The organism is Streptomyces sp. NPDC085900, assembly GCF_044540925.1.
Taxonomy (GTDB): domain Bacteria; phylum Actinomycetota; class Actinomycetes; order Streptomycetales; family Streptomycetaceae; genus Streptomyces; species Streptomyces gilvifuscus.
The window spans coordinates 1-56,931 of the sequence record NZ_JBITSP010000003.1 but is presented as its reverse complement, the minus strand read 5'-3'; the positions used below and the strand labels follow the sequence as shown (position 1 = coordinate 56,931).

At 70.7% G+C, this 56,931-nt stretch carries 50 protein-coding genes (1 of these 50 only partly in view); 24 read left to right on the top strand and 26 right to left on the bottom strand.

Annotation, left to right across the window (positions count from 1 at the left end; genetic code table 11):
• The 5 genes from ACIGDI_RS09595 to mce all read right to left on the bottom strand — a co-directional run.
• A protein-coding gene (locus ACIGDI_RS09595) for an ABC transporter permease (RefSeq protein WP_399893132.1) crosses the window boundary here: on the bottom strand, positions 1-390 show its 5' portion. It extends 381 nt beyond the left edge of the window; only the first 390 of its 771 coding nucleotides appear in the window; its start codon is at positions 388-390; the stop codon falls past the left edge of the window.
• Between the two features lie 2 nt (positions 391-392).
• Positions 393-1,349 (bottom strand): ABC transporter ATP-binding protein, encoded by a 957-nt coding sequence (locus tag ACIGDI_RS09590; protein ID WP_399893129.1) that lies wholly within the window; start codon positions 1,347-1,349, stop codon positions 393-395.
• Positions 1,350-1,457: 108 nt separating this feature from the next.
• Positions 1,458-2,393, bottom strand: coding sequence for a cellulose-binding protein (locus ACIGDI_RS09585; RefSeq protein ID WP_142142541.1), 936 nt, complete (start codon positions 2,391-2,393; stop codon positions 1,458-1,460).
• A 183-nt stretch (positions 2,394-2,576) separates the two neighbouring features.
• Positions 2,577-6,458: a polarized growth protein Scy gene (gene scy, locus ACIGDI_RS09580; protein ID WP_399893126.1), complete on the bottom strand. Its 3,882-nt coding sequence runs from the start codon at positions 6,456-6,458 to the stop codon at positions 2,577-2,579.
• A gap of 209 nt (positions 6,459-6,667) precedes the next feature.
• On the bottom strand, positions 6,668-7,108 hold the full coding sequence (gene mce, locus ACIGDI_RS09575) for a methylmalonyl-CoA epimerase (protein WP_093906564.1): 441 nt from the start codon (positions 7,106-7,108) through the stop codon (positions 6,668-6,670).
• 148 nt (positions 7,109-7,256) lie between these two features.
• On the opposite strand from mce, the gene ACIGDI_RS09570 reads away from it, so the two are divergent.
• Together ACIGDI_RS09570 and meaB are read left to right on the top strand one after the other, a co-directional pair.
• Positions 7,257-8,459 carry an acetyl-CoA C-acetyltransferase gene (locus ACIGDI_RS09570; protein ID WP_399893122.1) on the top strand — a complete coding sequence of 401 codons (1,203 nt, stop codon included), beginning with the start codon at positions 7,257-7,259 and terminating at the stop codon, positions 8,457-8,459.
• A 37-nt stretch (positions 8,460-8,496) separates the two neighbouring features.
• The gene (meaB, locus tag ACIGDI_RS09565; protein ID WP_399893119.1) at positions 8,497-9,453 is read left to right on the top strand and encodes a methylmalonyl Co-A mutase-associated GTPase MeaB; all 957 of its coding nucleotides are present in this window, start codon (positions 8,497-8,499) and stop codon (positions 9,451-9,453) included.
• A 104-nt stretch (positions 9,454-9,557) separates the two neighbouring features.
• Here meaB and ACIGDI_RS09560 read toward each other — a convergent pair whose 3' ends face one another.
• From ACIGDI_RS09560 to ACIGDI_RS09545, 4 genes are all read right to left on the bottom strand, one after another.
• Positions 9,558-10,034, bottom strand: coding sequence for a MarR family winged helix-turn-helix transcriptional regulator (locus ACIGDI_RS09560; protein WP_200699370.1), 477 nt, complete (start codon positions 10,032-10,034; stop codon positions 9,558-9,560).
• A 95-nt stretch (positions 10,035-10,129) separates the two neighbouring features.
• Positions 10,130-10,927 (bottom strand): AIM24 family protein, encoded by a 798-nt coding sequence (locus ACIGDI_RS09555; RefSeq protein ID WP_200699371.1) that lies wholly within the window; start codon positions 10,925-10,927, stop codon positions 10,130-10,132.
• Between the two features lie 2 nt (positions 10,928-10,929).
• Positions 10,930-11,580 (bottom strand): AIM24 family protein, encoded by a 651-nt coding sequence (locus tag ACIGDI_RS09550; protein ID WP_200699372.1) that lies wholly within the window; start codon positions 11,578-11,580, stop codon positions 10,930-10,932.
• Position 11,581: 1 nt separating this feature from the next.
• Positions 11,582-12,214, bottom strand: coding sequence for an AIM24 family protein (locus tag ACIGDI_RS09545; RefSeq protein ID WP_200699373.1), 633 nt, complete (start codon positions 12,212-12,214; stop codon positions 11,582-11,584).
• 188 nt (positions 12,215-12,402) lie between these two features.
• Here ACIGDI_RS09545 and ACIGDI_RS09540 point away from each other — a divergent pair, with 188 nt between their 5' ends.
• From ACIGDI_RS09540 to ACIGDI_RS09520, 5 genes are all read left to right on the top strand, one after another.
• The gene (locus ACIGDI_RS09540; RefSeq protein WP_399893114.1) at positions 12,403-12,747 is read left to right on the top strand and encodes a DUF3817 domain-containing protein; all 345 of its coding nucleotides are present in this window, start codon (positions 12,403-12,405) and stop codon (positions 12,745-12,747) included.
• A complete protein-coding gene (locus tag ACIGDI_RS09535; RefSeq protein WP_399893110.1) occupies positions 12,744-13,037 on the top strand; it encodes an MTH1187 family thiamine-binding protein in 294 nt (97 codons plus the stop codon). Before ACIGDI_RS09540 ends, ACIGDI_RS09535 begins: the two co-directional genes overlap by 4 nt.
• A 133-nt stretch (positions 13,038-13,170) precedes the next feature.
• Positions 13,171-13,935 carry a hypothetical protein gene (locus ACIGDI_RS09530; RefSeq protein WP_272178870.1) on the top strand — a complete coding sequence of 255 codons (765 nt, stop codon included), beginning with the start codon at positions 13,171-13,173 and terminating at the stop codon, positions 13,933-13,935.
• Positions 13,932-14,621, top strand: coding sequence for a DUF4166 domain-containing protein (locus tag ACIGDI_RS09525; protein WP_399893106.1), 690 nt, complete (start codon positions 13,932-13,934; stop codon positions 14,619-14,621). The genes ACIGDI_RS09530 and ACIGDI_RS09525 overlap by 4 nt, the downstream gene beginning before the upstream one ends.
• Positions 14,618-15,262: a TetR/AcrR family transcriptional regulator gene (locus ACIGDI_RS09520; RefSeq protein WP_399893103.1), complete on the top strand. Its 645-nt coding sequence runs from the start codon at positions 14,618-14,620 to the stop codon at positions 15,260-15,262. The genes ACIGDI_RS09525 and ACIGDI_RS09520 overlap by 4 nt, the downstream gene beginning before the upstream one ends.
• Before the next feature lie 156 nt (positions 15,263-15,418).
• Here the strand turns inward: ACIGDI_RS09520 and ACIGDI_RS09515 are convergent, their stop codons facing one another.
• The gene (locus ACIGDI_RS09515) at positions 15,419-16,402 is read right to left on the bottom strand and encodes a DUF5937 family protein (RefSeq protein WP_399893100.1); all 984 of its coding nucleotides are present in this window, start codon (positions 16,400-16,402) and stop codon (positions 15,419-15,421) included.
• Positions 16,403-16,480: 78 nt separating this feature from the next.
• Here ACIGDI_RS09515 and ACIGDI_RS09510 point away from each other — a divergent pair, with 78 nt between their 5' ends.
• From ACIGDI_RS09510 to ACIGDI_RS09495, 4 genes are all read left to right on the top strand, one after another.
• A complete protein-coding gene (locus ACIGDI_RS09510) occupies positions 16,481-17,743 on the top strand; it encodes an MFS transporter (RefSeq protein ID WP_399893097.1) in 1,263 nt (420 codons plus the stop codon).
• 21 nt (positions 17,744-17,764) lie between these two features.
• Positions 17,765-18,274 carry a MarR family winged helix-turn-helix transcriptional regulator gene (locus tag ACIGDI_RS09505; protein ID WP_272178865.1) on the top strand — a complete coding sequence of 170 codons (510 nt, stop codon included), beginning with the start codon at positions 17,765-17,767 and terminating at the stop codon, positions 18,272-18,274.
• Positions 18,275-18,328: 54 nt separating this feature from the next.
• Positions 18,329-18,667, top strand: coding sequence for a DUF3817 domain-containing protein (locus tag ACIGDI_RS09500; RefSeq protein ID WP_200704433.1), 339 nt, complete (start codon positions 18,329-18,331; stop codon positions 18,665-18,667).
• A gap of 73 nt (positions 18,668-18,740) precedes the next feature.
• Entirely contained in the window at positions 18,741-20,441 is a 1,701-nt protein-coding gene (locus tag ACIGDI_RS09495; protein ID WP_200704432.1) for a methylmalonyl-CoA mutase, read from the top strand.
• 124 nt (positions 20,442-20,565) lie between these two features.
• On the opposite strand, the gene ACIGDI_RS09490 is transcribed toward ACIGDI_RS09495, so the two are convergent.
• Complete coding sequence (locus ACIGDI_RS09490) at positions 20,566-21,180, bottom strand: TetR/AcrR family transcriptional regulator (RefSeq protein ID WP_200704431.1); 615 nt, start codon at positions 21,178-21,180, stop codon at positions 20,566-20,568.
• A 279-nt stretch (positions 21,181-21,459) separates the two neighbouring features.
• Between ACIGDI_RS09490 and ACIGDI_RS09485 the strand changes: the two genes are divergently transcribed.
• From ACIGDI_RS09485 to ACIGDI_RS09470, 4 genes are all read left to right on the top strand, one after another.
• Positions 21,460-22,440 carry a tetratricopeptide repeat protein gene (locus tag ACIGDI_RS09485; protein ID WP_399893090.1) on the top strand — a complete coding sequence of 327 codons (981 nt, stop codon included), beginning with the start codon at positions 21,460-21,462 and terminating at the stop codon, positions 22,438-22,440.
• A 647-nt stretch (positions 22,441-23,087) separates the two neighbouring features.
• Positions 23,088-23,720 (top strand): DUF6230 family protein, encoded by a 633-nt coding sequence (locus tag ACIGDI_RS09480; protein WP_200704429.1) that lies wholly within the window; start codon positions 23,088-23,090, stop codon positions 23,718-23,720.
• A 143-nt stretch (positions 23,721-23,863) separates the two neighbouring features.
• Entirely contained in the window at positions 23,864-24,424 is a 561-nt protein-coding gene (locus ACIGDI_RS09475; protein WP_399893086.1) for a DUF6114 domain-containing protein, read from the top strand.
• Positions 24,414-25,754: a hypothetical protein gene (locus ACIGDI_RS09470; protein WP_399893083.1), complete on the top strand. Its 1,341-nt coding sequence runs from the start codon at positions 24,414-24,416 to the stop codon at positions 25,752-25,754. The genes ACIGDI_RS09475 and ACIGDI_RS09470 overlap by 11 nt, the downstream gene beginning before the upstream one ends.
• A gap of 105 nt (positions 25,755-25,859) precedes the next feature.
• Here the strand turns inward: ACIGDI_RS09470 and pyk are convergent, their stop codons facing one another.
• The 3 genes from pyk to pta form a co-directional block, all read right to left on the bottom strand.
• Entirely contained in the window at positions 25,860-27,284 is a 1,425-nt protein-coding gene (gene pyk / locus ACIGDI_RS09465) for a pyruvate kinase (RefSeq protein ID WP_399893080.1), read from the bottom strand.
• Between the two features lie 120 nt (positions 27,285-27,404).
• A complete protein-coding gene (locus ACIGDI_RS09460; protein WP_399893077.1) occupies positions 27,405-28,610 on the bottom strand; it encodes an acetate kinase in 1,206 nt (401 codons plus the stop codon).
• The gene (gene pta, locus ACIGDI_RS09455; protein ID WP_399893074.1) at positions 28,607-30,697 is read right to left on the bottom strand and encodes a phosphate acetyltransferase; all 2,091 of its coding nucleotides are present in this window, start codon (positions 30,695-30,697) and stop codon (positions 28,607-28,609) included. Before pta ends, ACIGDI_RS09460 begins: the two co-directional genes overlap by 4 nt.
• 288 nt (positions 30,698-30,985) lie before the next feature.
• Here pta and ACIGDI_RS09450 point away from each other — a divergent pair, with 288 nt between their 5' ends.
• Positions 30,986-32,011 (top strand): ATP-dependent 6-phosphofructokinase, encoded by a 1,026-nt coding sequence (locus ACIGDI_RS09450; protein ID WP_200704423.1) that lies wholly within the window; start codon positions 30,986-30,988, stop codon positions 32,009-32,011.
• Positions 32,012-32,144: 133 nt separating this feature from the next.
• On the opposite strand, the gene ACIGDI_RS09445 is transcribed toward ACIGDI_RS09450, so the two are convergent.
• From ACIGDI_RS09445 to ACIGDI_RS09420, 6 genes are all read right to left on the bottom strand, one after another.
• Positions 32,145-32,897 carry a helix-turn-helix domain-containing protein gene (locus ACIGDI_RS09445; protein ID WP_384821789.1) on the bottom strand — a complete coding sequence of 251 codons (753 nt, stop codon included), beginning with the start codon at positions 32,895-32,897 and terminating at the stop codon, positions 32,145-32,147.
• Between the two features lie 412 nt (positions 32,898-33,309).
• A complete protein-coding gene (locus ACIGDI_RS09440; RefSeq protein WP_142142566.1) occupies positions 33,310-34,155 on the bottom strand; it encodes a carbohydrate ABC transporter permease in 846 nt (281 codons plus the stop codon).
• Positions 34,156-34,161: 6 nt separating this feature from the next.
• On the bottom strand, positions 34,162-35,124 hold the full coding sequence (locus ACIGDI_RS09435) for a carbohydrate ABC transporter permease (RefSeq protein WP_399893069.1): 963 nt from the start codon (positions 35,122-35,124) through the stop codon (positions 34,162-34,164).
• Positions 35,125-35,140: 16 nt separating this feature from the next.
• Entirely contained in the window at positions 35,141-36,523 is a 1,383-nt protein-coding gene (locus tag ACIGDI_RS09430) for an extracellular solute-binding protein (RefSeq protein WP_399893066.1), read from the bottom strand.
• Positions 36,524-36,836: 313 nt separating this feature from the next.
• A complete protein-coding gene (locus tag ACIGDI_RS09425) occupies positions 36,837-37,523 on the bottom strand; it encodes a response regulator (protein ID WP_399893063.1) in 687 nt (228 codons plus the stop codon).
• Positions 37,520-39,157: an ATP-binding protein gene (locus ACIGDI_RS09420; protein WP_399893060.1), complete on the bottom strand. Its 1,638-nt coding sequence runs from the start codon at positions 39,155-39,157 to the stop codon at positions 37,520-37,522. The genes ACIGDI_RS09425 and ACIGDI_RS09420 overlap by 4 nt, the downstream gene beginning before the upstream one ends.
• Before the next feature lie 219 nt (positions 39,158-39,376).
• On the opposite strand from ACIGDI_RS09420, the gene ACIGDI_RS09415 reads away from it, so the two are divergent.
• Positions 39,377-40,759 carry a cation:dicarboxylate symporter family transporter gene (locus ACIGDI_RS09415; RefSeq protein ID WP_399893057.1) on the top strand — a complete coding sequence of 461 codons (1,383 nt, stop codon included), beginning with the start codon at positions 39,377-39,379 and terminating at the stop codon, positions 40,757-40,759.
• Positions 40,760-40,910: 151 nt separating this feature from the next.
• On the opposite strand, the gene ACIGDI_RS09410 is transcribed toward ACIGDI_RS09415, so the two are convergent.
• Entirely contained in the window at positions 40,911-41,522 is a 612-nt protein-coding gene (locus ACIGDI_RS09410; protein WP_200703736.1) for a TetR/AcrR family transcriptional regulator, read from the bottom strand.
• 161 nt (positions 41,523-41,683) lie between these two features.
• Here ACIGDI_RS09410 and ACIGDI_RS09405 point away from each other — a divergent pair, with 161 nt between their 5' ends.
• Both ACIGDI_RS09405 and ACIGDI_RS09400 read left to right on the top strand, forming a co-directional pair.
• Positions 41,684-43,363, top strand: coding sequence for an MFS transporter (locus tag ACIGDI_RS09405; protein ID WP_399893053.1), 1,680 nt, complete (start codon positions 41,684-41,686; stop codon positions 43,361-43,363).
• Positions 43,364-43,459: 96 nt separating this feature from the next.
• Entirely contained in the window at positions 43,460-44,224 is a 765-nt protein-coding gene (locus ACIGDI_RS09400) for a DUF2127 domain-containing protein (protein WP_399893050.1), read from the top strand.
• Here the strand turns inward: ACIGDI_RS09400 and ACIGDI_RS09395 are convergent.
• Positions 44,221-44,670: a MarR family winged helix-turn-helix transcriptional regulator gene (locus ACIGDI_RS09395; RefSeq protein WP_399893047.1), complete on the bottom strand. Its 450-nt coding sequence runs from the start codon at positions 44,668-44,670 to the stop codon at positions 44,221-44,223. The two genes, ACIGDI_RS09400 and ACIGDI_RS09395, sit on opposite strands and share 4 nt — an antisense overlap.
• Before the next feature lie 90 nt (positions 44,671-44,760).
• Here ACIGDI_RS09395 and ACIGDI_RS09390 point away from each other — a divergent pair, with 90 nt between their 5' ends.
• The 5 genes from ACIGDI_RS09390 to ACIGDI_RS09370 all read left to right on the top strand — a co-directional run bounded on the left by ACIGDI_RS09390 (position 44,761) and on the right by ACIGDI_RS09370 (position 50,289).
• Positions 44,761-45,390 carry a maleylpyruvate isomerase family mycothiol-dependent enzyme gene (locus ACIGDI_RS09390; RefSeq protein WP_399893044.1) on the top strand — a complete coding sequence of 210 codons (630 nt, stop codon included), beginning with the start codon at positions 44,761-44,763 and terminating at the stop codon, positions 45,388-45,390.
• A 180-nt stretch (positions 45,391-45,570) separates the two neighbouring features.
• Positions 45,571-47,172 (top strand): AAA family ATPase, encoded by a 1,602-nt coding sequence (locus ACIGDI_RS09385; protein WP_399893041.1) that lies wholly within the window; start codon positions 45,571-45,573, stop codon positions 47,170-47,172.
• Positions 47,173-47,201: 29 nt separating this feature from the next.
• On the top strand, positions 47,202-47,588 hold the full coding sequence (locus tag ACIGDI_RS09380) for a MerR family transcriptional regulator (RefSeq protein ID WP_142142576.1): 387 nt from the start codon (positions 47,202-47,204) through the stop codon (positions 47,586-47,588).
• On the top strand, positions 47,585-47,917 hold the full coding sequence (locus ACIGDI_RS09375; RefSeq protein ID WP_142142577.1) for a co-chaperone YbbN: 333 nt from the start codon (positions 47,585-47,587) through the stop codon (positions 47,915-47,917). Before ACIGDI_RS09380 ends, ACIGDI_RS09375 begins: the two co-directional genes overlap by 4 nt.
• A gap of 155 nt (positions 47,918-48,072) precedes the next feature.
• Entirely contained in the window at positions 48,073-50,289 is a 2,217-nt protein-coding gene (locus ACIGDI_RS09370) for a HelD family protein (RefSeq protein ID WP_399895193.1), read from the top strand.
• Between the two features lie 64 nt (positions 50,290-50,353).
• Here the strand turns inward: ACIGDI_RS09370 and glgB are convergent, their stop codons facing one another.
• The 4 genes from glgB to ACIGDI_RS09350 all read right to left on the bottom strand — a co-directional run.
• Positions 50,354-53,287: a 1,4-alpha-glucan branching enzyme gene (glgB, locus tag ACIGDI_RS09365; RefSeq protein WP_399893036.1), complete on the bottom strand. Its 2,934-nt coding sequence runs from the start codon at positions 53,285-53,287 to the stop codon at positions 50,354-50,356.
• A 32-nt stretch (positions 53,288-53,319) separates the two neighbouring features.
• Complete coding sequence (locus ACIGDI_RS09360; protein ID WP_384821766.1) at positions 53,320-54,708, bottom strand: maltokinase; 1,389 nt, start codon at positions 54,706-54,708, stop codon at positions 53,320-53,322.
• Between the two features lie 95 nt (positions 54,709-54,803).
• Positions 54,804-56,504, bottom strand: coding sequence for a maltose alpha-D-glucosyltransferase (gene treS, locus ACIGDI_RS09355; RefSeq protein WP_399893033.1), 1,701 nt, complete (start codon positions 56,502-56,504; stop codon positions 54,804-54,806).
• Positions 56,501-56,931: alpha-glucosidase C-terminal domain-containing protein (locus ACIGDI_RS09350; protein ID WP_399893030.1), on the bottom strand; the 431-nt coding region annotated here is incomplete at its 5' end. The genes treS and ACIGDI_RS09350, both read right to left, overlap by 4 nt.

Genomic DNA, 56,931 nt, shown 5'->3' with positions numbered 1-56,931 from the left:
GAGGAAGAAGGCGGCGAAGCCGGTCGCCATGGAGACGACGAGCGCGAGGCCGGTCGCCACCCCGATCTTGCCGGCGAGGAAGGTGCCGCGCTGCGGCACGGCCGCCAGCGAGGTGCGGATCATGCCGGTGCTGTACTCGTTGGACACGACCAGCACCCCGAACACGATCATCGCGAGCTGGCCGAGGCTCATGCCGGCGAAACTGATGTAGGTCGGGTCGAAGGACAGCCGGTCCTTCGCGCTCATGTTGTCGAACTCGTGCTTCGTCAGCGCCGAGATCAGCATGCCGAGGGCGATGGTGACGACCACGGCGAGGGAGAGGGTCCACACGGTCGAGGCCACCGACCGGATCTTGGTCCACTCGGACCGCACCACCTGGATCGCCGCCATCCTCAGCTCCTCTCCCAGTCGTCGCCCCAGGCCGACCGCTGCTCGGCGGGCGGGTCGGAATGCGCGTGGTACTCCACGGACTCGGCGGTCAGCCGCATGAACGCCTCCTCCAGGGACGCCTGCTGCGGGCTGAGCTCGTGCAGCACGATCTGGTGCTGGGCCGCCAGCTCGCCGATGTGCTCGGCCTTCCCGCCGTCCACCTCCAGCGCCCCGCTCCCGGACTCCACGACGGTGACGCCGGCCTCGTGCAGCACGTCGAGCAGGCGCTCGCGCTGCGGGCTGCGCACCCGGACGTAGGAGCGCGAGTTCTGCTCGATGAACTCGGCCATGGAGGTGTCCGCGAGCAGCCGGCCCTGGCCGATGACGACCAGGTGGTCGGCGGTGAGCGCCATCTCGCTCATGAGGTGGGAGGAGACGAACACCGTCCGGCCCTGCGCGGCCAGCGACTTCATCAGGGTCCGGATCCAGTGGATGCCCTCGGGGTCGAGGCCGTTGACCGGCTCGTCGAACATCAGGATCCGCGGATCGCCGAGCAGCGCGCCCGCGATGCCGAGCCGCTGCCCCATGCCCAGGGAGAAGCCCTTGGCCTTCTTCCTCGCCACGCCGGTGAGACCGACGGTGTCCAGCACCTCCGCCACCCGGCTGCGCGGGATGCCGTTGCTCTGCGCGAGGCAGAGCAGGTGGTTGTAGGCGCTGCGCCCGCCGTGCATCGCCTTCGCGTCCAGCAGGGCGCCGATGTACTTCAGGGGATCCTTGAGGCGGTCGTAGTGCTTGCCGTCGATGCGGACGTCTCCGGCCGTCGGCCGGTCGAGACCGAGCATCATGCGCATCGTCGTCGACTTGCCGGCGCCGTTGGGTCCCAGGAACCCGGTGACGATGCCGGGTCTGACGGTGAAGGTCAGGTCGTTGACCGCCACCTTCTCGCCGTAACGCTTCGTCAGGCCCGCCAGCTCGATCATGCGGCCACGCTAAGACGGCTCCCGGGCCGGTGCCACCCGAGGACTCCGGGCACGGCGAAGGCCCGCACCTCCGGGGGAGACGGTACGGGCCTTCGGACGTACTGCTGGTTAGCGGGACTGCTGAGCCGGAACCCCACGGGAGATCGGCTCGTCGTCGGCCGGCGTGCCGGCGGCGGCCACCGCGGCGCCCGTGAGCGTCGCGAGCATCTCGCGGACGTTCGTCAGCTGGGCGTTGATGCTGTCGCGGCGGTTGGTGAGGGCGGCCAGCTCGCGCTCGGATTCCGAACGGATCCGGTCGGCCTTGGCGTTGGCGTCCGCCACGATGTCCTCGGCCTGACGCTGGGCCGTCTCCACCGTCTGGCGGGCGCGGCGCTCGGCGTCCGTGCGCAGCTTCTCCGCCTCCAGGCGCAGCTGCTCGGCGCGGTGCTCGATCTCGGCGAGGCGCTTCTCCGCCTTGGCCTGGCGCGAGGCCAGGTCGCGCTCCGACTGCTCGCGGCGCTTGGCGAGGTTCGTCTCGAAGTCCGCGGCGGCCTGGGCGGCCTTGGCACGGGTCTCCTCGAAGAGGGCGTCGGCCTCCTCGCGCTTCGACTGCGCGTCCTTCTGCGCCTCGGAACGCAGCTGGGAGGCGTCGCTCTTGGCCTTCTCGACAATCCGGACGCCCTCGTCCTCGGCCTTGGCCTTGCGCTCCGCCGCGAACGATTCTGCGTCGTTGCGGACCTGCTGGGCCGCCGACTCGGCGAGCTCGCGGTGCTGCTCGGCCGCGCGCCGGGCCTCCTCGCGCAGATCCTTGGCCTCTTCCTCGGCGAGGCGCAGGATCTTCTCGACACGCGCGCCGAGGCCGGCGTACGACGGCTCCGCGTCGCTTACCTGAGCCTGGGCGTTCTGCGTCTCGAGGTGGAGCTCCTCGATGCGCTTTTCCAGAGCGGTGATGCGGGCGAGAGCGCTGTCACGGTCGGAGACGAGCTTGGAGATGCGTTCGTCCACCTGAGCGCGGTCGTACCCACGCCGCACAAGCTCGAAGCCGTAGGGGGAAGTGTCGCTCATGGGGTTCCTGTCAAATGAGACCGGTGAGGTGATAGGGGGAATCCTAGGGGCCGAAGCGGTGTGTCATCGAGCGGATACGTGTTTGATCTGGAGAATGACACCCCTTTTGAGTGGCTGACCCCCGGACGGCTTGCCAAAAATGTGGTCAAAGGCCCCTGACTGCATCGCAATTCGACCGGTCGGTCAGCCGTCCGAAGGCTTGCTACCCGAACGAGGGGCTCCGACCGCGGCACCCGCCTTGACACCCGCGTCCTTGCCCGCCGACGGGGCCTCGAAAGACTCCAACGCCTCCAGGACGTCCTGGACACGGGAGATCTCGGCCTGGATGTCCTCGCGCCGGCGCACCAGGATCTCCAGCTCTCGCTTGCCCTCCTCGACCGTGGCCTTGGCCTCGCGGATCGCCTCCGCCCTGAGCTCCTCGGCCTCCCGCACGAGCGCCGACTTCTTCTGCTCGGCCTCCTTGAGCAGGCCCTCGGCCTTCTTCACGGCGGCGATACGGACCTTGCCGGCCTCGGAGTTGGCCTCCGACACCAGCTCCTTGGCCTTCGCCTGGGCCTTGGCGAGCTGCTCCTCGGCGGCCTTGATCAGCGCGTCGCAGCGGTCGCCGGTGGACTTCATCGTCTCGGCGGCCTCGCGGCGGGCCCGCTCGTGCAGGGCCTCGATCTCGCCCGTGATGCGGTCGCGCAGCTCCTCCGCGCGCTCCCGGATCTGCGTGGCGTCGCGACGGGCGCCGACCAGGAGCTCGTCCGCGTCCGTACGGGCCTTCTCCACCAGCGAGTTGCCCTCGACCGTCGCCTCCGACACCAGCCGGTCGGCCTCCTTGCGGGCCGCGCCCACCATGGTGTCGGCCTGCGCCTCCGCCTCGGCGGTCGTCTGGTGCGCCTGCTGCTGCGCCTCGGTGAGCAGCTTGTCGGCCTCGGCCGTGGTCTCCGTGATGAGCGTGTCGACCTGCTCGGCCACGTCCTGACGCCGCTTGTTGGCGTCCTTGCGGGCCTCGTCCAGGGTGCGCTCGGCCTCCTCGCGCGCCGAGTTGACCAGCCGCTCGGCCTCCGCCGCCGCCTGGGCCTTGGCCCGCTCGGACTCGCTGCGGATCCGCTCGGCGTGCTGCTGGGCGGAGCCCACGGTCTCGGCGGCCTCCGCGCGCAGCCGCTCGGCGTCGCCGGTGGCGTCCGCGATGAGCTTCTCGGCCTTGGCGACCGCCTCGGCCCGCGTCCGCTCGGCCTCGGCGACCGTGTCGGTGCGCAGCTTGTCGGTGTCCCGGACGGTCTCCGTGGTGAGCCGCTCGGCCTCGTTGCGCGCCTCGGTGATGAGCGTGTCGGCCTGCGTCGCCGCGTCCGACCGGATGCGGTTGGCGTCCTCGCGGGCGTCCGCCCGGGTACGCGCGGCCGCCTGGTCCGCCTCCGCGAGGGCGTCCGAGACCTCCGTACGCACCCGCTGCGCGTGCTCGGCCGCGTCCGAGCGCAGCCGCTCCGCCTCCGCGATCGCCTCCGAGACGGTGCGCTCGGCGAGCGCCTTGGCGGCGTCCGTCTCCTCGGCGGCCTCGCGCCGGATGCGGTTGGCGTCCTCGGTGGCCCGCTCCCGCTCCGCGTAGGCGTCGGCGCGGACCCGGTCCGACTCCTCCTCGGCCTCCCGCCGGGTGCGGTCGGCCGCGTGCTCGGCGGCGCTGCGCAGCCCGGCGATCTCCTCCTGGGCCTGCTCGTGCAGCCCGGCCACGGAGTCCCGTACCTGCTGGGCGTGGAGCTCGGCCGCGGACACCATCTCGTTGGCACGCCGGTCGGCCTCCTCGACCAGCCGGACCGCCTCGGTCTGCGCCTCCTCGACCCGGTTGCGGGCGGAGGCCAGCAGCTCCTCGCTCTGCTCCCGGGCCTGCCGGCGCTCCTGGTCGGCCTCGGTGCGCGCGGCGCTGAGGAGTTCCTCGGCCTCGCGGCGGCGCCGGTTGGCCTCCTCCTGGGCCGCGGCCAGCGTCTCCGACGCCTCGGTGCCCAGCCGCTCGGCGGCGGCCTGCGCCTCGGCCCGCACCCGGTCGGCGGTGTCCTGCGCCTCCGACTTCAGCCGCTCGGCCTCGGCCGCGGCCTCCGAACGCAGGCGTACGGCGATGGCCTCGCCCTCCGCACGGGAGGCCGACGCGTCCGACGCGGCCTCGTCGCGCAGCCGCTGGGCCTCCTCCTCGGCCTGCTGCTGAAGCGTGCGAATCCGCTCGGCGGCCTCGGCGCGCAGCCGGTCGCCCTCCTCGGCGGCCTCGCGGCGGATGCGCCCGGCCTCCTCGCGGGCCTCGGTCAGCGCCCGCTCGGCGGCGGTCAGCCGGTCCTCGGCCTCGGACTGCAGCCGCGTCAGCTCCGCGGCGGCCTCCGCGCGGCGGGTCTCTATGGCCCGCTCGGTCTCCTCGCGCAGCTCGCGCGCGGCCCGCTCGGCCTCCGCCCTGATGCCCTCGGCCTGCTCGGCGACCTCCTCGCGGTGCCGCTCGGCCTCCTGACGGGTGCGCTGCAGGGTCTCCTCGGCCTGCCGGCGCAGCGTGGTCGCCCGCTCGATGGCCTCGGTGCGGACCTTCTCGCTGTCCGTGGTCGCGCTCTGGCGCAGCTCGTCCGCGTCCGCCTTCGCCTTGGAGAGCAGCTCCTCGGCGGTCTTGGCGGCCTCCTCGATCTGCGCCACGGCCTCCTTGCGGGCCTCGGCGCGGATCTTCTCGCCCTCGGCGACCGCGTCGGAGCGCAGCTGCTCGGCCTCGCCGCGCAGCCGGCGGGCCTCCTCCTGCAGCTCGACCGTCTTGGCGCGGTACTCCTTGGTGTCGTCCTTGGCCGCGCCCTTGAGCTGCTCGGCCAGGTCGTGCGCCTCGGCACGCAGCCGGTCCGCCTCGGCCTCGGCCTCGGAGCGGATCCGCTCGGCCTCCTCGGCGGCGGCCTTGGTGGTCTTCCTGGCGTCCTCCTGCGCGCGGTTGAGGACGTCCTCGGCGGTCTTGGCCGCCTTCGACAGCTGGGTGGCGCTCTCCTCGGCGGTGATCGTCCGGGCCTTCTCGGCGGCCTCGGCGACGATCCGCTCGGCCTCGGCGCGGGCGTCCGCGACGGCCTGCTCGGCGTCCGCCTTGGTCGCCTCGGCCTCCTTGGTGGCCTCCTGGACCAGCCGGGCGACCTGCTCCTTCGCCGTGCGCGTGCGCTGCTCGTTGGCCGACTCGGCGCTGGAGAGGGCCTTCTCGGCCTGCGCGGTCGCCTCGGTGACGAGCTTGTCGGCCTCCGCCTGCGCCTTGCGCAGCGCCTCCTCGGCCTCGGCCATGCGCTGCTCGGCGGCGCGGCTGAGCTCCTGCGCCTGCCGGCGGGCCGAATCCGACTCCGTAACCGTGGAGTTGCGCAGCTGCTCGGCGTGGTCGGTGGCCTCCTGGGCCTGCGTGGACGCGGCGTTCAGCAGGCGCTCGGCGTCCGCGCGCGCCCGGCGCAGCAGCTGCTCCGCCTCCGCGCGCGCCGACTCGGCCTCGCTCTGCAGCCGCTGCCGGGCCTCCTCGGTCAGCCGCTCGGCCTCCGCGCGGGCGGCGGCCATGGCCTGCTCGGCCTCGGCACGGGACTCGTCCAGCAGCCTGCGGGCCTGCGACTCCGTACGGGCCCGCAGCTGCTCCGCCCAGGCCACGTTCTCGTTGACGTGCGACTCGACGGTCTGCCGGCGCTCCGCGAGCTCCTGGTCCAGCTGCTGGCGGCGGGTGACCGCCTCCTGGTGCAGCTCGGCCTGCAGCCGGGCGGCGTTCTCGGCGTGCTCCTGCAGGATGCGCTGGGTCTGCGCCCGGGCCTGGCTCAGCTCGCGCTCGGCCTCCTGGCGCAGCTGGTCGGCCTGCATCTGCGCGTTGCGCAGCAGCTGTTCGGCCTGGTAGCCGAGGTCACCGCCGTCGAAGGCGGGCCGGGACATGATGGTGCGGCGCGCCTCGTGCAGCTTGGCGCGCAGCACCTCGACCTGGTAGCCGAGGTCCTCGGCGTGCTGGATCGCCTTCTCCCGCTCGGTCTTCAGCCGATCCATCTCGGCCTCGAACCGAGAGAGGTGGTCGACGTCAGCCGCCGGCTCTCGCTCCTGGCGTTCGTAGCCCCGCACTGCGCGGTCCCATCCGTCCCCTGGTCGCATGTCTGGCCATACGAGCTCCGTCCGTCCGACGGACGGAGCCCCCGGGGAATGGTGTCAGATCAACGGCGGAGCATGGGCTGCTGCCCCGCGCTCGCCCCCCGAAACCCGGACCCCGGCGTGCGGCCACCCCGGTTCGAGGAGCGACCGCCCCCAACCCTACCGGCCCATATGTACGGCGGTCAGTGCTCAGGTGACTCAACAGGCGCCGAAGTGACCAGTTCTGTCAGTACGCCGTGACAATCCTTGGGGTGCAGGAACGTGATCCGTGACCCCATGGAGCCACGTCGCGGCTCTTCGTACAGAACGCGTACGCCCTTGTCCTTGATGTCGGCGGCGTCGCCGTCGACATCCGCCGTACCGAAAGCGATGTGGTGGACGCCCTCGCCGTTCTTGTCGAGCCACTTGGCGACCGTCGAGTCGGGTCGCGTCGGCTCCAGGAGCTGCAGGTAGGAGGCTCCGCCGTCCGAGGTTTCGTTGATCTTCAGCATGGCCTCGCGGACGCCCTGCTCCTCGTTGACCTCGGAGTGGAACACCTCGAAGCCGTACGTGGCCCGGTAGAACTCGACGGTCTTGTCGAGATCGAAACAGGCGATTCCGATGTGGTCGATTCGCGTCAGCATGTTTGTCAGTGCAGCGCTCTTCGGATGGTTACGCAACGTGCGCGCGATCACACCGACGGCCCGGTGACGGCACGGAGTGCCACTCAGTACATTCGAAGTAAACCCTCGTTCACTCCTCGGCAGTGCAGCCGGAAGGGGATCGCACCTCATGACTGGAACGAACAGCACGACCTCGGTGATCGTCGCGGGCGCCCGAACGCCCATGGGACGGTTGCTGGGCTCGCTGAAGTCCTTCTCCGGAGCCGACCTCGGCGGCTTCGCGATCAAGGCCGCCCTCGACCGTGCGGGGATCGGCGGCGACCAGGTGCAGTACGTGATCATGGGCCAGGTGCTCCAGGCCGGCGCGGGCCAGATCCCGGCCCGCCAGGCCGCCGTGAAGGCGGGCATCCCGATGAGCGTCCCGGCGCTCACGATCAACAAGGTGTGCCTGTCCGGCCTCGACGCCATCGCCCTCGCCGACCAGCTGATCCGCGCCGGCGAGTTCGACGTGATCGTCGCGGGCGGCCAGGAGTCCATGACCAACGCCCCCCACCTGCTGCCGAAGTCCCGCGAGGGCTTCAAGTACGGCGCGATCGAGATGCTCGACGCCATGGCGTACGACGGCCTGACCGACCCGTGGGAGAACATCCCCATGGGCCAGTCGACCGAGAAGCACAACACGCGCCTCGGCATCCAGCGCCCCGAGCAGGACGAGATCGCCGCCCTGTCCCACCAGCGCGCGGCGGCCGCCCAGAAGAACGGCATCTTCGAGGCCGAGATCACCCCGATCGAGATCCCGCAGCGCAAGGGCGAGCCGGTCGTCTTCAGCAAGGACGAGGGCATCCGCGGCGACACCACCGTGGAGTCCCTGGGCAAGCTGCGCCCGGCCTTCACCAAGGACGGCACGATCACCGCGGGCACCAGCTCCCAGATCTCGGACGGTGCGGCGGCCGTGGTCGTGATGAGCAAGGCCAAGGCGCAGGAGCTGGGCCTGGACTGGATCGCCGAGATCGGCGCCCACGGCAACGTGGCCGGCCCGGACAACAGCCTGCAGTCGCAGCCGTCGAACGCCATCCAGCACGCCCTGAAGAAGGAGGGCCTGAGCGTCGAGGACCTCGACCTCGTCGAGATCAACGAGGCCTTCGCCGCCGTCGCGGTGCAGTCAATGAAGGACCTCGGCGTGTCCACGGAAAAGGTGAACGTCAACGGCGGTGCGATCGCCCTGGGCCACCCGATCGGCATGTCCGGCGCCCGTCTCGTCCTGCACCTGGCCCTGGAGCTCAAGCGCCGGGGCGGCGGTGTCGGCGCGGCCGCCCTGTGCGGCGGCGGCGGTCAGGGTGACGCGCTGATCGTGCGGGTACCCAAGGCCTGAACCCTCTGTCGTACGTACCTCTCTGAACGGAGCTGTGATGCAGGACGTCTCCACACTCGTCGCCCAGGCGAGGGAAGGCCGGCCGCGAGCCGTGGCCCGGCTGATCTCCCTGGTGGAGGGGGCGTCCCCGCAGCTCAGGGAGGTCATGGAGACACTCGCCCCGCTGACGGGCAACGCCTATGTGGTCGGTCTGACGGGCTCACCAGGCGTCGGCAAGTCCACGTCCACGTCGGCGCTGGTGACGGCGTACCGCAAGCAGGGCAGGCGGGTCGGCGTCCTTGCCGTCGACCCGTCCTCCCCCTTCTCGGGCGGCGCCCTGCTCGGTGACCGCGTCCGCATGTCGGAGCACGCCTCCGACCCGGGCGTCTACATCCGCTCGATGGCGACCCGCGGCCACCTCGGCGGGCTCGCCTGGGCGGCCCCGCAGGCCATCCGCGTCCTGGACGCGGCGGGCTGCGACGTGATCCTGGTCGAGACGGTCGGCGTCGGCCAGTCGGAGGTGGAGATCGCCTCCCAGGCCGACACCAGCGTCGTCCTGCTGGCCCCCGGCATGGGCGACGGCATCCAGGCGGCCAAGGCCGGAATCCTGGAGATCGGCGACGTCTACGTCGTCAACAAGGCCGACCGCGACGGCGCCGACGCCACCGCCCGCGAGCTCAACCACATGCTGAGCCTCGGTGAGTCCCGCGGCCCGGGCGACTGGCGGCCCCCGATCGTCAAGACGGTCGCCGCGCGCGCGGAGGGCGTCGACGAGGTCGTGGAGGCTCTGGAGAAGCACCGCGCGTGGATGGAGGAGCGCGGCGTCCTCGCCGAGCGCCGCCAGGCCCGCGCGGCCCGCGAGGTCGAGACGATCGCCGTCACGGCCCTGCGCGAACGCATCGGAGACCTCCACGGCGACCGCCGCCTCAGCGCCCTGGCGGAACGCATCGTCGCCGGCGAACTGGACCCGTACCGCGCGGCGGACGAGCTGGTGGCGGGCCTGACCCAGGGCTGAACGCCGCCGTCCCGCCCCGTCCGGAGTGCGAGGTCCGGGGCCCCGGTCGCACCGGCGGGCGGGGCCCTGTTCGGACTCCGCCCGCCGGCCTGCCGGTCGGCCGCCTAGGGGCGACCCCGCTGCCCGCGCAGGTGTTCCTGGATGGGCTTGAGGGCCTTGTCGAGTTCCGACAGGGCCTCGGGGGACAGCAGATCGATGAAGTGCCGCCGTACGGACGCCACATGGTGCGGTGCGACCTTCTGCATCGTCTCCATGCCGTGCTCGGTCAGCACCGCGTACAGGCCGCGCCGGTCGGACTCGCAGTTCTCCCGGCGGACGAGGTTCGCGTTCTCCATGCGGGTGATCTGGTGGGAGAGCCGGCTCTTGGACTGGAGGGTGGCGGACGCGAGGTCACTCATCCGCATCCGTACGTCCTCCGACTCGGAGAGGTTCACCAGGATCTCGTAGTCGTTCATTGTCAGGCCGAACGGCTGCAGGTCCCGTTCGAGCTGGTACGTCAACAGCCTGTTGACCTCCAGGTGGGTGCGCCAGGCGCACTGCTCCGCATCGGTCAGCCAGCGCGTGGCCGTCTCGGTCTCCATGAATGAAGTCTACCTAAGAAGTTGAAAAGCGAACTAGTGAGGGTTTTCGCGTGACGGTGCGCACACGTTCGACGTCACACTCCGCAGACTACCGCTCACAGCCCGAAGCGACGCTGGAGGTCTCCCAGCTGTCCGGGAAGGCGCGGTGCCCCTCCCGGCTGTGAGGGCCCTGTGAAGGGCCCCCCGGAACCGGGGATTCCGGGCTCCTGCGGAACCACCCCCGTGGCCTGCTCGGCCATGAGGGTCTCGGACGACTGGAGCAGGACCGTGCCCGCCCCGACGAACTCGAACTGGTGCTCCTCTCCGGAGGCCCCTCCGAGGCCCGTCATCGCACGTAGACCGCCCATCACGCCGGTCATGTAGCCGTGGTCGTAGTGGTGGCACGGCGAGGGGCAGTCGGCCCAGCCGACGAGCGCCTGCGGGTCCACCCGGATCGGGGGTTCCATGAACACCACCGGACCGTTAGATGCGGCCACGAACTTTCCGGTTCCGATGAGTGTCAGAAAACCCGGCACGATCGATTGCTTGAGGGCGAGACTTGGCTGAAAAGCGAGCAAGTTGCCGGAGCGAATGGTCAGGTTGCCGTCGTCCAGGTCGTACGAATTCACGTCGAAGGCCCGGTCGGCGAGGAGCATCTTGCCCGAGCCCTCCGCCACGACCCAGTCGCTCGCGTGCAGAGGCGAATGAAAGGACGTGCGGACAAGTCGGTCGAGTCGGCCGTGCCCGACGCCGTTGAACTCCATCGAGCCGTAGTAGGCGATCATCTTCCCCTTCTGCAGGAACCACTGGCTCCCCTTGAGCTCGACGCAGAAGGTGTACTTGTTGACGTTGTCGTCGACAGGCAGCGTCATGGGGTCGTAGACCGTCGGGCCGCCGCCCGGAGCCCCGTACATGCTCACAGCTTCTCCTCCGAGGCCTGGACGTAGACGGTGCCGCTGCCGCTGAGCTCCAGTTGGAAGGCCTCGCCGGAGCCGCGGCCCACCATGTCGCGCCAGCCGAGGGCGGTCGACAATTTGTTGCGCACGTCCCCGTAGTGGGCGACGTACGCCTGCGGATCGACGTGCACGGCCCGCCCCGGGGTGATCGGCACCTCGAAGACCCCGCCGTGCGCCATGACGGCCACCGACCCATGGCCCTTCAGGGTCGTGGTGAACAGTCCCTGCCCGGTGACCTGCCCGCGCACCATGCCCATGACCCCGCCCTGCGAGCCCATGAACATCGTGCCCTGCTGGAGCGTGCCCTCGAAGGCGAGCAGCCGGTCCGCCTCCACGTACAGGGTGTCGCCGGTGAGGTCGATGACCTGGACGTGGTGGCCGCCGTGCCCGAACAGCACGGTCCCGCTGCCCTCGACGCTCATCAGCGGCGTCGCCTCGTTGGCCACCCGGCGGCCGATCATCGACATGATCCCGCCCTGGCCGCCCTGCATGTTGGGCGTGAAGGACACCTCGCCCTTGTACGCGAGCATCGCGCCGCGCTGACTGAACAGCCGCTGGCCCGGCACCACCGTGGCCTCGACCATCTTGGAGTTGATCTCCCGGAAGCCCATGTCAGACGTCCCCCGCGATCGTGTTCCGCTCGCTCGGCTGGACGTACACGAGCCCGTCCCCCTCGAACCGGATCTGGAAGGCCTCGCCGCCGCCCTCCCCGAGAAGGGTGCGGAAGGTCACACCGGACTGGAAGGACTGCCGCAGGTTCCCCTGGTGCGCGATGTACGCGCCGGGGTCGACGGTCAGCGGGTACTGCGCGCTCACCCGCAGCACCACCGCCGGCCCGTCCGACATGATCGCCGCCTGTCCGTGCCCCTCGACGGTGGTCGTGAACAGCCCGTTTCCCTGGGAGGCCCCCCGCAGACCGGTGAAGGTCGTGCCGGTGCGCAGGCCCGCGTCCGTGGCGAGCAGGTTGCTCGACTCCACGAACAGCTTGTCCCCCTGGAGACTGACCAGGTTGATCTCGGACGCGCGGTCGGCGAACCAGCACGTTCCCTGCCCCCGCACCTCCATCACCGTCATCTGCTCACCGGTGAGGCGCCGCGTCACCATCCCCCGCAGCCCCTCCCCACCGCCACTGAGCTTCTTGAACGCCATCTGACCGTCGTACGCGACCATCGAGCCGTTCTTCGCCTTGACGGCGTCCCCGGTCATCTCGACGGCGAGCACCTTGGTGCCTTGAAGTCGGAACATCGCCACGCAGTGAAGGTAGCCGCAGGGCGGGTGGACACAACAGATCCCACGGGTGGACTCCGCCCCTGACCCGACCCTTAGGCCCTGCCGCCACCCCCCGACCCACGTCCGCTCGCCCCTTTGTCACAATGGGGAGCGCTTGTGCATCCGTTCACAAAGAGCGACCTGTCTCCCACCGAAGGTGACCCGTGGACCTCAAGACCGCCACCGCCATCCGACGCCTCCGACTCGTCTCGGCTCCCGAGGCCGTCTCCTTCCTGCTCCTGCTGCTCTGCTCCGTACTGAAGCGGACGACGGACTTCAACGCGGTGCCGGTGATGGGCATGGTCCACGGCGTTCTGTTCATCCTGTACGTGATCTTCTGGGCCGACGCCTGGAACCGCACCAAGTGGCCGCTGCGGACCGCCGCCGTCTACTTCGTCCTCTCCGTCCTGCCGACGGGCGGGTTCTTCGCGGAGCGCAAGCTCAAGCGGGCCGCCGAGGACGAGGTCATCGCCTCCCGCGCCCGCGCGGAAGGGATCGTGAACGCATGATCGTCGCCTTCTCCGTGACCCCGCTCGGGGTCGGCGAGGACGTCGGGGAGTACGTCGCCGACGCCGTCCGCGTGGTCCGCGAGTCCGGCCTGCCCAACCGGACCGACGCGATGTTCACCAGCGTCGAGGGCGAGTGGGACGAGGTGATGAACGTCGTCAGGCGGGCCGTGGCCGCCGTGGAGGCACGTGCGCCCCGCGTCTCCCTGGTCCTCAAGGCGGACATCCGCCCCGGTGTCACCGACGGCCTCACCTCGAAGGTGGAAACGGTGGAACGGCACCTGGCCCAGTAGCCCTCAGAGCCCGAAAAACCCTGGCCCGCAAGAGCCGGGGTTTTTTCACACCACCCCTTTGAGCGTTCGCTCAAAACAACGTACCCTCACTTGAGCAGTCGCTCAAAAACTCGTCGACAACCCTGGGGGACGCATGGCCCGGACCGGGCTCTATGTGGAGGCGCGCATCCACACGCACCTGGAAGACCTCTGGACCCACACCCAGAACCCCGCCGCCCACCAGCGCTGGGACCTCCGCTTCACGGAGATCTCCCACCTGCCCCGCACCGAGGGGGAACCGCAGCACTTCCGTTACGCCACCCGGGTGCTGCCCTTCCTCACCGTCGCCGGCACCGGCGTCTCGGCGGGGGAGCGGGAGCGCCCGGACGGCACCCGCACCTCCGCCCTCCGCTTCTCCTCCCCGCACCCCCTCTCCCTGCTGGCCGAGGGCAGCGGCTACTGGCGCTACGTCCCGGACGGCGACGGAGTCCGCTTCCTCACCGGCTACGACTACCGCCCCCGCTGGGGCGCCTTCGGCAAGGCGGCCGACCTCCTCCTGCTCCGCCCCCTGATGGGCTGGGCGACGGCCTGGTCCTTCGACCGCCTCCGCCTCTGGCTGGAGCGGGGCATCACCCCGGAGCGGGCGCTGCGCAACTGGCTGGCCGAACTGCTCGTACGCGCCCTCCTGGTCACCGCGGGCTGCGCCGGGTTCGGCCTGGAACACCGGTTCCTGCGGCTGTCGGGCCCCCTGGCGGCGCCGATGGCCTACGCCTGGCCCCTGCTGCTGGCGGTGACCATCTCCCTGGCCCTGTTCACCGCACCGCTGCCCTGCACCCCGGCGGCCCGCCGCTGCCTGCGCACACCCCCCACGCCCGTGCGCGCCCCCCGCCTCCTGCGCACCCTGGGGACGCCCCGATGACGACGAGGACTCGGTCGATCTTCCGCACCGCCATGGGAGCCGACTTCGACCGCCTCCACCCTCAACTCCGGCGCCGCTTCTCGGTCGGCCTGGCGAGCGGCGAGGCGTGCACCGGCCGCGGTGTGATGGATCGCATCTGGCACGGCGCGCCCTGGGTGAAGCCCTTCCTCGCCCTCGGCGCGACCCGCAACATCCTGGTCCCCAGCCCCGGCCGTGACGTCCCCTTCGTGATCGAGAACGTCCCGTACACGGACACCTTCGGCCGTGAGACGGTGAGCTTCGTGCGCACCTTCGACCTGCCCGGCCGCCCCCGCCGCTTCGACGCCCAGATGGTCCTGAGCCCCAAGAAGGACCGCGTCCTGGACTACCTGGGCACCCACCAGCACCTCGCCAGCGACCTCCACCTGCACGCCGAGCCGGACGGCTCCCTCCTCATCCGCTCGGGCGAACACCGCTTCAGAGAGGGCATGGTGGACGTCAGGGTCCCCGAACTGATCGGCGCCACGGCACAGGTGCGCGAGTCCTACGACGAGCCGACGAACCGCTTCCACATCCAAGTGAGCGTGGTGAACAGACACTTCGGCCCGCTCTTCGGCTACGAGGGCTCCTTCGAGGCGTCGTACACGGACATCCGCAAGGCCATCCGCCCGGGCCTGCGACCGGTGCGCGAGGAGCGCCGAGCATGAGCCCGGAGACGGCCAAGTCCCGGGAGACGAAGACCAAACTGCTCGAGGGGGCCCTGAACGTCCTCACCGAGCAGGGCATCGCAAAGACCTCGGCCCGCACCATCGCGTCAGCGGCAGGAGTCAACCAGGCCCTGGTCTTCTACCACTTCGGCTCCGTGGACGAACTCCTGGCCGCGGCCTGCCGGCACGGCGCCGAACAGGCGGTCGGCCGCTACCGCACCCGCCTGGCCGCGGTCACGTCCCTGTCCGAACTCCTCACGCTGGGCCGACGCATCCACGAAGAGGAACGCGAGGGAGGCCACGTGGCCCTCCTGGGCCAACTGCTGGCCGGCGCCCAGACCCACGCCTCGCTGGGACCGGCCACCGCAGCGGGCCTCGACCTCTGGATCGCGGAGATAGAGAGGACCCTCACCCGAGTCCTGCCCAACACCCCCTTCGGGGAGTTCGCCGACGCGAGAGGCCTGGCCCGCGCCGTCGCGGCGTCCTTCGTGGGCATCGAACTCTACGAGGGAGTCGACCGCCAGGGAGCCCACGCGGCCCTGGACGCCCTGGAACAACTGGGCGCCCTGGTGGCGGCCCTGGAGGACCTGGGCCCCATGGCCCAACGAGCGATCCGCCACCACCTACGCCGCCGAGCCTGAAAAGACCGCACCCCCGGGGCAGCCGACGACGGCGAGAAGGGGACGGGGTGGGGGGCGCCCGCCCGCAGCGTCGGGCGTCCACGCCGCGCACAAGAAAACCAACAGAACCGCCCGACCGAGGACGGACACCCCCCACCCCGTCCCCGCCCCACCCCCTCACCCGTCCCCAGCCACCAACGCGATCCCCAACGGCGTCCGCTCGTACAGCACTTGATGCCCGTAGCGCCGCGCGACCAGCAGCCCGGCGTCCCGCAGCAACGTCAGATGCGCGGAGACGGAGGACGGTGCGAGCCCCAGCCGATGGGCGAGCGCGCCGGTCCCGGCCGGTTCGTCGAGGGCGGCGAGCACGGCGGCACGCCCCCGCCCGAGGAGCCGTACCAGAACCTCCGGAGTACGCTCGGCCGGCTCGGCCCACAGCCCCCCGATCCCGCGGGCCGGATACGCGAGGGTGGGCTGCCAGGGCGGATCGAAGGTGCTGACCACGTCCGGCCAGATGAAGACGCTGGGCAGCAGAACGAGCCCCTGCCCGGCCAGCTCACGCTCGTGCTCGCCGCGGAACTCGACGGTCAGCGTCCCGGCCTCCCAGCCGAACCGCCGGTTGATCTCCGGCAGCAGCCCGCCGAGCCCCACCTCGGCCAGCCGCCGCGAGTGAAAGGCGATGTCGGCCTCCAGCAGGGCGCGCAGCCGCGGCCAGTCCGGTGCGATCAGGGTCCGCCAGACGCCCTCCATCGCGTCCGCGAGTTCCTGGACCATCCCGCCAGGATCCGCGAGCCACCGCTCGGCCGCCGCCGAGTCGAGAGCACCCGGAGTATCGGCGAGGGACTTCACTGTGTCCGCGAGAGCGACCTCCGGATCACTGGCCCGCACCGCCGCGATCTCCTCTTCGAAAGAAGCATCCGGCCCAATAGGAGGAGGGCACAGCCAGTCGGGACAGTGCCCGGGCTGCGGCATCAACAGCCACAGACCACCGAGGTCCAGCCCACGCGCCACCTCACCGACGCGCCGCAACCAGCGCGCGTGATAGCCGTGCCGTTCGGGCCGCTTGAGCGTGCGCACCAGCTCCTGCGTCTCCCACAACGGAGACACGGCGAACCGGCACCGCAGAAAATCGTCCTCACCGAACCGCAGCCGCGAAGGCACCCCGATCCACCCGCCCACAACATTCGCCTGACGCCGAATCTCTAGGATGCCCCAGCCATCACCCCCAAGCTGCTGCCCATGTCCGCAGCAGCACCCGCACCCCCAGCTTCCACCGGCTACACAGCCGTCTTCGCCGTCCGAGAGTTCCGCGCGGTCTTCGCGGCCCACGCCCTCTCCCTCCTCGGCCTGATCGTCAGCGAGATCTCCCTCTCCGTCCTCGTCTACGACCTGACCGGCTCCCCCCTGATGAGCGCGCTCACCTTCGCGCTCGGCTTCCTGCCGTACGTGATCGGCGGCACCCTGCTCGCGGGCATCGCCGACCGCTTCCCGGCCCGCCGGGTGCTGGTGTCGTGCGACCTGCTGTGCGCGGGCTGCGTGGCGCTGATGACGACGCCGGGCGCGCACATCGGCGTACTGCTGGCCCTGCGCTGCGGCGTCGCGGTGGTCTCACCGGTGTTCCAGGGCACCCGCCTGGCCACGCTGGCCGACATCCTCGGCGACGGCGACCGTTTCGTGCTGGGCCGGTCGCTGCTGCGGATCGTGTCGCAGAGCGCGCTGCTCGTCGGGTTCGGACTGGGCGGCCTGCTGCTGATCGTGGTCTCGCCGCGGCACGCGCTGCTGATCACGGTCGGCACCTTCTGCGCCTCCGCGCTGCTGCTCCGCTTCGGCACCCGGCGCAGGCCCGCCCGGACCGGCGCGGCGGCCCCGCTGGTGAAGGACTCCCTCAGGGGCGCCCGCCAGGTCCTCGCCGACCGCCGGGTCCGCGCCCTGCTGCTGCTCTTCTGGCTCCCGCCGATGTTCGCGGTGGCGCCGGAGGCGCTGGCGGCGCCGTACGCGGACGAGCTGTCGGCGGGCTCGGCGGGCCTGGGCCTGCTGATGTGCGCGCTGCCGGTCGGCACGATCGCCGGCGAGCTGTACGCGGGCTCCCGGCTGCGCCCCGCGACCCGGGAACGCGTCGCGCTCCCTCTGCTCTGTGCGACGGTCCTGCCCTATGCCGGCTACGCGCTGCGCCCCGGCCTCGCCGCCTCGCTGGCCCTGCTGCTGGTCGCGGGCGCCGCGTCGGCGTACACCCTCGGCCTGGACCAGTGGTTCGTGCGGGCGGTGCCGGAGGAGCTGCGGGGGCGGGCGATGACGCTGCTGCAGGCCGGGCTGATGACGATCCAGGGGGTGGGGATGGCCCTGGCGGGGGTGGTCGCGGAGTTCGCCGGGGTCAGGGCGACGGTGGCGGGGGCGGGAGTGCTGGGGGTGCTGGTCTGTGTCCTGCTCGCCCGGGAGGCCCGCCGTACGGAGGTCCCAGAACCCTCCGGACCGATGGGCGAGACGGGGCTGACCACCATGTGACCGGCCGGTAAGGTCAGGGGCGTGCCGAAGCCGCTCAGTCTTGCCTTCGATCCGATCGCCCGCGCCGACGAACTCTGGAAGCAGCGCTGGGGCAACGTGCCGTCGATGGCGGCCATCACGTCGATCATGCGCGCGCACCAGATCCTGCTGGCCGAGGTCGACGCGGTGGTCAAGCCGTACGGGCTGACGTTCGCGCGCTACGAGGCGCTGGTGCTGCTCACCTTCTCCAAGGAGGGCGAGCTGACGATGTCCAAGATCGGCGAGCGCCTCATGGTGCACCCCACCTCGGTCACCAACACGGTCGACCGCCTGGTCAGGTCGGGTCTGGTGGCCAAGCGCCCCAACCCCAACGACGGCCGCGGCACCCTCGCCTCCATCACCGACAAGGGCCGCGAGGTGGTCGAGGCGGCCACCCGGGACCTGATGGCCATGGACTTCGGCCTCGGGGTCTACGACGCCGAGGAGTGCGGGGAGATCTTCGCGATGCTGCGGCCGCTGCGGGTGGCGGCGCACGACTTCGACGAGGACTGACCCCGCACCGACCCCGCCCAAGATCTCCCGGAACGGGCGGTTACGCTCGACGCCATGAAGAAGAGCGTGCTGACCCGCTACCGCGTCATGGCCTACGTCACCGGTGTGCTGCTGGTCCTGCTGACCCTGGGCGTGATCGCCAAGTACGGGCTCCACCTCGACGGGGCGGACAAGTTCACCACCTTCGTGGGGATCGCGCACGGCTGGCTCTACGTCGTCTACCTGGTCTTCGCCTTCGACCTGGGCTCCAAGGCGAAGTGGCCGGTCGGCAAGCAGCTGTGGGTGCTGCTCGCGGGGACGATCCCCACGGCCGCCTTCTTCGTCGAGCGCAAGGTCACCCACGAGCTGGAGGCCAGGGTCGCGGACGAGGCTCCGGTCGCCGCGAAGGCGTAACCACACCGCCGTACGGGTTTGTACGGCGGTCCGCCATCGACATTTACTTGGACGTCCTAGTAAATTCGAGGGTATGGACGCTGACGCCATCGAGGAAGGCCGCCGACGCTGGCAGGCCCGCTACGACGCCTCCCGCAAGCGGGACGCCGACTTCACCACGCTCTCCGGTGACCCCGTGGAGCCGGTGTACGGGCCCCGACCAGGGGACACCTACGAGGGATTCGAGCGGATCGGCTGGCCGGGGGAGTACCCCTTCACGCGCGGGCTGTATCCGACCGGCTACCGCGGGCGTACCTGGACCATCCGCCAGTTCGCCGGGTTCGGCAACGCCGAGCAGACCAACGAGCGCTACAAGATGATCCTCGCCAACGGCGGCGGCGGTCTCTCCGTGGCCTTCGACATGCCGACCCTCATGGGGCGCGACTCGGACGACGCGCGGTCGCTCGGCGAGGTCGGCCACTGCGGGGTCGCCATCGACTCCGCCGCCGACATGGAGGTCCTCTTCAAGGACATCCCGCTCGGCGACGTCACGACGTCCATGACGATCAGCGGGCCCGCCGTGCCGGTCTTCTGCATGTACCTCGTCGCCGCCGAGCGGCAGGGCGTGGACCCCGCAGTCCTCAACGGCACGCTGCAGACCGACATCTTCAAGGAGTACATCGCGCAGAAGGAGTGGCTCTTCCAGCCCGAGCCGCATCTGCGCCTCATCGGCGACCTGATGGAGTACTGCGCCGCCGGAATCCCCGCCTACAAGCCGCTGTCGGTCTCCGGGTACCACATCCGCGAGGCGGGTTCCACGGCCGCGCAGGAGCTGGCGTACACGCTCGCCGACGGCTTCGGCTACGTCGAACTGGGGCTCTCCCGCGGCCTGGACGTCGACGTCTTCGCGCCCGGCCTCTCCTTCTTCTTCGACGCGCACCTCGACTTCTTCGAGGAGATCGCCAAGTTCCGTGCGGCCCGGAGGATCTGGGCCCGGTGGATGCGCGACGTGTACGGAGCCCGGTCCGAGAAGGCCCAGTGGCTGCGCTTCCACACCCAGACCGCCGGTGTCTCCCTCACCGCCCAGCAGCCGTACAACAACGTGGTGCGTACGGCCGTGGAGGCGCTCGCGGCGGTGCTCGGCGGGACCAACTCGCTGCACACCAACGCCCTCGACGAGACCCTCGCCCTGCCCAGCGAGCAGGCCGCGGAGATCGCGCTGCGCACCCAGCAGGTGCTCATGGAGGAGACCGGGGTCGCCAACGTGGCCGACCCGCTGGGCGGTTCGTGGTTCGTGGAGCAGCTGACGGACCGGATCGAGGCGGACGCGGAGAAGATCTTCGAGCAGATCAAGGAGCGGGGCCTGAGGGCACACCCCGACGGGCGGCACCCCATCGGGCCCATCACCTCCGGCATCCTGCGCGGGATCGAGGACGGCTGGTTCACGGGAGAGATCGCGGAGTCCGCGTTCCGCTACCAACAGGCCCTGGAGAAGGGCGACAAGAGGGTCGTCGGCGTCAACGTCCACACCGGGTCGGTCACCGGGGACCTGGAGATCCTGCGGGTCAGCCACGAGGTGGAGCGGGAGCAGGTACGCGTGCTGGGCGACCGCAAGGCCGCCCGCGACGAGACCGCCGTCCGGTCGGCCCTCGACGCCATGCTCGCCGCCGCCCGCTCCGGCGCCAACATGATCGAGCCGATGCTGGACGCCGTACGCGCCGAGGCGACCCTGGGCGAGATCTGCGGGGTGCTGCGGGACGAGTGGGGGGTCTACACGGAGCCGGCCGGCTTCTAGGCCCCGCCGTCAGCGCGGATGCCGGGGGGCCCGGCCCCTCGGCACCCGCAGCCTCACGAGCTGAGGCCCGCCGGCACTCACGAGGTAAGCTCCACCATCACTCACGAGGCAAGACCCACAGCACTCACGAGGTCAGCCCCACCAGCAGGATCCGGGTGAAGCCGCGCACCCACTCCTCGTCCGCCGCCTCGGCGCTCACCAGCGTCCGGTGCACCACCGCGCCCGCCACCACGTCGAAGATGAGGTCGACCGTGCGGGCCGCCTCCGCGGGGTCCGACTCCGGCGGCAGCTCGCCGCGTTGCTGCGCGCGCTCCCGGCCCTGCAGGACCAGCCGCTTCTGCGGCTCCACGACCGATGTGCGGATCCTTGCGCGCAGGGCGTCGTCGCGGGTCGACTCCGCGACCACCGCCATCAGGCCGCACGCCGCCTCCGGGCGGGCGAGGATCGCCGCGAACTGCAGGACGACGCCCTCGATGTCGGCGGCGAGGCTGCCGCGGTCGGGCAGGCGCAGTTCGTCGAAGAGTTCCGCCACCGCGTCGACGACCAGTTCGTTCTTGCCCGCCCAGCGCCGGTAGAGGGTCGTCTTCGCAACCCCGGCCCGCGTCGCCACGTCTCCCAGGGTGAGCTTGGACCAGCCCAGCTCCACCAGCGCCTCCCGCGTGGCCGCCAGGATCGCGGCGTCCGCGGCGGCGCTGCGCGGGCGCCCGGTGGCGCGGGGGGCGCGGGTGCGGCTCTGCATCCCAAGACCATAACCGGCGGTTCCCGTGACGCAGTGAGGGAGATCACCGAGGGGTGGTGTCCCGGAGGCACTCAGTGCCATTACGCTACGACTCGTAGCGAAAGCTCGCGCGCGGCTCGCGCGAGTGACGCTCGTGAGTGACGACCACTGGCGTGGGGTGGGGACCCGGCGCCGAACCAGCACGATCAGGCACCACGACCGAGCACCACCGACCACGCATGATGACCGGCTTTCACCACGCTTTTCACGCGCGCGCACAGTACGGGGGAGGATAGACGCATGCAGCCACGGAACATGTCCATGAGCGGAGTCGTCGACCTCGCCGCGGTGAAGGCGGCCCAGGAGGCCAAGGAGAAGGCGGAGCAGGCGCGTGCCGAGGCCGCCCGGCAGGGTGGCGGCCCGGGAGCCGTCTCGCCGGCGGATCTGGTGATCGACGTCGACGAGGCCGGCTTCGAGCGTGATGTCCTGCAGCGCTCCGCCGAGGTGCCCGTCGTCATCGACTTCTGGGCCGAGTGGTGCCAGCCCTGCAAGCAGCTGAGCCCGGTCCTGGAGCGGCTCGCCGTCGAGTACAACGGTCGTTTCCTGCTCGCCAAGATCGACGTCGACGCCAACCAGATGTTGATGCAGCAGTTCGGCATCCAGGGGATTCCGGCCGTCTTCGCGGTCGTCGCGGGGCAGGCTCTGCCGCTCTTCCAGGGGGCCGCCGGAGAGGCGCAGATCCGCCAGACCCTCGACCAGTTGGTACAGGTCGCCGAGCAGCGGTTCGGCCTGACCGGTCTGACGGTCGACCCCGAGGCCGAGCCGGGCGGCGCCCGGCCCGAGCCCGAGGAGATGCCGGCGGGTCCGTACGACGCCCTGCTCGAGGCCGCCGTACAGGCCCTGGACTCGGGGGACTTCAGCGGTGCGGTCCAGGCGTACAAGAACGTGCTGAGCGACGACCCGGCCAACCCGGAGGCCAAACTCGGCCTCGCGCAGGCCGAGTTGCTGCAGCGGGTGCAGGGGCTCGATCCGCAGGTCGTGCGCCGGGAAGCGGCCGAGAAGCCGGCCGACGTGCGGGCGCAGATCGCCGCGGCGGACCTGGATCTCGTCGGCGGTCATGTGGAGGACGCCTTCGGGCGGCTCATCGAGACCGTCCGGCGCACGGTGGGTGACGACCGGGACGCGGTGCGTCTGCGACTGCTGGAGCTCTTCGAGGTCGTAGGGGCGGACGATCCGCGTGTGGCGACGGCCAGGCGAGCCCTGGCCCGCGCCCTGTTCTGACCGGGGCGGCGGACCGGGTTCTGACCAGTCACTAAACGCCACGGCATGTGATGCCCGAGTGAAAGATTTGCCGACAGAACGTCAGTGCGGCCGCGCTTTGCCAAAACTTGGTAATCGCGGCCGCTGTTACTGGGAGTAAGTTACGGGCGTTGATCTGTCGGTTTCTGTCCAACGATCAATGGTTTTGTACCCGCCCCCGAGTGCACCGTGCGTCGCCACCCGAGACCTGTGGGTCGTCCATCGGTTATCCGGCCGTTACTACCGAGTAACGAAGGCCCTTGTGCGGGCGGCGAGAATGCACCACGATCGGCCACGCTCGGTCCGTTCCCGTACCCCGACAGCCGGTCGGGTCGCGGGAGTTCCAGGGTCCCCACCGGGCAGAGCCAGCGCCAGGCGGCGCCGGCTCTTGGACAGGGGGGTCTTCACCCGCTCGGTGAAGCCTGTCCAGCAAGGTTGTGCGTGATGCGTGTCAGGCGCGACCAGTGGTTGTCGCTCGGGGGTGATCGCCGGTGATCGGTGCGCGGTTCGCGCCTCCGAGACAGGCGCTCTCCTTCCCGAGGACGTAGCACTTCTCCCATCCCTGCCCGGACGAGCCGCCGACTGGGGGCAGCCGGGACCAGGAGATGTACGTCCGAGAAGGAGGAAATATGGAGTCCCAGGTGCGTGGCGGGACCAGATGGAAGCGGTTCGCTGTGGTCATGGTGCCCAGCGTCGCCGCTACGGCCGCGATAGGTGTCGCCCTCGCGCAGGGCGCTCTCGCCGCGTCGTTCAGCGTCTCCGGCCAGCAGTTCAAGGTCACGGCGGACCAGCTGGAAGGCGACGGCTTCTCGCAGTACGGAGCCATCGACTCGGGGTACACCCTCGACGGCAAGAAGACGGCCCACCCGGTCGCGGTCTCGGCGTTCAAGTCCGCGTCCATCAAGGGCCTGTGCCAGTCGGTGGTCACGCCGAACGTCCCGATTTTCGGCAGCGTCAGCCTCATCCTGAAGGCGGGCGGCGGTGACAAGCCGGTAGAGGCCGACAACCTCTACATCGACCTCGACGACCTGTCGGCCGACGCGACGTTCACCAACATCGACATCGGTGTTGCCGCCGGGAGCGCCAGCAAGGGCCCCGGCATCAAGAGCGGTGACGCCGCGAACCCGTACGGGTTCGCCCAGCAGGCCGAGCACGCCTCGCTGACCGGCGTGAAGCAGACGGCGTGGGCGACCACCGCCGGAACCTTCAAGCTCAGCGGGCTGAAGATGTCTGTGCAGACGGGTACGCACGAGTGCTACTGAGCACTCTGTGACGGGCGGGGGAGCCGATGGCGCCCCCGCCCGTCCACCTTCCCGCACCTTCTTCACACGCAACACACTCACCACCACAGCGTCACCACACAGCACGATCACCACAGCAACGCCGCACCAGGGAGCTGTTTTCCATGAGCGCCGAGACTCCTGCCGCACCCGTCGGCCAGTTCAGCCGCCGGAGGCTGCAGTTCCGCGCCTGGCGGGGTACGCGGCCGTTCTGGGCCGGACTGTTCGTCCTGCTCGCCGGCTTTCCGATCATGTACTTCCCGTACGCGCATCTCCAGGTCGGTCACCTGACGTTGGCGATGGCCACCACCGGCGGAGCCGGCTCCCTGATCATCGGCGTGCTACTCGTCGTCCTGGGCGTCAGCCTCTGGTTCCAGAAGCACGTACGGGTCTTCGCGGGCGTCGCCGCGATCCTGCTGGGTCTGGTGTCCATCCCGGTGTCCAACCTCGGCGGGTTCCTGATGGGGTTCCTGCTGTCGCTGGTGGGCGGGGCCATGGCCGTCGCCTGGGCGCCGGGCGCGGAGCCCGGTGAGCAGCCGGCCCGCGAGGACACCATCGGTAAGGGCGGTGCGCCGGAGGCCACCGACCCCGACACCACCCTCCTCAAGCCCGTGGTGGGCGAGCCGAACGATCTGTCAGGAACGAGCCCGGCCAACGGGGCGAACGGGAGGCACAGTGCCGGCTGACGAGGTGACCCACGGGGCTGATGTGGACGAGTCCCGTGTGAGAACCGGGCCGCGCCACGCGGCACCCAAGAAGCCGCTGTTCACCCGGTTCCACATGCCGGCCGGCAAGGCGATGGCCATGGCGGCGATGCCGACCGCCGTCCTCATGGGCATGGGCTTCACGTCCTCGCTCGCCCTCGCGGACAGCGGTGGTTCGACGCCGACCGCGAAGAGCCTGACCGCCGACGAGTACAAGAACTGCGTTGCCGCGCTGGACGGTTCCTCGGCCTCGCCGTCGCCGTCCGCCTCGGCGAGCTCCAGCGACTCGGCCGACAAGGCGACGCCCTCGCCCTCGTCCTCCGCCGGCTCGTCGAAGGACTCCTCCGCCACGGGCAAGGACTCGGGCACGACCTCTTCGTCGGATTCAGGTTCCGACGACAAGGCCACGCCCAGCCCGTCCGCGACGGACAGCGGGAGCAAGGACACGTCCGGCGGCGCCACCGCCACGCCGACCCCCTCGGCGTCCGCGAGCAGCGGCAGCGGCGGCGGTCTGCTGGGCGACATCGGCGACGCGATCACCGGGATCTTCACCGGGGGCTCCGGCTCCGGCTCCTCGTCGAGCGCCGGCGCGAGCCCGTCGCCGTCCGCCTCCGCGTCCTCCTCGTCGAGCGACACGTCGAAGGACTCCTCGACGTCGAGCGCGTCCGACACCGTGAAGGACACGACCAAGAAGGTCACCGACACGGTCAAGAAGACGACCGACACGGCCACCGAAACGGCCAAGGACGTCACCAAGTCGGTCGAGAAGGCAGCCGAGACGGCCACCTCCTCCCCGAGCCCCTCGGCGAGCTCCAGCACCGACGCGCAGAACTGCCCCGCCGCCACCGAGGACGTCAGCGGCGTCGACAACAAGGTGGCGGTGGCGGACGACCCCTGGTACCTCAGCGCCAGTTCGCTGCTGCTGAAGGGGGCCGACTACCAGGGCGTCGTCGAGGTGAAGACGGCCGGAGGCACCACCAAGAAGGTGCTGAAGTACGTCATATCCAACGGCACCGACATCGGCGACCTGAACCAGACGGTCAAGGACAAGCAGCAGAACAAGACGTACCACGTGGAAGCCGGGAAGGGGACGACGTCCACCATCCGCGGCGGCGACACCACGATGTACACGGAGTCCATCTCCGGGAACCTGTTCGGGCTGATACCGATCACGTTCACCCCCGACAACCCGCCGCCGCTGAACATCCCGTTGATCTACTTCACCAACGTCAAGGTCGTCCAGGCCGCCCAGTTCGGCGGCACGCTGCACGTGCCGGGCATGCACCTGTACACGACCGACGGAATCGGCTGAACGCCGTCACAGACCCGTTCGGGAGCCGCACAAGGCCTGAGGGCGCCCCCCGCCACGGGGGGCGCCCTCAGCGCCGTACAACCGCCTTTGCGGCGGTGTCAGTTGTCAGTTGCCGCCGCCGATGTGGTGGACGCGGAGCATGTTGGTGGTGCCGGGGACGCCGGGGGGCGAGCCGGCCGTGATGATGACGGTGTCGCCCGCGGAGAAGCGGTTGATCTTCGCGATCTCCTGGTCGACCATGTCGACCATCTCGTCCGTGGTGTCCACGAAGGGCACCACGTGCGACTCCACGCCCCAGCTCAGCGTGAGCTGGTTGCGGGTGTTCTCGTCGGTGGTGAAGGCGATGATCGGCTGCTGCGCGCGGTAGCGCGACAGGCGGCGGGCGGTGTCGCCGGACTGGGTGAAGGCCACCAGGCCCTTGCCGCCGAGGAAGTCCGCGATCTCGCACGCGGCGCGCGCGACCGAACCGCCCTGCGTACGCGGCTTCTTGCCGGGCACCAGCGGTTGCAGGCCCTTGCTCAGCAGCTCCTCCTCGGCCGCGGTGACGATCTTCGACATCGTCTTGACGGTCTCGACCGGGTAGGCGCCGACGGAGGACTCGGCGGAGAGCATGACCGCGTCCGCGCCGTCCAGGATCGCGTTGGCGACGTCGGAGGCCTCGGCGCGCGTGGGACGGGAGTTGGTGATCATCGACTCCATCATCTGGGTCGCCACGATCACCGGCTTGGCGTTGCGGCGGCACAGCTCGATGAGGCGCTTCTGCACCATGGGGACCTTCTCGAGCGGGTACTCGACGGCCAGGTCGCCACGGGCCACCATGACGGCGTCGAACGCCATCACGACGTCCTCCATGTTGTCCACCGCCTGCGGCTTCTCCACCTTGGCGATGACCGGGACCCGGTGGCCCTCCTCGTCCATCACCTTGTGGACGTCGGCCACGTCCCTGGCGTCGCGGACGAAGGAGAGCGCGACCATGTCGCAGCCCATGCGGAGCGCGAAGCGCAGGTCCTCGACGTCCTTCTCGGACAGCGCGGGCACGTTGACGGCCGCGCCGGGCAGGTTGATGCCCTTGTGGTCGGAGACGACGCCGCCCTCGATGACGATCGTCCGCACCCGCGGGCCGTCGACGTCCAGGACCTTCAGCTCGACGTTGCCGTCGTTGATCAGGATCTGGTCGCCGCGGTCGACGTCGCCGGGCAGGCCCTTGTAGGTCGTACCGCAGATGGTCTTGTCACCCGGGACGTCCTCGACGGTGATGACGAACTCGTCACCCCGCTCCAGCTCGACCGGACCCTCGGCGAAGGTCTCCAGGCGGATCTTCGGGCCCTGCAGGTCGGCGAGGACACCGACGGGCCGGCCCGTCTCCTTCGACGCGGCACGGACGCGGTCGTACCGCGCCTGGTGCTCGGCGTGGGTGCCGTGGCTGAAGTTGAACCGGGCCACGTTCATTCCGGCCTCGATCATCGAGACCAGCATTTCGTGGGAGTCGACCGCGGGGCCGAGAGTACAGACGATTTTCGAACGGCGCATGGGGTGGATCCTATCGGTTTGTTTCGCCGCGGAATATTCCGTCTGGCGGAAGATACAAATGGGCGGACCGGCGCTCAGTTGCTTTGTTACCGCTCAGTTGTCACACGGCGGAGCCGCATATCAATACCGACCGACCAGGGCGTAGGTCTGCGTCGCGATTTCCAGTTCTTCGTCGGTGGGCACCACCGCGACCTTCACCCGCGCGTCCGCGGGCGAGATCAGCCGCGGCTCGTCGCCGCGTACGGCGTTGAGCGCGCCGTCCACCGCGAGGCCCAGGGTCTCCAGGCCCGCGACGGCCGCCTCGCGCACCACTGCCGCGTTCTCGCCGACGCCCGCCGTGAACGCGATCGCGTCCACCGTACCCAGCACGGCGTAATAGGCGCCGATGTACTTCTTCAGGCGGTGAATGTAGATGTCGAAGGCGAGCTTCGCCTCCTCGTCGCCCTCGTCGACCCGGCGTCGTATCTCCCGCATGTCGTTGTCGCCGCACAGGCCGACCAGCCCGCTCTTCTTGTTGAGAAGAGTGTCGATTTCGTCGATGGACATTCCGCCAACACGCGCCAAATGGAAGATGACAGCCGGATCCATGTCTCCCGAGCGCGTACCCATCACGAGCCCCTCCAAAGGCGTCAGTCCCATGGAGGTGTCCACGCACCGGCCGCCGCGCACCGCGGACGCGGAGGCGCCGTTGCCCAGGTGCAGCACGATCACGTTGACGTCCTCGGGCGCCTTCCCCAGCAGCTTCGCCGTCGCCCTGGAGACGTACGCGTGCGAGGTGCCGTGGAAGCCGTAGCGGCGCACGCGGTGCTCGTCGGCGGTGCGCACGTCGATCGCGTAGCGGGCGGCCGACTCCGGCATCGTGGTGTGGAAGGCGGTGTCGAAGACGGCGACCTGGGGCAGGTCGGGCCGCAGGGCCCGCGCGGTGCGGATGCCGGTGAGGTTGGCGGGGTTGTGCAGCGGGGCCACCGGGATCAGCCGCTCGATCTCGGCGAGCACGGTCTCGTCGATGACGGTCGGATCCGTGAAGGTCTTCCCGCCGTGCACCACCCGGTGGCCGATCGCGGCGAGTTCGGGGGAGTCCAGCCCGAGCCCGTCCTTGGCCAGCTCCTCCGACACCGCCTTCAGCGCGGCGTCGTGGTCGGCGATCGGCCCGCTCCACTCACGGGTGTCGTCTTCGACGACGTGCGTGTGCCTGATCCGCGAGGACTGCTCGCCGATGCGCTCGACGAGGCCCATGGCCAGCCGGGTGCTGTCCCGCATGTCGAGGAGCTGGTACTTCACCGACGAGGAGCCGGAGTTGAGGACGAGGACGCGGGACGCGCTCACTGGACGGTCGCCTTCTGTGTCGGGGTCTGGGCCTGGATGGCGGTGATGGCAACGGTGTTGACGATGTCCGAGACCAACGCGCCCCGGGACAGGTCGTTGACCGGCTTGTTCAGCCCCTGCAGCACCGGGCCGACCGCGATCGCGCCGGCCGAACGCTGCACCGCCTTGTAGGTGTTGTTGCCCGTGTTGAGGTCGGGGAAGATCAGCACCGTCGCCTGCCCGGCCACGTCCGACTCCGGCAGCTTGGTCGCCGCGACGGTCGGCTCCACCGCGGCGTCGTACTGGATCGGCCCCTCGATCTTCAGGTCGGGCCGCCGCTGCCGCACCAGCTCCGTCGCCTCCCGCACCTTGTCCACGTCGGCCCCGAAGCCGGAGGTGCCGGTCGAGTACGACAGCATCGCGATCCGCGGCTCCACGCCGAACTGCTCGGCGGTGGTGGCCGCCTGGATGGCGATGTCGGCGAGCTGCCGGGCGTCCGGGTCGGGGTTCACCGCGCAGTCGCCGTAGACCAGCACCTTGTCGGCGAGGCACATGAAGAACACCGACGAGACGATGTCGGCGCCCGGCTTGGTCTTGATGATCTCGAAGGCGGGCCGGATGGTCGCCGCCGTGGAGTGCACGGACCCGGAGACCATCCCGTCGGCCAGCCCCTCCTGGACCATCAGCGTGCCGAAGTAGTTCGCGTCGCTGACCACGTCGTAGGCCAGCTCGACGGTCACGCCCTTGTGGGCGCGGAAGGCGGCGTACTTCTCGGCGAAGGAGTCGCGCAGCTCGCTGCGGGCCGGGTCGATCAGCTGGGAGTCGCCCAGGTCGATGCCGAGGTCGGCGGCCTTCTTGCGGATCTGGTCGACCGGGCCGAGCAGGGTGAGGTCGCAGATGCCGCGGCGCAGCAGCACCTCGGCGGCGTGCAGGATGCGCTCCTCGGTGCCCTCGGGCAGCACCACTCGGCGCTTGTCGGCACGGGCCTGTTCGAGCAGCTTGTGCTCGAACATCATCGGGGTGAGGCGGTCGCTGCTGGGGGCGGAGACGCGCCGGATGAGGTCGGCGGTGTCGACGTGCCGCTCGAAGAGCCCGAGCGCGGTCTCCGCCTTGCGCGGCGTGGCCGCGTTCAACTTGCCTTCCAGGGCGAAGAGTTGCTCGGCCGTAGGGAAGCTCATGCCGGGCACGGAGAGCACCGGGGTGCCGGGCGCCAGGCGGGCGGCGAGGGTGAGGACGTTCTCGTCGGGCGCCTCGCCCAGGGTGAGCAGCACGCCGGCTATCGGCGGGGTGCCGGCGCTGTGCGCGGCCAGCGAGCCGACGACCAGGTCGGCGCGGTCGCCCGGGGTGACGACCAGACAGCCGGGGGTCAGGGCGCTGAGGAACTTCGGCAGCATGGCGCCGCCGAAGACGAAGTCGAGCGCGTCCCGGGCCAGTCCCGAGTCGTCGCCCAGCACGACCTTCGCGCCCAGCGCCTGGGCGATCTGGGAGACGGTCGGCGCGGACAGGGCGGGTTCGTCGGGCAGGACGTAACAGGGCACGGGCAGCCGGGAGTCCAGCTTCCCCGCGATCTCGTCCCGGTCCTCCCGGGCCACCCGGTTGGTCACCATGGCCAGTACGTCGCAGCCCAGGCCGTCGTACGCCCGGTAGGCGTTGCGGGTCTCGGCGAGCACGGACTCGCAGGTCTGCTTGCGGCCGCCCACCACCGGGACGACCGAGGCGCCGAACTCGTTGGCCAGGCGGGCGTTGAGGGAGAGCTCGTCGGGCAGCTGGGTGTCGGCGAAGTCGGTGCCGAGGACGAGGACGACGTCGAAGTCCCGGGCCACGGCGTGGAAACGGTCGACGAGGACGGACACCAGCTCGTCCGCGCCCCGCTCGGCCTGGAGCGCGGAGGCCTCGTGGTAGTCCATGCCGTAGACGGTGGCCGGGTCCTGGGAGAGCCGGTAGCGGGCGCGGAGCAGCTCGAACAGCCGGTCCGGGCTGTGGTGGACCAGCGGCCGGAACACCCCCACCCGGTCGACCTGCCGGGTCAGGAGCTCCATGACCCCCAGCTCGACGACCTGGCGGCCGTCGCCGCGGTCGATACCGGTCACGTACACGCTGCGCGTCACGCGTGCTCTCCGTTTCGTCGCTCGTCCGTCGCTGTCGGCTCGAGTCCATACGGGTCATATGGGGGCTCGTGAAAATCGCCCACCGAGGTGAGCGGAACCTACTTGACAATACCCCCGGGGCTGGATAAGGCGCCCGTCAGCATTCGTCCCCCATGTCAGGACCTGTGGCGGGGGTCGCACCGGGACCCATGGCCCTGTGCGAGGAGAAGGGCGATCGGTGACCATCTCCGGACATGAAACAATCGGACTGGCTCACCGGTACCGACAGCGAGCAGGAGACACAGCACGATGCGCATCGGGGTTCTCACCGCAGGCGGCGACTGCCCAGGCCTGAACGCCGTGATCCGATCGGTCGTGCACCGAGCGGTCGACAACTACGGCGACGAGGTCATCGGCTTCGAGGACGGCTACGCCGGCCTGCTGGACGGCCGCTACCGCGGTCTCGACCTCAACGCGGTCAGCGGCATCCTGGCCCGCGGCGGCACCATCCTGGGCTCGTCGCGCCTTGAGCGGGACCGTCTGCGCGAGGCCTGCGAGCGGGCCGAGGACATGGTCGAGGCCTTCGGCATCGACGCCCTCATCCCGATCGGCGGCGAGGGCACGCTGACGGCGGCCCGGATGCTGTCCGACGCCGGTCTGCCGGTGGTCGGTGTGCCGAAGACCATCGACAACGACATCTCCTCCACGGACCGCACCTTCGGCTTCGACACCGCGGTCGGCGTCGCCACCGAGGCGATGGACCGCCTGAAGACGACCGCCGAGTCCCACCAGCGGGTGATGGTCGTCGAGGTCATGGGCCGCCACGCGGGCTGGATCGCCCTCGAGTCCGGCATGGCCGCCGGCGCGCACGGCATCTGCCTGCCCGAGCGTCCCTTCGACCCGGCGGACCTGGCCGAGATGGTCGAGGAGCGCTTCTCGCGCGGCAAGAAGTTCGCGGTCGTGTGCGTGGCCGAGGGTGCCCATCCCGTCGAGGGCAGCATGGACTACGGCAAGGGCGAGATCGACAAGTTCGGCCACGAGCGCTTCCAGGGCATCGGTACGGCACTCGCGTACGACCTGGAGCGCCGCCTCGGCAAGGAGGCCAAGCCGGTCATCCTCGGCCACGTCCAGCGGGGCGGCGTACCGACGGCGTACGACCGTGTCCTGGCCACGCGCTTCGGCTGGCACGCGGTGGAGGCGGCGCATCGGGGTGAGTTCGGCAACATGACCTCGCTGAAGGGCACCGAGATCGTGATGGTGCCGCTGGCGCAGGCGGTGACCGAGCTGAAGACGGTGCCCAAGGACCGCATGGACGAGGCGGAGTCGGTCTTCTAGGGCCCGCACGGCGGACTCGGTGAGGTCCGCTGCGGTTCGGTCGCGCCCTGAAGGGGCGCGGGGAACCGCGCGACCGGCCACGACGGGACCCGCGGCCGCCCGACGGCCCGGTCCCGCACATCCGGCGGATCGCTCAGCGGGTGTTGTCCTGCACGGCGCCCCAGAAGTGGTCGACGATCCGGTCCAGGAAGTCCCGTCCCGCCCGGCCGGCGTCGCTCGCCGCGCTTCCGTCGCCCCAGCTCAGTGAGGCGACCATCTGCCCCTGGTAGTCCTGGTGCAGCTCCTGGAGGGTGTCCTCCAGGAGGCGCCGGTCCAGCGGCACCATCCTGGCGACCGGGCGGACGTAGGCCTGCCAGCGCGTGGTCACCGCACCGCGCAGGGCGTCGGCCAGCTTCGGCTCACGTCCCGTGACGGTGACGAAGTCCGGCAGCGACAGATCGAGCAGGTCGGCGAGGGTGGCCGACTGACGGTCGTTGCCGCGCCAGGTGTTGTGTTCCTCCATGTGCAGATAGGCGAGGAGTTCCAGGCCGACGCCGCGGGCCACGTCCTCGGGGGCGAGACCGCGGGCGAGGCGGTGTTCGCGCAGGGTGCGCGGCTTGCCGATGAGTTCGGCGGGGGAGCACCACAGCACGCCCGCGAGCGCGGCCAGTTCGGGGTTGGTGGGGGAGACCACCCCGCGTTCCCAGGCGATCACGAGATCCGGGGTGACGTAGGGGAGCCCGTACGAGGAGCACAGTCCGTAGGCGACGTGCTCCGGGCCCATGTTGAGCGCCGTGCGCAGCCGACGGGCGGCGGTGGAGTCGAAGGGCGGGGCGGGCTGGGGTGGCCGGGTGGGGTGGATCGGGCGGTTGGGGTGGGGGTCCGGGTGGTGTGAGGGATGGCGCACGGCCACAACGTAGGGCCCCCGGGGTGCAGTGACTACGGTCTGTTCGGCCAGGAACACGGATTGTAGGAACGTACGGCTGTGGGGTGTCCGGGAGTCGACCGGAGATCATCCGACATCGGACCGGACGCGGTGGCGGGCCGGCCGCGCACGTCACGGACGGTGAGGTCGATCTTCGCGCACGAGGCGAATGGCAAGGTAGAGGGGCATATTCGCGGACGACCGCGCGCGGCGGGTCCCGGGCCCGACGCGACAGCCGGCCCGGACGGCATCCGGCGGGCGCCGTCCGTGCGGGCGGGCCTCGAAGAGGCGTTCGCACGGTCGGCCCGCCGTCGGGTGGCGTGAAGGAGGGGAACCCGCGGCTCAAACCGAACGGTCCCCCGGCGCGAGCCGGGCCCGGAAGCCGCTCGATCCCTCACCCCTTCACGGCCCCGCCCAGGGCGAACCCCCCGCCCAGCCGCCGGGCGATGAGCACGTACAGCAGGATCACCGGTGTCGAGTAGACGATCGAGAACGCGGCCAGCTGCCCGTACGCGACCATCCCCCGGTTGCCGAAGAACTCGTTGATGCTCACGCTCGCCGGGATCTGGTCCGGTGTCAGCAGCAGCATGAACGGGACGAAGAAGTTCCCCCACATCATCACGAAGGAGAACACGGTCACCACCGCCACCCCGGGCCCCATCAGCGGCAGGACGATACGGACGAGGGACTGCAACGACGACGCCCCGTCCGTCCACGCCGCCTCCTCCAGCTCCTTCGGCACCCCGTCCATGAAGTTCTTCATCAGCCAGATGGCGAACGGGAGTTGGGAGGCGGCGAAGAAGAGGATCGTGCCCTGCATGGTGTCGATCAGGTTCACCTGGACGAACAGCGCGTAGACGGGGACCATGACCGCGGTGATCGGCAGGCTCGTCGCGAACAGGATCGTGAGGAGGAAGGGCCGGTTCAGGCGCGAGCGGAAGCGCGACAGCGGGTAGGCCGCGAGCGCCGCGCACACCACCGTCAGCAGCGTTCCTCCGCCGCACAGGATCAGGCTGTTGAGGAGCGGAGTGAAGGTGATGTCCTGCTTCAGGATCGCGTCGAAGTTGGCGAGGGTGAGGCCGTCGGGCGCCTTCACCCGCAGGTCCGCGTGCGGGTCCACCGAGGACAGCAGGACCCAGGCCAGCGGGAGCGAGAAGGCGGCGGCGACCGCCAGCAGGCCGGCGTCGGCGGCCAGCCGGCGACTGCGGCGGCGGGCGGCGAGGGTGACCGTGGGGGCCATGGTGGATCAGACCTCCGTCCGCAGCAGGCGCAGATAGACCAGCGAGAAGAGGGAGCCGACCACGAGCAGCAGCAGGGCGACCGCGGTGGCGTAGCCGATCATGCTGTTCTGGAAGGCCTGTTCGTACATGTAGAGGGGCAGGGTCTGGCTCTTGTTGCCGGGGCCGCCGCGCGTCATCACCCAGATCAGACCGAACACGGACAGCGTCTGCAGGGTGTTCAGCATGAGGTTCGTACCGATGGAGCGGCGGATCATGGGCAGCGTGATGTGCCACATCCGGCGCCAGCCGCCCGCGCCGTCGACCTCCGCCGCCTCCGTGATCTCGCTGGGGATCTCGTTCAGCGCGGCCGAGTAGACCAGCATCGAGAAGGCCGTGCCCCGCCAGACGTTGGCGAACGACACCGCCAGGATCGGCAGGGTGAACAGCCAGTTCTGGGAGGGCAGATGGAGCCAGCGCAGGATGGCGTCCAGGGTGCCCTCGCGGCGGAAGAACGCGTACAGCAGGAACCCCGCGACCACCTCCGGCAGGACCCACGCGGTGATGACGACGCCGCCGGTGAGCGTGCGGACCGGCTTGGAGGCGCGCTGCATCAGGGCGGCCAGGGCCAGGCCCAGCGTGTTCTGGCCCAGCAGGGAGGACACGACGGTGAAGACGAGGGTCAGCCATACGGCGTTGAGGAACTCGTCGTCGGCGAAGGCCTTGCGGAAGTTCGCCAGACCCACGAAGGAGGAGTGGGCCTGGCCGGTGAGCTGGAGGTCGGTGAAGGCGATGTAGGCGCAGTAGGCGATCGGGCCGGCGAGGAAGAGCAGCAGCAGGACCAGGGCGGGGGTGACGGGCAGGGCCCGGACCAGGGCGCGGCGGACGCTCGCGCCGGGCGTGCGGCGACCGGACGACGGGCCCGGAGGGACGGAACCGGTGGTCTCCGGGCCGCCGTCGGCCGTCTTCGTCTGCGGGAGTGCGGCGGTCATCGGCGGGCGCCGCCGTTCACTTCCGCACGACCTGGTCGTCCGTGGCGTCCTTGAGCGCGTCGTCGTAGCCGCTCGCCGCCTTGTCCACGGACGTGTCGCCCGTGGTGACGCCCTCCATGGCCTCCTGGATGGCGGTGGAGACCTTCGGGTACGCGGGGTAGGCGGGCCGGTAGTGCGTGCTCGCGACGAGATCCGTGAAGAACTTGATGCCGGGCTGCGCCTTGGCGTACGCCGGGTCGCTCGCGACGTCCTTGCGTACCGCGATGCCGGAGTTGGCGATGTACCACTTCTCGGCGTTCGCCTTCGTCTGCATCGTCCTGATGAAGTCGAAGGCCAGGTCGGGGTTGCCGGCCTTGGCGGGGACCGCCCAGGTCCAGCCGCCGGACATGCTCACCTTGCCGGGGGCCTGCCCGTGCTGGGTCGGCATGGACGCCAGCCCCAACTCGCCGGACCACTGCGGCCATTCGTGCCCGCTGCCCTTCAGCCAGGCCTGCGGCAGCCACGACCCGTCGAGGGCGATGCCCAGCTTGCCCTTGGGCAGGAGGTCACCGGCCACGATGGTCTGGATGTTGGGGTCGAGGGCGGTGGAGACGTCGGGCCCGAGCTTCTCCTTGTACACGGTGTGCACGAACGACAGCGCGTCCTTGAAGCCCTGGCTCCCGGCGATCCACTTCTTCGACGCCCGGTCGTACAGCGGGTCGGCGGTGCCGTCGCCCGTGCCGTAGAGCAGCATCTCGAAGGTCTGCATCGTCGCCGCCTCACCGGCGGGCTTGCCGGTGTAGAGGTTGATCGGGGTGACGCCGGGGACCTTCTTCTTGATGGCGCGGGCGGCGGAGAGGACGTCGTCCCAGTTCTTCGGCTGCCAGGTGGCGGGCAGCCCCGCCTTCCTGAAGATCCCCTTGTCGAACCACAGGCCCCGGGTGTCGGTGCCGTCCGGGACGCCGTACGTCTTGCCGTCCTCGCCCTTGGCGGCGTTCTTCGCCGTGTCGATGAACTGCTTCCAGTCCGGCCACTTGGCGAGGTAGGGGTCGAGCGGCTTCAAGTACCCGCTGGTGATGTCGGAGTTGATGAGGAAGGTGTCCTCGTAGACCAGGTCCGGCGCCGTCTTGGGGGAGCGGAGCATCTGCTGGACCTTGGTGTAGTACTCCGAGTCCGGGGCCTTGATGGGGATCAGCTCGACCTTCTTGCCCGGGTACTTCTTCTCGAACTGCTTCTTGATGTCGGCGAGATAGCCGTCCATCACCTTGATGGAGTTGTCCGTGGACTGCTTGAAGGAGACCTTCACGGTGTCCGGGCTGCTGCCGGAGCCGCTGCCGCAGGCCGTGAGGGCGGTCGCGGCGAGGGCGGTGGTGAGGAGGACGGGGAGGAGGGGGAAGGCGGCGGTGGGGCGCACGGGCATGACCTCCTGCGGCTGCACTTCGTCGTGGCGCGGGATGACTGCCCGGTGAACGTAAGTGGAGTGGTCTAGTCAGGTCAATGCGTGTGCGCGAGATCGGCACGGCCGAGTGCGCGTGCCGCTCGCCGTTCCGAACTACCGCTCGCCGCCCGGCCGTTCCTTCCGCTCGGCGACGAACGGGCCGTTTGAAGGTGCTGCCGCGGAAGTCGAGATGATCCCCTCCGTACGTCGCCGCCGGCCGGGACCCCTCCCCGTACTGGGCCGCCGGCCGGACCACCCCCGGCCCGCTGTATGCCTGGCCGTTCGCCTGAACGTCCTACGGGCCGCTCACCCACCGGTACTGCAACTCCGGCCGCCCCACCGTCCCGTACTGCGGAGCCCGTGCCGCCCTCCCCGCCTCCACCAGGTGCTCCAGGTACCGTCGCGCCGTGATCCGGGAGATGCCCACCGCCTCCGCCACCCCCGTCGCGGTCATGCCCTCCCCGCGGTCACGCAACGCGACGGTGACGCGCTCCAGCGTCGGCCCGCTGAGCCCCTTCGGGAGTGCCGCCGGGCCGGGCGCCCGCAGCGCGGCCAGCGCGCGGTCCACCTCGTCCTGGCCGCTGGCCTCGCCGGCGGCGCCCCGGAACTCGGCGTACCGCACGAGCCGGTCACGCAGGGTCGCGAAGGTGAACGGTTTCAGGACGTACTGCACGACCCCCAGCGAGACGCCCTCCCGCACCACCGTCAGATCCCGCGCCGAGGTCACCGCGATGACGTCGGCGTGATGTCCCGCCGCCCGCAACGACCGCGCGAACTGCAGCCCGTGCACGTCCGGCAGATGCAGGTCGAGCAACAGCAGATCCACCGCCTGACGGTCGAGCAGCCGCCGCGCCTCCGCCCCGCTGTGCGCCTTGCCGACCGCCACGAACCCCGGCACCCGGCCGACGTACATCACATGGGCGTCCGCGGCCACCGGGTCGTCCTCCACGACCAGCACCCGGATGGGCTGTCCGCTCGTCATATGCCACGCCCCGGGACCACAGCGTCCTCCTCCGCCAACGGCAACCGCACCACGAACTCCGCTCCGCCGCCGTCCGCCTCCGCCACGGACAGCGAGCCCTCGTGCCGCTGCACAGCCTGCCGGACCAGGGCCAGCCCCAGGCCTCGGCCCCCCGGCCCGGCAGGCTTCGTCGAGAAGCCCCGCTGGAAGACCAGGTCGGCGTGGGCGGGGTCCACTCCGCCTCCCGTGTCCGCGACGCACAGGACGAGCTCGGTGCCCTCCGCGTACGCCGTCACCGTCACCCGCGCCCGCAGACTGCCCTGCGCCGCGTCGACCGCGTTGTCGATCAGGTTGCCGAGGATCGTCACCAGGTCCCGCGCCGGCAGCGAGGGCGGCAGCAGGCCGTCGTCGAGGCGGCTGTCCTCCGACACCACCAGTTCCACGCCCCGCTCGTTCGCCTGCGCCGTCTTGCCCAGCAGCAGCGCCGCCAGGACCGGCTCGCTCACCGCCGCCACCACCTGGTCGGTGAGGGCCTGGGCCAGTTCCAGTTCGGCCGTGGCGAAGTCGACGGCCTCCTCCGCGCGGCCCAGCTCGATCAGGGACACGACGGTGTGCAGCCGGTTCGCCGCCTCGTGCGCCTGTGAGCGCAGCGCCTGCGTGAAGCCTCGCTCGGAGTCCAACTCGCCCATCAGCGACTGGAGTTCGGTCACGTCTCGCAGTGTGACGACGGTACCCCGGCGCTCGCCGCCCGACACCGGTGACGTGTTCACCACCAGCACCCGGTCGTTCGTCAGGTGCACCTCGTCCACCCGCGGCTCGGAGGCGAGCAGCGCCCCGGTCAGCGGCGCGGGCAGCCCGAGGTCCGCGACCGACCTGCCGACCACGTCCTCCTCGGACTCCTCCGGCGGCAGCCCCAGCAACTCCCGGCCCCCGTCGTTGATCAGCGCCACCCGGTACTGCCCGTCCAGCATCAGCAGCCCCTCCCGCACCGCGTGCAGCGCGGCCTCGTGGTAGTCGTGCATCCGGCTGAGCTCGGCCGCGTTCATGCCGTGGGTGTGCCGGCGCAGGCGGGCGTTGACGACGTACGTGCCGACCGCGCCGAGGGCGAGGGCGCCGGCCGCGACCGCGAGCAGGGCCCACACCTGGTCCTGCACCTGCTTGCTGATCGCCTTCACCTCGATACCCGCGCTGACCAGCCCGATGATCCGTCCGTTGTCGTAGATCGGGGTGACCGCCCGGACCGAGGCGCCGAGCACACCGGTGTAGGTCTCGGTGAAGGACCTGCCGTGCAGGGCGGGCTCGATGGTGCCGCGGAAGTGCTTGCCGATCTCGCTCTCGCGCGGGTGGGTCCAGCGGATGCCCCGCGTATTCATGATCGTGACGAAGTCGACGTCCGTGCCGCGCATCACCTGCAGGGCGTACGGCTGGAGCTCCGTCGTGGGGTTCGGGGTGTGGATCGCGGCGCGCACGAACGGGGCGTCCGCGATCGTGCGGGAGACCGCCATGGCCTGACGGGCGGCCGCGTCCTGGGCCTGTCGCTGGTCGGTGACGTACGTGAACAGTGCGTATCCGGCCACGACCACCGCTATCAGCACGGCCTGCATGGCGAACAGCTGACCTGCCAGGCTGCGGGGTCTCGGGACGGGGATGCGCATGCCGTCAGTGTGCCTCGCTGGCCGATTGTGAACTAAATGAACGGAAGGGTGACCGCCCTCACAGACGCACGGGATAGTCACCGCAATGCGGAAGCGAGCGGAAGCGGGACATTCGGTTCCAGCGATCGCAGCCGCCGTGGAAGACCGCACCCCCATCCCCATCCCCCGGACGTGAGCCGCACGCCGGTGATGCCGACGAAGACGTCAAGGAGGGCAGCCGTGGCCGCCAGCACCCCCGATACGGCACCTGCCGCACCCGCGCGCAAGCGGGACCGCACCCATTACCTGTACATCGCCGTCATCGTGGCGGTGGCACTCGGCATCGCCGTGGGGCTCATCTGGCCGGACGCCGGTGTGCAGCTCAAGCCGCTCGGTACCGGCTTCGTGAACCTGATCAAGATGATGATCTCGCCGATCATCTTCTGCACGATCGTGCTCGGCATCGGTTCGGTCCGGAAGGCCGCGAAGGTCGGTGCCGTCGGCGGCATCGCGCTCGGCTACTTCCTGGTGATGTCCCTGGTCGCGCTGACCATCGGCCTCGTCGTCGGCAACATCCTGCACCCGGGCGACGGGCTGCACATCACGAACGCCATCAAGGCCTCCGGGCACGACCAGGTGTCCGCCGACGCGCTGCCGCCGGTCGACTTCGTCCTGTCGATCATCCCGCTCACGTTCGTCTCTGCCTTCACCGAGGGCCAGGTCCTGCAGACCCTGCTGATCGCGCTGCTCACGGGCTTCGCCCTGCAGGCGATGGGCTCCACGGGCCGGCCGATCCTGCGTGGCGTCGAGCACATCCAGCGGCTCGTCTTCCGCATCCTCGCCATGGTCATGTGGGCCGCCCCGATCGGTGCCTTCGGCGCCATCGCCGCGGTCGTCGGCTCCGCCGGTGTCGACGCGCTGAAGAGCCTCGCCGTTCTGATGCTCGGCTTCTACGTGACCTGTGTGCTGTTCGTCTTCATCGTGCTCGGTGTCATGCTGCGGGCCGTCGCGGGGCTGAACATCTTCACCCTGTTCAAGTACCTGGCCCGGGAGTTCCTGCTGATCCTGTCCACCTCCTCCTCGGAGTCCGCGCTGCCGCGGCTCATCGCGAAGATGGAGCACCTGGGCGTCAGCAAGCCCGTCGTCGGCATCACCGTGCCGACCGGCTACTCCTTCAACCTCGACGGCACCATGATCTACATGACCATGGCGTCCCTCTACATCGCCGACGCCCTGGGCACCCCGATGTCGATCGGCGAGCAGATCCCGCTGCTGCTCTTCCTGCTGCTGGCCTCCAAGGGCGCGGCGGGTGTCAGCGGCGCCGGCCTCGCCACGCTCGCCGGTGGTCTGCAGTCGCACAAGCCCGCCCTGGTGGACGGCGTCGGCCTGATCGTCGGCATCGACCGCTTCATGAGCGAGGCCCGCGCCCTGACCAACTTCGCGGGCAACGCCGTCGCCACCGTGCTGATCGGCACCTGGACCAAGGAGATCGACAAGGCGCGGGTCCAGCAGGTCCTCGCCGGTGAGCTGCCGTTCGACGAGACGACCCTTCTGGACGAGGACGACCAGCCCCACGCCGAGATTCCCGAGCAGGGCGGCGAGAAGGAGCTGGCGAAGGCCTGAGCCCCGCACTCTGCGAGAGCACCGGGCGACCGATCACTCCCCCGCCGATCAGTCGCCCGGCCGCGGAAGCCGAGTGGCCGAGTCCCACCCCCGTGGACTCGCCACTCGGCTTCCGTGCGTCGGGGGGCCCGGGCCCCCGTCAGGACCCGCGTCAGGCGTCGGCCAGCTTCGTCACCAGGGAGCCGGCCAGTGACGCCGGCACCCCCGCGGCCGTCAGGGCGGTGACCGCCGCGGAGCGGCCGGCCTCCTGCGGCGGCAGCAGGCCGTCGTTCACGGCCTCCATGAGCGCGAACAGCAGCTGCTCGTGCACGTACGCCAGTGCCGGCGCCGGCAGCGGGGAGCTGAAGACGCCCCGGTCCAGGCCCTCCCGCAGCAGCGCGACGGAGGCCTCGCGCACCGGGGCGAGCCGCTCGCGGATGCCCTGCATGGTGACGCTGCGCTGGGCCAGGGAGACCAGGATGCGGTAGCGGTCGGCGACCTCCCAGACCGCGAGGACCGAGCCGGCCAGTGCCTGCGCCGGATCCCCGGTCCCCTCCCGTCCCGCCGCGTGCGCGGCCGCCACGGCCTCCACGGCCCCGTCGACGAGGGTGCCGACCAGCGCCTCGCGGTTGGGGAAGTGGCCGTAGACCGTCCGTCGTACGACCCCCGCGGCGCGGGCGATCTGGTCCATGGACGCGTCGGGGTCGCGCAGCAGTTCGGCGAGGGCGACGTCGAGGATGCGGCGGCGGTTGGCGTCGGCGCGGCTGGTGCTACCCGTGGTCATGGCTGACATTGTGCCTCTCCCGGCTTCTCCTTCAGCGACTTGCACATGGCTGTGCAATCGGCGTACATTACACATCGTTGTGCAAGTGCACAGTGCTGTGCAACCCGCAGTGCCAGTCCACCGTGCAAGACACCCTGTTGCCGAGGAAGGCCACCCCTGCCATGCGACTCTTCCTGACCGAACCGGTCGACCAGACGGAGCGCCCCTACGCCCGGCGTTGGTGGGCGCTCCTGGTCCTCTGCCTGAGCCTGCTGATCATCGTGATGGCGAACACCGCCCTCACGGTCGCGGCCCCCGACATGACCCGCGACCTGGGTCTGTCCAGCGCCGACCTGCAGTGGGTCATCGACGGGTACACCGTCCCGTACGCCGCGCTGATGCTGCTTTTCGGCGCGATCGGCGACAAGTACAGCCGCCGAGGCGCCCTCCTCCTCGGCCTCACGGTCTTCGCGGGCGGCGCGGTCTTCGGCTACCTCGCCGACAGCGCCGCGACGGTGATCGCGGCCCGCGCCGTGATGGGCACCGGCGCCGCGCTGATCATGCCCGCCACGCTCTCCCTGCTCGCCGCGACCTTCCCGCGGGCCGAGCGCGCCAAGGCGATCACCCTGTGGACCGCCACGGCGGGCCTCGCCATCGCCGCCGGCCCCGTCGTCGCGGGCGCCCTGCTGAAGAACCACGGCTGGGCCTCGACGTTCCTGATCAACGTGCCGATCGCCGCCGTCGCGCTCGTCGCCTCGCTCTTCCTCGTCCCGCCGTCCAAGGCCGGTCACAGCGACCGCGTCGACCACGTGGGCGGGCTGCTGTCGGTGGTCTGGATCGGCTCGCTGGTCTACATGATCATCGAAGGGCCGCACTTCGGCTGGGGCGTCAAGGCGGTCACCGCCGCGGTCGTCGCGGGCGCCGGCCTGCTCGCCTTCGTCGCCTGGGAGCTGCGCCACCCGCGCCCGGTCCTCGACGTCCGCCGGTTCGCCCACCGCGGCTTCGCCGGCGCCAACCTCGCCGTCGCCCTGTTCTTCCTCGCCGTCTTCGGCGCCTTCTACTACCTGACCCAGCACCTGCAGTTCGTCCTCGGCTACGACGCCCTGCAGACGGGCCTGCGCATGCTCCCGCTCGCCGGTGCCGTCTTCGTCGGCTCGGCCGTGACCGGCCGGCTCACCCCGCGGGTCGGCATGAAGTGGACGGTCACCGCGGGCATGGTCGGCGGCACCACCGCCCTCGCCCTGCTCACCCGGATCGACGCGACGTCCTCGTACGGCGACTTCCTCGCCCCGCTGATCATCCTGGGTCTGGCCATCGGCCTGGCGCTCTCTCCCTGCACGGACGCCATCATGGGCGCCTTCCCGGAGTCCCAGCTGGGCGTCGGCGGCGCGGTCAACGACACCTCGATCGAGCTCGGCGGCTCGCTCGGCATCGCGATCCTCGGCTCGCTGCTGGCGACCTCGTACTCCGGCCACCTCTCGGACGCCACCGCCGGGAGCCGGCTCCCCGCCGCCACCCTCACCACCGCCCAGGACTCGGTCGGCGCCGGATACGCCGTCGCGCAGGGCATCTCCGAAAAGGCGCGGCAGGCGGCCGCGCAGGCCGCGCGGGCGACCGACCCGCAGCAGGCGGCGCAGCTCAAGGCGCAGGCGCGGGAACTCGCCGCGGGCGCCCGGCAGATGGCCGACGCGGTCGGCTCGTCCTTCTCCTCCGCGGTCGCCCACACCAGCCTGATCGGAGCGGTGGTCCTGGGGATCGGCACCGTCGTGGTCGCCCTGCTGCTCCCGGGCAGGCCCAAGGGCGCCGGGGAAGAGAGCGGTGAGCGGCGGGAACGGGAACTCGTCGGCAGCGCGGCGAACTGACCCGCCCGGAGCGTCGTCTCTTACGTCGATGCACTACCGTGCCGTGCCGGACCGTCCGGGACGGCACGGCCGTATGCACGTATGGAGGCACGGGGGATGAAGATCGACTGGGACCGGCGGACCTGCGCGCGCAAGGGGCACGTCACCTACGCGCCGGACGACCCCCGCCTCCGTGTCCGGCTGCACGCCGACACCGCGCTCGGCGAGGTGTGGCGCTGCCTGCGCTGCGGCGACTTCGTGCTCGGCGAGCCGCACGGCTCGGGGCCGGCCTCCGAGGCGCCGCTCGTGCCGCGCGGCAAGGTGCTGCGCGATCTGTTCATCCTGCGCTTCCTGGCCGTCGAGCGGGCGGTGCGCGGGGTGTTCATCGTGCTGGTGGCCGCGGCGGTGTGGCGGTTCAGCAACAGCCAGGACGCGGTGCGCCGGCTCTTCGACGAGTACCTCAACGTCCTGCGGCCCGTCTTCCGGCACTTCCACTACGACCTCGACCACTCGCCGGTCGTCGGCACCATCCAGAAGACGTTCGGCTACAAGCACTCCACGCTGCTGCTGGTGGCCGGGCTGCTGCTGGCGTACGCGATCGTCGAGCTGGTCGAGGCGGTCGGCCTCTGGTACGCGAAGCGCTGGGCGGAGTACCTGACGGTCGTCGCGACCGCCGCCTTCCTGCCGCTGGAGATCTACGAGCTCACCGAGCACGTCAGCTGGGTGAAGATCACCACCCTGGTCCTCAACATCCTCGCCGTGCTCTACATCGCCCTCGCCAAGCGCCTGTTCGGGCTGCGGGGCGGCCGCAGGGCGTTCGAGGAGGAGCGCCGCAGCGCCTCCCTGCTGGAGGTCGAGGAAGCGGCCGGGGTCCCGGTCTAGACGTCCCCGGCCCACGGGTCGGTGATCTCCCTGAGCAGCGTCAGGGCTTCCCGGAGCTGGTTCATGCGGCGCTTGCCGAGGTGCGCCTCCCATTCCTTCTCCACCTCGGCGACCACGTCCTGGGCGACGGACCGCGCCGCGAGCGCGCGGTCGGCCAGGCACACCAGCCGGGCCCGTCCGTCCTTCGGGTCCGGCAGTCTGCGCACATAGCCCGCCTTCTCCAGCTGGTCCACGAGGAAGCCCGCGGTCTGCTTGGTGACCTGGGCCTGCTCGGCGAGCTCCGTCAGCCGGGTGCCGTCCGGGCCGACGCGCTGGAGCACCCGTGCCTGGGCGGGCGTGAAGTCGTCGAAGCCCGCCTCGGCGAGGACCGCGAAGACACGGTTCTCCAGGGCCCGGTACGGGATGAACAGGAGCAGCCCCGTGTTGAGCTCGCTCTCCGCCGCCATCGTCGGTGCTCCCCTCGCGCCTTGACATTGGTCAGAGGCTCTGACTAATTTGGTCAGAGAAGCTTACCACTTCGAGTGGGCGGTGATCCCATGGGCGTGGCCTTGGAGACGGACGAGCTGTGGCGGTACGTCGACCGTGAGCGGGCGAGTCTGGCCGACCTGGTGGAGAGCCTGAGCCCCGAGGAGTGGCACACGCCGACGCGGTGCGGGGACTGGCGCGTGCGGGAGGTGGCCGCCCATCTGACCATCGGGGCGCGGTCGACGTACCGGACGGTCGTGAGAGACATGATCCGTGCGCGGGGCGGCTTCGACCGGATGGTGCACGACTCGGCGGTGCGCGCGGCCCGGGCCCCGGTCGAGGAGATCGTCGGCCACCTGCGCTCCGTGGTCGGCTCCCGCCGCATGGCGCCCCTCACCACGCCCCGCGAGTCGCTGCTCGACGTCGTCGTCCACGGGCAGGACATCGCGCTGGCCCTCGGCCGCGTGCGGGAGGTGCCGCCGCCGGCCGCCCGGGACGCGGCCGAGCGGGTGTGGACGATGCGCTTCCCGCCCCGTCCGTGGCCGCTGCCCGGCAAACGCCTCGTCGCCACCGACATCGAGTGGACACGCGGCGCGGGCGAGGAGGTCAGGGGCCCGATCGCGGGGCTGCTCCTGCTGCTCACCGGCCGCCCGGAAGGGGCGCGGGAATGGCTCGGGCGCACCTCCGTGCCGGAGCAGTGAGGGACTCGGCGGACCACGGGGGGCGGGGGAACGGGGCGGCGGGCCCGGACGAGGGCCCGCCGCGCACGCGCCCGTCGGCCGTCCGGGGGGACGTGCCGCAAATCCTTTGACCCGCGCGGCCCGTCGCCCCCAGGGTGGAGGGCCTCGGGGGCTGACGAGCGACGCACGGAGGCGGACCACATGGGGGAGCCCGGCAAGGTGGAGATCCTCAGCACGGACGAGTACGAGCGGAAGTACGGGCGGGAGCGCGAGTCCTCGCCGCTTCCGCTGGACCGGGTGGGCGAGCTGTTCTGGGAGTTCCTCTCGGCCGTCGCCCACCCCAGGCCCCAGCACGCGGACGGCCGCCGGGACCTCGCCCAACGGCTGCGCGAGCACCTCGGCTCGGCCCCGACCGACCGGCCCGTGGTCAAGGCTGCCTACGCGCCCTACGACCTGCCCAACGTCCACCTCGCCCTGGAACGCTGGTTCGCCGCCGACGGACGCTCGCACGAGCTGATCGGCATGCGCGGCGCCCAGCACCACGGCGAACTCACCCTCGGCGACATCATCGAGGCCGCCGACCGCTACGACCGCTTCGTGGTCGGCGCGGTGGACTACGCGCACCTGCCGGTCTCCCCGGACGAGGAACTGGCCTGCGTCTCCTGCGGCTTCTACCTCGGCTCCGAGGGCGAGGAGCGCTTCGCCGTCCTGCTGCGCGGCCCGCAGGACGAGTACGGACGCAACAAGGTGGAGCTCGAAGTCCTGGCCGGGCGCAAGGAGTTCGCGGACCGGTTGCTGGCCGAGATCGACGCCCTCGTGCGCGAGCACAACATCTTCCGCGGCCAGGTCCTGTCCTTCGAGGGCTCGCAGTTCGGCCACGGCCTCGGCCCGTTCCGCTTCCACCGCCGCCCCGGTCTGACCCGCGAGGACATCGTGCTGCCGGCCGGCCTCCTGGAGCGGGTCGAGCGGCAGGTCGTCGGGGTGGCCCGGCGCCGCGAGCAGCTCCGCGCGGCCGGCCAGCACCTGCGCCGCGGCCTGCTCCTCTACGGCCCTCCCGGCACCGGCAAGACCCACACGATCCGCTATCTCCTCTCCCACCTCCCCGAGTTCACGGTCGTCGTCCTCTCCGGCGAGAGCATCCAGGCCATCGGTCCGGCCTGCGCGCTCGCCCGGATGCTGCAGCCCGCGCTCGTCGTCCTGGAGGACTGCGACCTGATCGCCGAGGCCCGCGACTACGGCGGCGGCGAGCAGCCCCTGCTCTTCCAGGTGCTGAACGAGATGGACGGCCTCGGCGACGACGCCGACGTCGCCTTCCTGCTCACCACCAACCGTGCCGACCTCCTCGAACCGGCCCTCGTCCAGCGCCCGGGCCGCGTCGACCTCGCCGTGGAGATCCCCCTCCCGGACGCGGAGGGCCGCGCCGCCCTGCTCGCGCTCTACGGCGGGACGCTCGACCTCGGCCAGGACATCGCGGACGAGGTGGTGGCCCGCACGGAGGGCACCACGGCGTCCTTCACCAAGGAACTGGTGCGGCGGTCGGTGCTGCTCGCGGCCGAGCGGGAGGCGCCGCGCACCGAGGCGGCGGACGTCCGCGAGGCGCTCGACGAACTGCTGTCGGACCGCGACCGGCTGACCCGCAGGCTGCTCGGCGTACCCGGCGGCCGGGACGGCGAGGACGACGAGGAGTGGGCCGAGGAGGGCCGCCCAGGAGGGAGGGGCGCCCGGAGCGGGCCGGCGCCGGCGCCCTTCGGGCCGTCGCCCGGTCTCGTCATGCCGCCGCCGCCCGGTCCGACCTTGCCTTGACGCAGGCGTCAACGCCTACCGTCGTACTCATGCGAATCGGCGAGCTGGCCGCACGGGCCGGGACCACGACGCGAGCGCTCAGGTACTACGAGTCGCGCGGGCTGCTGTCCGCGCGGCGCGACGAGCTGGGACACCGGACGTACGACGAGAACGACCTGAGGCTGCTGCGGCAGATCAGGACGCTCCAGGACTTCGGGTTCGACCTGGAGGAGACCCGGCCCTTCGTGGAGTGTCTGCGCGCGGGACACCCGGAGGGCGACTCCTGCCCGGCCTCGCTCGCGGTCTACCGGCGCAAGCTGGCCGAACTCGATGAGCTGATCGGCGAGCTGCAGGCGGTCCGGGCGCAGATCGGGGTGCGGCTGGCCTCGTTCGATACGGAGCCACCGTTGTGCGAACTGGGAGGGCAGGGATTGTGATCAGGGCTGCTGGTGTTTCCGAGGTGACCGACGCGGATTTCACGACCGAGGTCATCGGTTCGGCATTGCCGGTACTGGTGGAGTTCACCGCCGACTGGTGCCCGCCTTGCCGGCAGATGGGGCCGGTGCTGAGCGCCCTCGCCGCGGAGGAGGGCGAGCGGCTGAAGGTGGTCCAGCTGGACGTGGACACCAATCCGGAGACGACGAACGCCTACAAGGTGCTGTCCATGCCGACCTTCATGGTGTTCCGGGACGGTGAGCCGGTGCGGTCGATGGTGGGGGCGCGGCCCAAGCGGCGGCTCCTGGCGGAGATCGAGGACGCCCTCTGAGCCGAGGACATAAGAAGAAATCCCCCGGGCAATTGCGCCCGGGGGATTTTCTTGCGTATATTCAATGGTTCGCGACTTCATGGGATATGGGTCGCGAAGAAGTTCAGTAGGCACAGTATATCGGCGCGGGAGTGGAATTGTCAAACAGCGATGAAATTCGCGGTGAGCAGGAATTCATCGACACCCTGTACGCCCGCGCGGACGCCCTGCGCGCAGGTACCGAGACCGGTGTCACGGACGCGCTCGCCCAGGGAAACACGCCCATGCAGGCCCGGCTCGAGCGGGACATCCTGGTCGCCGAGCGGTCGGGACTGCTCGCCGCGCTGAACGCCGTCGACGGCTCGCTCTGCTTCGGCCGGATCGATCTCACCTCGGGGACGAAACACCACATCGGCCGGATCGGCCTGCGCACGGACGACGCCGAGCGCACACCGATCCTCATCGACTGGCGGGCCGAGGTCGCCCGCCCGTTCTACCTGGCCACCGGCCACACCCCGATGGGCCTGCGCAGGCGCCGGCACATCACCACCAGCGGCCGCACGGTCACCGCCCTGCACGACGAGATCCTCGACCTCGGCGACCGGGAGCGCACCGGCCACGAGGACCCGACCGGCGACGCCGTGCTGCTCGCCGCGCTCGACGCCGCCCGCACCGGCCGGATGCACGACATCGTGCAGACCATCCAGGCCGAGCAGGACGAGATCATCCGGGCACCGCACCGCGGGGTGCTGGTGGTCGAGGGCGGCCCCGGCACCGGAAAGACGGCCGTCGCCCTGCACCGGGCCGCCTACCTCCTCTACGAGCACCGGGAACTCCTCGCCAAGCGGGCCGTCCTCATCGTCGGCCCCAACCCCGCCTTCCTCGGCTACATCGGCGAGGTGCTGCCCTCCCTCGGCGAGACGGGCGTGCTGCTCGCCACGGTCGGGGAGCTGTTCCCCGGTGTGAAGGCCACGGCCACCGACTCCCGCGAGGCGGCCGCGGTGAAGGGCCGCGCCGACATGGCGGACGTGCTCGCCGAGGTCGTACGCGACTGGCAGTCGCTGCCCGACCCGGTGATCGCGATCGAGCACGACCGGGAGGTGCTGATGCTCGACGACGGCCTGGTGAAGGTCGCCCGTGAGAAGACCCGGGCCGCGCGGCTGCCGCACAACGTGGCCCGCGAGCACTTCGAGGGCCACATCCTCAACACCCTCACCGAGCTGTACGCCGAGCGCGTCGGCACCGACCCCTACGACGGCGGCAGCCTCCTGGACGAGGCCGACATCACCCAGATCCGCGACGAACTCGCCGAGAACCCCGAGGTCTGGGCCGCCGTCGACCAGCTGTGGCCGCGGCTGACCCCCCAGCGCCTGGTCGCCGACTTCCTCGCCGACCCCGTCGGGTACCTCCCGGACGAGGACGCCGCCGCGGTCCGCCGCCCGGTGACCCGCGAGTGGACCGTCGCGGACGTGCCGCTGCTGGACGAGGCGGCCGAACTGCTCGGCGTGGACGAACGGCTGGCGCGGGCGCGCGCGGAACGCGAACGGGAGACGCAGGTCGCCTACGCGCAGGGCGTGCTGGACGTCTCCTACGCCTCCCGCACCTACGAGTTCGAGGACAAGGACGAGGAGGACTCCGAGGTCCTGTCCGCGCACGACATCATCGACGCCGAACGGTTCGCCGAACGCCAGGAGGAGGACGACCACCGCAGCGCCGCCGAGCGCGCGGCCGCCGACCGGACCTGGGCGTTCGGGCACATCATCGTCGACGAGGCGCAGGAGCTGTCGCCGATGGCCTGGCGGCTGCTGATGCGCCGCAGCCCGACCCGCTCGATGACCCTGGTCGGCGACCCCGCGCAGACCGCGGAGGCGGCGGGCGTCGGCTCCTGGCAGCAGATCCTCCACCCCTACGTCGAGGACCGCTGGGAACACACCCGCCTGGGCGTCAACTACCGCACCCCCGCCGAGATCATGGAGCTCGCGGCGGCCGTGGTGCGCGCCGAGAACCCCGGCTTCGAGCCGCCGAGCTCGATCCGTTCCACCGGTGTACGGCCCTGGGTCCGCGCCACCGACGACCTGCCCGGCGCGGTCGCCGAGGCGGTGAAGGAGCTGACCCCCGACGAGGGCCGGCTCGCCGTCATCGCCCCGCGCCACCTCCACCGCAGGCTCGCCGCGCGGCTGGACGGGGTGACCGCGGGCACCGAGCCCGACCTGACGAAGACCGTCGTACTCCTCGACCCGCGGCAGGCCAAGGGGCTGGAATTCGACTCCGTGCTGGTGGTGGAGCCGGGGCTGTACGGCACGAGCGATCTGTACGTGGCACTGACCCGGGCCACCCAGCGCCTGGGTGTCCTGCACACCGGGCGACTGCCGAAGGCGCTGGTCACCGCCTGAGCGAGACCCCTGGCCCGGATGCGTACGTGCTCTCACCCGGGCCAGGGGCGTCGGTGTCCTCGGTTCAGGCCGGTCGCAGCCAGATGGTCGCGAGCGGCGGGAGGGTCAGGCGGATGCTCGCCGGGCGCCCGTGCCAGCCCTGCGGCTCGGGCTTGATGACGTCCGCGTTGGTGACATCGCCGCCGCCGTACTTGCCGATGTCCGTGTTGAGGTACTCGTGCCAGGCCGGTACGTCGTCGGGGGCGCCCAGCCGGTAGTCCTGCCGGACGACGGGGGAGAGGTTGGAGACGGCCAGCAGGGGGCTGCCGTCGGCGGCGAACCGCAGGAACGCGAAGACGTTGTCCTCGGCCGCGTCGCCCACGATCCACTCGAAGCCCGCCGGGTCGATGTCCTGCTGCCACAGCGCCGGGGTGTGCCGGTAGACGGTGTTGAGATCGCGGACCAGGTCCTGCACCCCGCGGTGGTCGGCCTGGGCGCCGTAGCCCGGGTCGAGCAGCCACCAGTCGGGCCCGCGCGCCTCCGACCACTCCGCGCCCTGCGCGAACTCCTGCCCCATGAACAGCAGTTGCTTGCCGGGGTGGGCCCACATGAAGGCCAGATAGGCGCGCAGGTTGGCGCGCTGCTGCCACCAGTCGCCGGGCATCTTGGAAACCAGCGACCGCTTGCCGTGGACGACCTCGTCGTGCGAGATCGGCAGCACGTAGTTCTCGCTGTAGGCGTACACCATCGAGAACGTCATCTCGTTGTGGTGGTACTTGCGGTAGACCGGCTCGTGGCTCATGTAGTCGAGCGAGTCGTGCATCCAGCCCATGTTCCACTTCAGGCCGAAGCCCAGGCCGCCGAAGCCGCCCGGACCGCGGTGGTGCGTGGCCCGTGTGACGCCGTCCCACGCGGTGGACTCCTCGGCGATGGTCACCACGCCCGGCACCCGCCGGTACACCGTCGCGTTCATCTCCTGCAGGAACGCCACCGCGTCCAGGTTCTCCCGGCCGCCGTGCTCGTTCGGGACCCACTGCCCCGGCTCGCGCGAGTAGTCCAGGTACAGCATGGAGGCCACCGCGTCGACCCGCAGGCCGTCGATGTGGAACTCCTCGCACCAGTAGACGGCGTTCGCCACCAGGAAGTTGCGGACCTCGCGGCGGCCGTAGTCGAACTCCAGGGTGCCCCAGTCGGGGTGCGCGGACCGCAACGGGTCCTCGTGCTCGTACAGCGGCCGCCCGTCGAACTCGGCCAACGCCCAGTCGTCGCGCGGGAAGTGGGCCGGAACCCAGTCCATCAGGACGCCGATGCCGGCCTGGTGGAGCGCGTCGACCAGATACCGGAAGTCGTCCGGGGTGCCGAGGCGGGCCGTGGGCGCGTAGAAGCCGGTGACCTGGTAGCCCCAGGAGCCGCCGAAGGGGTGCTCGGCGACGGGCATCAGCTCCACATGGGTGAAGCCGAGGTCCTTGACGTACGCGGGCAGCTGCTCGGCGAGTTGACGGTATGTCAGACCCGGTCGCCAGGACGGAAGATGGACCTCGTAGACCGAGAAGGGCGCCTGGTGGGCGGGGAGTTCCGTGCGCCGGGACAGCCACTCCTCGTCCTGCCACTCGTGGTGGGAGGCGGTCACGACCGACGACGTGTTCGGCGGGGTTTCGGTGCGGCGGGCCAGCGGGTCGGCGCGCAGGGTCTTCGAGCCGTCGGGGCGGGTGATCTGGAACTTGTACAGCTCGCCCTCGCCGACCCCGGGCAGGAACAGCTCCCAGACACCGGAGGAGCCCAGGGAACGCATCGGATGGCCGGTGCCGTCCCAGAAGTTGAAGGTGCCGGCCACGTGCACTCCGCGCGCGTTCGGCGCCCACACCGAGAACCGGGTGCCGGCCACGCCCTGGTGGGTCATCGGGTGTGCGCCGAGCACGGTCCACAGCTGCTCGTGCCGGCCCTCCCCGATCAGGTGCAGGTCCAGCTCGCCCAGCGTCGGCAGGAATCCGTAGGCGTCCTCGGTGTCCTGGACGGCGCCCTCGTACGTCACCTGGAGCCGGTAGGCCGGAACCTCGGCCAGTGCCACCAGCCCGGAGAAGAACCCGTCCCCGTCGTCGTGCAGCTCCGCGCGCAGTTCCCCTGCGACGACGGTCACGGCCAGCGCGTACGGCCGGAAGACGCGGAAGGCGACGCCGCCGGGGACGAGGTGGGCGCCGAGGACGGTGTGCGGGTCGTGGTGCGTACCGGCCAGCAGCCGCTCGCGGTCCCCGGCGTCCAGGGCGGCGGACGCCTCCGGCGGAGGAGCGGTGGCCGGCGAGCCGGCACCTGTCGCGGGAGCGACCTCGCGAGAAGCACTCGCGGCGACGGCATCCTCGGCGGCAGGGGTGTCCGCGGTGACCGCCCGGGGCGCGGTGGCGCCGGCGGTGGTCGCCTCGGAGGCGACCTTCTTCGTCGCGGCCTTCCTGGCCGGGGTCTTCTTGGCGGCGGTCTTCGCCGGGGCGGCCTTCTTCGCGGCCGCCTTCCTCGCGGCGGCCGGTGCCGCCGTGGTCTTCCCCGCGGTGGTCGCCTTCTTCGCCGCCGCCTTCTTCGTGACGGCCTTCGCGGCGACGGCCTCCTGCACGGGGGTCTGCTCGGCGACCGGCTCCTCGGCGGCGGCCTTCTTCGCCACCGCCTTCTTCGCGATGGCCTTCTCGGCCGGGGTCTTCGCCGCGACGACCTTCTTCGCCGGGCTCTTCTTCGCGGCGGTCTTCTTCGCCGTTCCCTCGCCCGCCGCGGCCGTTCGCGCCACGGCCTTCACGGGCGTCGCCTTCTTCGCGGCGGCTTTCTTCGTGACCGCCTTCTCGGCAACGGCCTTCTTGGCCGCCGCCTTCTCGGGCGTGGCCTTCTCGGCCGTCTTCCTGGCGGCCGGCGCCTTCTTCGGCGCGACGGCCTTCTCCGCCACCTTCTTCACAGTTTTCGCGGCCTTCTTGGCCGTGTCCTCGGCCGACTTCTTCGGACTCTTCGGATCCGAACCGCTGGACGTGGGGCGGGGGGTCACGGGCTGCGCCTCCTCGGCGAGGGTCGGTCGGTTCAGTACAGGTCGGACGTGGCGTAGTGCTCTATCGCCGCCATCGGGACGGACAGCCACTCGGGGCGGTGACGGGCCTCGTAGAGCACCTCGTATATCGCCTTGTCCGTTTCGTATGCTCGCAGCAGCACCGGATCGGTGCGTGGATCCTGGCCGCTGACCTCCGCGTATCCGGTGCAGAAGGCGGCCCGGCAGGTCTCGGCCCAGCCCTCGTCGGGCCGTTCGGCGGAGTGGGCCGCGTAGTCGAAGGACCGCAGCATGCCCGCCACGTCCCGCTCCGTCGGCTGCGGCATCCGCCGCTCCGCCAGCGGTTTCGACGGCTCACCCTCGAAGTCGATCAGCCACCACTGGCCGCCCGGCGAGCGCAGGCACTGCCCGAGGTGCAGGTCCCCGTGGATGCGCTGCGCGGTCCAGGTGCGGCCCTCGGCGGCCAGGTCGGCCAGCGCGGTGAACGCCGTGCGCAGCGCGGGCGCGTACGGCCGCAGCGCGGGCACCGCCTGCGCGGCCACGTCGAGGCGTTCCGTCATGCCGTCGGCCAGCAGCTGCATCTGGGTGTGCCCGAGCGTGACGGTCGGCAGGGCGCGGGCGAGTGCCGTGTGCACCTCGGCGGTGGCGCGGCCCAGCGCCCGGGCCTCGCTGCCGAAGTCCTCGCCCTTGGCGAGTTCCCGCAGCGCCAGCTCCCAGCCGTCGGAGGCACCCTGCAGGAAGGGCTGCAGCACGCCGAGCACGTACGGCTCACCGCCCAGCTCCGCCCGGACCCACGCCGTCGGCGCCGGCACCCGGGGGCAGCCCTCCCGGGCGAGGGCCAGCGGCAGCTCCAGATCGGGGTTGACGCCGGGCACCACCCGGCGCAACAGCTTCAGAATGAACGTATCTCCGTAGATGACGGAGGAGTTCGACTGCTCGGCGGTGACCACGCGCGGGACGAGTCCGGAGCGGATCTCGAGGCCGCTCTCGCGCTCGAAGCGCAGCCCGCCGATCCGGGCCTCGGAGCGCATGGCCTCCAGGAGCACCTCGGCGGACCGGCCGTCGTACAGGGCCTCGTAGACCGTCCGTCCGGCGAGCGGACCGTCCTCCACGTGTCCGATCAGCGCGGGCGCCAGCCGGGGCGGCAGCGCCTCGCGCACGCCTATCAGGAGCTGGTAGCAGTCACCGGGGTGCGGCTCGGCGCCCAGGGTGAGCGGCTGATGGGCGCGCACCAGCAGGTGGTACAGGCCCAGCTTGCCGCCGGCCGGCAACAGCTCGGTGGCCTCCACCAGCGAGAATCCGGTGACCGGGCGTCCCTTGCCCGCGAACCAGCGCTGCCTCGGCAACCATTCCCTGAGCAGTGGATCCAGGGATTCCAGCAGGCCAGGACTGGTCTTGCCGGAAAGTGTGACCGTTTCCGCCATAACGTCACATTCCTTTCCCCGGGGTGGGCGGGGTGTTACGTATGCGTGCCCCGGGTGGGGCAGAGGAAACGCCCCACCCGGGGTTCTGCCTGGCTCTACGTCGGCTCCTTGCGCAGCCGGAACCAGTAGAAGCCGTGGCCCGCCAGGGTCAGCAAGTACGGCAGGTCACCGATGGCGGGAAAGCGCACCCCGCCGAACAGCTCCACCGGATGCCGGCCGTTGAAGATCCGCAGATCCAGTTCGGTGGGCTGTGCGAAGCGGGAGAAGTTGTGCACGCACAGCACCAGATCGTCCTCGTACTCCCGCAGGAACGCCAGTACCGCCGGGTTCGACGACTGGAGCTCCGTGTAGGACCCGAGACCGAAGGCCAAGTTCTGCTTGCGGATCTCGATCATGCGGCGGGTCCAGTGCAGCAGCGACGAGGGCGACGACATCGACGCCTCGACGTTGGTGACCTGGTAGCCGTAGACGGGGTCCATGATGGTCGGCAGGAACAGCCGCCCGGGGTCACAGGAGGAAAAACCCGCGTTACGGTCCGGTGTCCACTGCATCGGGGTGCGCACGGCGTCGCGGTCGCCGAGCCAGATGTTGTCGCCCATGCCGATCTCGTCGCCGTAGTACAGGATCGGCGAGCCGGGCAGGGACAGCAGCAGGGCGGTGAACAGCTCGATCTGGTTGCGGTCGTTGTCCAGCAGGGTCGCGAGGCGGCGGCGGATGCCGATGTTGGCGCGCATCCGTGGGTCCTTGGCGTACTCCGCCCACATGTAGTCGCGTTCCTCGTCGGTGACCATCTCCAGGGTCAGCTCGTCGTGGTTGCGCAGGAAGATGCCCCACTGGCAGCCGGAGGGGATCGCGGGCGTCTTGGCGAGGATCTCCGAGACCGGGTAGCGCGACTCCCGCCGTACGGCCATGAAGATGCGCGGCATGACGGGGAAGTGGAACGCCATGTGGCACTCGTCGCCGCCGGACTCGTAGTCGCCGAAGTAGTCGACGACGTCCTCGGGCCACTGGTTGGCCTCCGCGAGGATCACCGTGTCCGGGTACTGGGCGTCGATCTCCTTGCGGACCCGCTTGAGGAAGTCATGGGTTGCCGGAAGGTTTTCGCAGTTCGTGCCCTCCTCGGCGTAGAGGTAGGGCACGGCGTCGAGGCGGAAGCCGTCGATGCCCAGGTCCAGCCAGAACCGCAGCGCCGAGATCATCTCCTCCTGCACGGCCGGGTTCTCGTAGTTGAGGTCCGGCTGGTGGGAGAAGAACCGGTGGAAGAAGTACTGCTTGCGGACCGGGTCGAAGGTCCAGTTGGAGGCCTCGGTGTCGACGAAGATGATCCGGGCGTCCGCGTACTGCTTGTCGTCGTCGGCCCACATGTAGTAGTCGCCGTACGGGCCGTCGGGATCCCGGCGCGACTCCTGGAACCACGGGTGCTGGTCGCTGGTGTGGTTCATGACGAAGTCGATGATGACCCGCATGCCGCGCTGGTGGGCGGCGTCGACGAACTCGACGAAGTCGGCGAGGTCGCCGAACTCCGGCAGGACGGCCGTGTAGTCGGAGACGTCGTAGCCGCCGTCACGCAGCGGTGACTGGAAGAAGGGCGGCAGCCACAGGCAGTCCACTCCCAGCCACTGCAGGTAGTCGAGTTTGGCGGTCAGGCCCTTGAGGTCGCCGACGCCGTCGCCGTTGCTGTCCTGGAAGGAGCGGACGAGGACCTCGTAGAAGACCGCGCGCTTGAACCACTCCGGGTCCCTGTCCTTGGCGGGGGTGTCCTCGAAGGTGTCCTGAACGGGCTCGTTGACGATCATATGGTGGGTGACCCTCCGATCTGCGGGGTGGACGGTCGCAGGACGGTGAACACGTGCGCGGGACGAGTGCCCGGTTCGAGGCGTACGTAATTTGCCCTGCCCCAGTGGTAGGTCTCGCCGGTGAGCTCGTCGCGCACCGGCACCGACTCGTGCCAGTCCAGGCCGAGTTGCGGCATGTCCAACGAGACCGTGGCCTCCTGGGTGTGGTGGGGGTCGAGGTTGGCGACCACCAGAACAGTGTTCGACCCGCTCCGCTTCGAATACGCGATGACCGCGTCCTGGTCCGCGTGGTGGAAGTGGAGGTCGCGCAGTTGGCGGAGGGCGGGGTTCGCCCGCCGGATGGTGTTGAGTTTGGTGATCAGGGGGGTGATGGTGCGGCCCTGGCGTTCGGCCGTTTCCCAGTCGCGTGGCTTGAGCTGGTACTTCT

Bases quoted from the DNA above. Each gene is read 5' to 3' on its own strand.
- ACIGDI_RS09520 (WP_399893103.1), top strand. From the start codon at position 14,618: ATGAGCCCGGAGACGGCCAAGTCCCGGGAGACGAAGACCAAACTGCTC.
- ACIGDI_RS09585 (WP_142142541.1), bottom strand. From the start codon at position 2,393: ATGAGCGACACTTCCCCCTACGGCTTCGAGCTTGTGCGGCGTGGGTAC.
- treS (WP_399893033.1), bottom strand. From the start codon at position 56,504: ATGATCGTCAACGAGCCCGTTCAGGACACCTTCGAGGACACCCCCGCC.
- meaB (WP_399893119.1), top strand. From the start codon at position 8,497: ATGCAGGACGTCTCCACACTCGTCGCCCAGGCGAGGGAAGGCCGGCCG.
- ACIGDI_RS09405 (WP_399893053.1), top strand. From the start codon at position 41,684: ATGCGACTCTTCCTGACCGAACCGGTCGACCAGACGGAGCGCCCCTAC.
- mce (WP_093906564.1), bottom strand. From the start codon at position 7,108: ATGCTGACGCGAATCGACCACATCGGAATCGCCTGTTTCGATCTCGAC.
- ACIGDI_RS09385 (WP_399893041.1), top strand. From the start codon at position 45,571: ATGGGGGAGCCCGGCAAGGTGGAGATCCTCAGCACGGACGAGTACGAG.
- ACIGDI_RS09425 (WP_399893063.1), bottom strand. From the start codon at position 37,523: ATGACGAGCGGACAGCCCATCCGGGTGCTGGTCGTGGAGGACGACCCG.
- ACIGDI_RS09545 (WP_200699373.1), bottom strand. From the start codon at position 12,214: ATGTTCCGACTTCAAGGCACCAAGGTGCTCGCCGTCGAGATGACCGGG.
- ACIGDI_RS09510 (WP_399893097.1), top strand. From the start codon at position 16,481: ATGTCCGCAGCAGCACCCGCACCCCCAGCTTCCACCGGCTACACAGCC.
- ACIGDI_RS09495 (WP_200704432.1), top strand. From the start codon at position 18,741: ATGGACGCTGACGCCATCGAGGAAGGCCGCCGACGCTGGCAGGCCCGC.
- ACIGDI_RS09475 (WP_399893086.1), top strand. From the start codon at position 23,864: ATGAGCGCCGAGACTCCTGCCGCACCCGTCGGCCAGTTCAGCCGCCGG.
- ACIGDI_RS09440 (WP_142142566.1), bottom strand. From the start codon at position 34,155: ATGGCCCCCACGGTCACCCTCGCCGCCCGCCGCCGCAGTCGCCGGCTG.
- ACIGDI_RS09550 (WP_200699372.1), bottom strand. From the start codon at position 11,580: ATGGGCTTCCGGGAGATCAACTCCAAGATGGTCGAGGCCACGGTGGTG.
- ACIGDI_RS09450 (WP_200704423.1), top strand. From the start codon at position 30,986: ATGCGCATCGGGGTTCTCACCGCAGGCGGCGACTGCCCAGGCCTGAAC.
- ACIGDI_RS09435 (WP_399893069.1), bottom strand. From the start codon at position 35,124: ATGACCGCCGCACTCCCGCAGACGAAGACGGCCGACGGCGGCCCGGAG.
- ACIGDI_RS09500 (WP_200704433.1), top strand. From the start codon at position 18,329: ATGAAGAAGAGCGTGCTGACCCGCTACCGCGTCATGGCCTACGTCACC.
- pyk (WP_399893080.1), bottom strand. From the start codon at position 27,284: ATGCGCCGTTCGAAAATCGTCTGTACTCTCGGCCCCGCGGTCGACTCC.
- ACIGDI_RS09525 (WP_399893106.1), top strand. From the start codon at position 13,932: ATGACGACGAGGACTCGGTCGATCTTCCGCACCGCCATGGGAGCCGAC.
- ACIGDI_RS09530 (WP_272178870.1), top strand. From the start codon at position 13,171: ATGGCCCGGACCGGGCTCTATGTGGAGGCGCGCATCCACACGCACCTG.
- ACIGDI_RS09570 (WP_399893122.1), top strand. From the start codon at position 7,257: ATGACTGGAACGAACAGCACGACCTCGGTGATCGTCGCGGGCGCCCGA.
- ACIGDI_RS09390 (WP_399893044.1), top strand. From the start codon at position 44,761: ATGGGCGTGGCCTTGGAGACGGACGAGCTGTGGCGGTACGTCGACCGT.
- ACIGDI_RS09555 (WP_200699371.1), bottom strand. From the start codon at position 10,927: ATGTACGGGGCTCCGGGCGGCGGCCCGACGGTCTACGACCCCATGACG.
- ACIGDI_RS09400 (WP_399893050.1), top strand. From the start codon at position 43,460: ATGAAGATCGACTGGGACCGGCGGACCTGCGCGCGCAAGGGGCACGTC.
- ACIGDI_RS09490 (WP_200704431.1), bottom strand. From the start codon at position 21,180: ATGCAGAGCCGCACCCGCGCCCCCCGCGCCACCGGGCGCCCGCGCAGC.
- ACIGDI_RS09410 (WP_200703736.1), bottom strand. From the start codon at position 41,522: ATGACCACGGGTAGCACCAGCCGCGCCGACGCCAACCGCCGCCGCATC.
- ACIGDI_RS09395 (WP_399893047.1), bottom strand. From the start codon at position 44,670: ATGGCGGCGGAGAGCGAGCTCAACACGGGGCTGCTCCTGTTCATCCCG.
- ACIGDI_RS09480 (WP_200704429.1), top strand. From the start codon at position 23,088: ATGGAGTCCCAGGTGCGTGGCGGGACCAGATGGAAGCGGTTCGCTGTG.
- ACIGDI_RS09430 (WP_399893066.1), bottom strand. From the start codon at position 36,523: ATGCCCGTGCGCCCCACCGCCGCCTTCCCCCTCCTCCCCGTCCTCCTC.
- ACIGDI_RS09485 (WP_399893090.1), top strand. From the start codon at position 21,460: ATGCAGCCACGGAACATGTCCATGAGCGGAGTCGTCGACCTCGCCGCG.
- ACIGDI_RS09360 (WP_384821766.1), bottom strand. From the start codon at position 54,708: ATGGCGGAAACGGTCACACTTTCCGGCAAGACCAGTCCTGGCCTGCTG.
- ACIGDI_RS09590 (WP_399893129.1), bottom strand. From the start codon at position 1,349: ATGATCGAGCTGGCGGGCCTGACGAAGCGTTACGGCGAGAAGGTGGCG.
- ACIGDI_RS09535 (WP_399893110.1), top strand. From the start codon at position 12,744: ATGATCGTCGCCTTCTCCGTGACCCCGCTCGGGGTCGGCGAGGACGTC.
- ACIGDI_RS09560 (WP_200699370.1), bottom strand. From the start codon at position 10,034: ATGGAGACCGAGACGGCCACGCGCTGGCTGACCGATGCGGAGCAGTGC.
- ACIGDI_RS09420 (WP_399893060.1), bottom strand. From the start codon at position 39,157: ATGCGCATCCCCGTCCCGAGACCCCGCAGCCTGGCAGGTCAGCTGTTC.
- ACIGDI_RS09380 (WP_142142576.1), top strand. From the start codon at position 47,202: ATGCGAATCGGCGAGCTGGCCGCACGGGCCGGGACCACGACGCGAGCG.